Origin of the sequence: Bacillus sp. FSL H8-0547 (genome assembly GCA_038002745.1) — a bacterium.
Lineage (GTDB): Bacteria > Bacillota > Bacilli > Bacillales > Bacillaceae > Bacillus_P.
The window spans coordinates 1,499,457-1,545,000 of the sequence record JBBODD010000001.1 but is presented as its reverse complement, the minus strand read 5'-3'; the positions used below and the strand labels follow the sequence as shown (position 1 = coordinate 1,545,000).

47 protein-coding genes (2 of these 47 only partly in view) are annotated in these 45,544 nt (G+C 45.2%); 34 read left to right on the top strand and 13 right to left on the bottom strand.

Annotation, left to right across the window (positions count from 1 at the left end; all coding sequences use genetic code 11):
• The 4 genes in view from tsaE to tsaD are tightly spaced (at most 13 nt apart) and all read left to right on the top strand, a layout consistent with a single transcriptional unit that may run on beyond the window.
• Window positions 1-363: the 3' portion of a tRNA (adenosine(37)-N6)-threonylcarbamoyltransferase complex ATPase subunit type 1 TsaE gene (tsaE, locus tag MHB63_07470; protein ID MEK3806418.1), read on the top strand. The gene continues 99 nt to the left of window position 1, outside the view; 363 of the gene's 462 nt are visible here — the last part of the coding sequence; its start codon lies off the left edge, out of view; its stop codon occupies window positions 361-363.
• Window positions 360-1,049, top strand: a complete 690-nt coding sequence (gene tsaB, locus MHB63_07465; protein ID MEK3806417.1) for a tRNA (adenosine(37)-N6)-threonylcarbamoyltransferase complex dimerization subunit type 1 TsaB — start codon at window positions 360-362, stop codon at window positions 1,047-1,049. The genes tsaE and tsaB overlap by 4 nt, the downstream gene beginning before the upstream one ends.
• A gap of 13 nt (window positions 1,050-1,062) precedes the next feature.
• Window positions 1,063-1,518, top strand: coding sequence for a ribosomal protein S18-alanine N-acetyltransferase (gene rimI, locus MHB63_07460; GenBank protein MEK3806416.1), 456 nt, complete (start codon window positions 1,063-1,065; stop codon window positions 1,516-1,518).
• On the top strand, window positions 1,515-2,534 hold the full coding sequence (tsaD, locus tag MHB63_07455) for a tRNA (adenosine(37)-N6)-threonylcarbamoyltransferase complex transferase subunit TsaD (protein MEK3806415.1): 1,020 nt from the start codon (window positions 1,515-1,517) through the stop codon (window positions 2,532-2,534). Before rimI ends, tsaD begins: the two co-directional genes overlap by 4 nt.
• 227 nt (window positions 2,535-2,761) lie before the next feature.
• Here the strand turns inward: tsaD and MHB63_07450 are convergent, their stop codons facing one another.
• A complete protein-coding gene (locus tag MHB63_07450) occupies window positions 2,762-4,678 on the bottom strand; it encodes an ABC-F family ATP-binding cassette domain-containing protein (protein ID MEK3806414.1) in 1,917 nt (638 codons plus the stop codon).
• 153 nt (window positions 4,679-4,831) lie between these two features.
• On the opposite strand from MHB63_07450, the gene moaC reads away from it, so the two are divergent.
• From moaC to tatC (MHB63_07430), 4 genes are read left to right on the top strand one after another with little or no spacing between them, the layout of a single operon-like run.
• Entirely contained in the window at window positions 4,832-5,347 is a 516-nt protein-coding gene (gene moaC, locus MHB63_07445; GenBank protein MEK3806413.1) for a cyclic pyranopterin monophosphate synthase MoaC, read from the top strand.
• Window positions 5,344-5,985, top strand: a complete 642-nt coding sequence (locus MHB63_07440; protein ID MEK3806412.1) for a redox-sensing transcriptional repressor Rex — start codon at window positions 5,344-5,346, stop codon at window positions 5,983-5,985. The genes moaC and MHB63_07440 overlap by 4 nt, the downstream gene beginning before the upstream one ends.
• 17 nt (window positions 5,986-6,002) lie before the next feature.
• Window positions 6,003-6,182 (top strand): twin-arginine translocase TatA/TatE family subunit, encoded by a 180-nt coding sequence (locus MHB63_07435; protein MEK3806411.1) that lies wholly within the window; start codon window positions 6,003-6,005, stop codon window positions 6,180-6,182.
• An 18-nt stretch (window positions 6,183-6,200) separates the two neighbouring features.
• Window positions 6,201-6,950 (top strand): twin-arginine translocase subunit TatC, encoded by a 750-nt coding sequence (tatC, locus tag MHB63_07430; GenBank protein MEK3806410.1) that lies wholly within the window; start codon window positions 6,201-6,203, stop codon window positions 6,948-6,950.
• Window positions 6,951-6,974: 24 nt separating this feature from the next.
• On the opposite strand, the gene MHB63_07425 is transcribed toward tatC (MHB63_07430), so the two are convergent.
• Both MHB63_07425 and MHB63_07420 read right to left on the bottom strand, forming a co-directional pair.
• Window positions 6,975-7,172, bottom strand: coding sequence for a YdiK family protein (locus MHB63_07425; GenBank protein MEK3806409.1), 198 nt, complete (start codon window positions 7,170-7,172; stop codon window positions 6,975-6,977).
• 2 nt (window positions 7,173-7,174) lie between these two features.
• Window positions 7,175-7,909, bottom strand: coding sequence for a type II CAAX endopeptidase family protein (locus MHB63_07420; GenBank protein ID MEK3806408.1), 735 nt, complete (start codon window positions 7,907-7,909; stop codon window positions 7,175-7,177).
• A gap of 279 nt (window positions 7,910-8,188) precedes the next feature.
• On the opposite strand from MHB63_07420, the gene groES reads away from it, so the two are divergent.
• The 3 genes from groES (at window position 8,189) to MHB63_07405 (ending at window position 10,598) form a co-directional block, all read left to right on the top strand.
• Window positions 8,189-8,473 carry a co-chaperone GroES gene (gene groES / locus MHB63_07415; GenBank protein MEK3806407.1) on the top strand — a complete coding sequence of 95 codons (285 nt, stop codon included), beginning with the start codon at window positions 8,189-8,191 and terminating at the stop codon, window positions 8,471-8,473.
• Between the two features lie 42 nt (window positions 8,474-8,515).
• Complete coding sequence (groL, locus tag MHB63_07410) at window positions 8,516-10,144, top strand: chaperonin GroEL (protein MEK3806406.1); 1,629 nt, start codon at window positions 8,516-8,518, stop codon at window positions 10,142-10,144.
• Window positions 10,145-10,307: 163 nt separating this feature from the next.
• Window positions 10,308-10,598 (top strand): hypothetical protein, encoded by a 291-nt coding sequence (locus MHB63_07405; protein MEK3806405.1) that lies wholly within the window; start codon window positions 10,308-10,310, stop codon window positions 10,596-10,598.
• A 59-nt stretch (window positions 10,599-10,657) separates the two neighbouring features.
• Here the strand turns inward: MHB63_07405 and MHB63_07400 are convergent, their stop codons facing one another.
• Window positions 10,658-11,275, bottom strand: a complete 618-nt coding sequence (locus MHB63_07400) for a hypothetical protein (protein MEK3806404.1) — start codon at window positions 11,273-11,275, stop codon at window positions 10,658-10,660.
• Between the two features lie 300 nt (window positions 11,276-11,575).
• Between MHB63_07400 and MHB63_07395 the strand changes: the two genes are divergently transcribed.
• From MHB63_07395 to MHB63_07345, 11 genes are all read left to right on the top strand, one after another.
• On the top strand, window positions 11,576-12,616 hold the full coding sequence (locus tag MHB63_07395; GenBank protein ID MEK3806403.1) for an NAD(P)-dependent alcohol dehydrogenase: 1,041 nt from the start codon (window positions 11,576-11,578) through the stop codon (window positions 12,614-12,616).
• Window positions 12,617-12,886: 270 nt separating this feature from the next.
• Window positions 12,887-14,488 carry a DcuS/MalK family sensor histidine kinase gene (dcuS, locus tag MHB63_07390; GenBank protein ID MEK3806402.1) on the top strand — a complete coding sequence of 534 codons (1,602 nt, stop codon included), beginning with the start codon at window positions 12,887-12,889 and terminating at the stop codon, window positions 14,486-14,488.
• Window positions 14,485-15,192, top strand: coding sequence for a response regulator (locus tag MHB63_07385; GenBank protein ID MEK3806401.1), 708 nt, complete (start codon window positions 14,485-14,487; stop codon window positions 15,190-15,192). The genes dcuS and MHB63_07385 overlap by 4 nt, the downstream gene beginning before the upstream one ends.
• Window positions 15,193-15,327: 135 nt before the next feature.
• Entirely contained in the window at window positions 15,328-16,653 is a 1,326-nt protein-coding gene (locus MHB63_07380; GenBank protein MEK3806400.1) for a 2-hydroxycarboxylate transporter family protein, read from the top strand.
• 18 nt (window positions 16,654-16,671) lie between these two features.
• On the top strand, window positions 16,672-17,871 hold the full coding sequence (locus MHB63_07375) for an NADP-dependent malic enzyme (GenBank protein ID MEK3806399.1): 1,200 nt from the start codon (window positions 16,672-16,674) through the stop codon (window positions 17,869-17,871).
• Between the two features lie 779 nt (window positions 17,872-18,650).
• Window positions 18,651-20,537 carry an alkaline phosphatase D family protein gene (locus tag MHB63_07370; protein MEK3806398.1) on the top strand — a complete coding sequence of 629 codons (1,887 nt, stop codon included), beginning with the start codon at window positions 18,651-18,653 and terminating at the stop codon, window positions 20,535-20,537.
• Between the two features lie 19 nt (window positions 20,538-20,556).
• A complete protein-coding gene (gene tatA, locus MHB63_07365) occupies window positions 20,557-20,763 on the top strand; it encodes a twin-arginine translocase TatA/TatE family subunit (protein MEK3806397.1) in 207 nt (68 codons plus the stop codon).
• Window positions 20,764-20,826: 63 nt separating this feature from the next.
• Complete coding sequence (gene tatC / locus MHB63_07360; GenBank protein ID MEK3806396.1) at window positions 20,827-21,552, top strand: twin-arginine translocase subunit TatC; 726 nt, start codon at window positions 20,827-20,829, stop codon at window positions 21,550-21,552.
• Between the two features lie 227 nt (window positions 21,553-21,779).
• Entirely contained in the window at window positions 21,780-22,100 is a 321-nt protein-coding gene (locus MHB63_07355) for a PadR family transcriptional regulator (protein MEK3806395.1), read from the top strand.
• A gap of 30 nt (window positions 22,101-22,130) precedes the next feature.
• Complete coding sequence (locus tag MHB63_07350) at window positions 22,131-22,484, top strand: DUF1048 domain-containing protein (protein MEK3806394.1); 354 nt, start codon at window positions 22,131-22,133, stop codon at window positions 22,482-22,484.
• A 513-nt stretch (window positions 22,485-22,997) separates the two neighbouring features.
• Window positions 22,998-23,324: a hypothetical protein gene (locus MHB63_07345; GenBank protein ID MEK3806393.1), complete on the top strand. Its 327-nt coding sequence runs from the start codon at window positions 22,998-23,000 to the stop codon at window positions 23,322-23,324.
• 145 nt (window positions 23,325-23,469) lie between these two features.
• Here the strand turns inward: MHB63_07345 and MHB63_07340 are convergent, their stop codons facing one another.
• Window positions 23,470-23,955, bottom strand: coding sequence for a hypothetical protein (locus tag MHB63_07340; protein MEK3806392.1), 486 nt, complete (start codon window positions 23,953-23,955; stop codon window positions 23,470-23,472).
• A gap of 219 nt (window positions 23,956-24,174) precedes the next feature.
• Here MHB63_07340 and MHB63_07335 point away from each other — a divergent pair, with 219 nt between their 5' ends.
• The 7 genes from MHB63_07335 to MHB63_07305 all read left to right on the top strand — a co-directional run bounded on the left by MHB63_07335 (window position 24,175) and on the right by MHB63_07305 (window position 30,337).
• Window positions 24,175-24,888, top strand: a complete 714-nt coding sequence (locus tag MHB63_07335) for a GntR family transcriptional regulator (protein MEK3806391.1) — start codon at window positions 24,175-24,177, stop codon at window positions 24,886-24,888.
• 134 nt (window positions 24,889-25,022) lie between these two features.
• Window positions 25,023-25,364, top strand: coding sequence for a PTS lactose/cellobiose transporter subunit IIA (locus MHB63_07330; protein ID MEK3806390.1), 342 nt, complete (start codon window positions 25,023-25,025; stop codon window positions 25,362-25,364).
• A 1-nt stretch (window position 25,365) separates the two neighbouring features.
• Window positions 25,366-25,674: a PTS sugar transporter subunit IIB gene (locus MHB63_07325; protein ID MEK3806389.1), complete on the top strand. Its 309-nt coding sequence runs from the start codon at window positions 25,366-25,368 to the stop codon at window positions 25,672-25,674.
• Window positions 25,675-25,689: 15 nt separating this feature from the next.
• Window positions 25,690-27,096, top strand: a complete 1,407-nt coding sequence (locus MHB63_07320) for a GH1 family beta-glucosidase (GenBank protein MEK3806388.1) — start codon at window positions 25,690-25,692, stop codon at window positions 27,094-27,096.
• A 12-nt stretch (window positions 27,097-27,108) separates the two neighbouring features.
• Window positions 27,109-28,437, top strand: a complete 1,329-nt coding sequence (locus MHB63_07315; GenBank protein MEK3806387.1) for a PTS sugar transporter subunit IIC — start codon at window positions 27,109-27,111, stop codon at window positions 28,435-28,437.
• A 99-nt stretch (window positions 28,438-28,536) separates the two neighbouring features.
• Window positions 28,537-29,421, top strand: coding sequence for an ROK family protein (locus MHB63_07310; GenBank protein ID MEK3806386.1), 885 nt, complete (start codon window positions 28,537-28,539; stop codon window positions 29,419-29,421).
• Between the two features lie 208 nt (window positions 29,422-29,629).
• Window positions 29,630-30,337 (top strand): hypothetical protein, encoded by a 708-nt coding sequence (locus tag MHB63_07305; protein MEK3806385.1) that lies wholly within the window; start codon window positions 29,630-29,632, stop codon window positions 30,335-30,337.
• A gap of 173 nt (window positions 30,338-30,510) precedes the next feature.
• Here MHB63_07305 and MHB63_07300 read toward each other — a convergent pair whose 3' ends face one another.
• The 5 genes from MHB63_07300 to MHB63_07280 all read right to left on the bottom strand — a co-directional run bounded on the left by MHB63_07300 (window position 30,511) and on the right by MHB63_07280 (window position 36,543).
• A complete protein-coding gene (locus MHB63_07300; GenBank protein ID MEK3806384.1) occupies window positions 30,511-31,626 on the bottom strand; it encodes a mandelate racemase/muconate lactonizing enzyme family protein in 1,116 nt (371 codons plus the stop codon).
• A gap of 32 nt (window positions 31,627-31,658) precedes the next feature.
• Window positions 31,659-32,519 carry an AraC family transcriptional regulator gene (locus MHB63_07295; protein MEK3806383.1) on the bottom strand — a complete coding sequence of 287 codons (861 nt, stop codon included), beginning with the start codon at window positions 32,517-32,519 and terminating at the stop codon, window positions 31,659-31,661.
• Window positions 32,516-33,304, bottom strand: a complete 789-nt coding sequence (locus MHB63_07290; GenBank protein ID MEK3806382.1) for a phytanoyl-CoA dioxygenase family protein — start codon at window positions 33,302-33,304, stop codon at window positions 32,516-32,518. The genes MHB63_07295 and MHB63_07290 overlap by 4 nt, the downstream gene beginning before the upstream one ends.
• Window positions 33,305-33,427: 123 nt before the next feature.
• Window positions 33,428-34,936, bottom strand: a complete 1,509-nt coding sequence (locus MHB63_07285; protein MEK3806381.1) for a glycoside hydrolase family 32 protein — start codon at window positions 34,934-34,936, stop codon at window positions 33,428-33,430.
• A 140-nt stretch (window positions 34,937-35,076) separates the two neighbouring features.
• The gene (locus MHB63_07280) at window positions 35,077-36,543 is read right to left on the bottom strand and encodes a glycoside hydrolase family 68 protein (protein ID MEK3806380.1); all 1,467 of its coding nucleotides are present in this window, start codon (window positions 36,541-36,543) and stop codon (window positions 35,077-35,079) included.
• 171 nt (window positions 36,544-36,714) lie between these two features.
• On the opposite strand from MHB63_07280, the gene MHB63_07275 reads away from it, so the two are divergent.
• The gene (locus tag MHB63_07275; GenBank protein ID MEK3806379.1) at window positions 36,715-37,269 is read left to right on the top strand and encodes a GNAT family protein; all 555 of its coding nucleotides are present in this window, start codon (window positions 36,715-36,717) and stop codon (window positions 37,267-37,269) included.
• Between the two features lie 57 nt (window positions 37,270-37,326).
• Here MHB63_07275 and MHB63_07270 read toward each other — a convergent pair whose 3' ends face one another.
• From MHB63_07270 to MHB63_07260, 3 genes are read right to left on the bottom strand one after another with little or no spacing between them, the layout of a single operon-like run.
• Entirely contained in the window at window positions 37,327-38,589 is a 1,263-nt protein-coding gene (locus MHB63_07270; protein ID MEK3806378.1) for an ABC transporter substrate-binding protein, read from the bottom strand.
• Window positions 38,586-39,731: a response regulator gene (locus tag MHB63_07265; protein MEK3806377.1), complete on the bottom strand. Its 1,146-nt coding sequence runs from the start codon at window positions 39,729-39,731 to the stop codon at window positions 38,586-38,588. Before MHB63_07265 ends, MHB63_07270 begins: the two co-directional genes overlap by 4 nt.
• 5 nt (window positions 39,732-39,736) lie before the next feature.
• Window positions 39,737-41,497: a histidine kinase gene (locus tag MHB63_07260; protein ID MEK3806376.1), complete on the bottom strand. Its 1,761-nt coding sequence runs from the start codon at window positions 41,495-41,497 to the stop codon at window positions 39,737-39,739.
• A 292-nt stretch (window positions 41,498-41,789) separates the two neighbouring features.
• On the opposite strand from MHB63_07260, the gene MHB63_07255 reads away from it, so the two are divergent.
• The 4 genes from MHB63_07255 to MHB63_07240 all read left to right on the top strand — a co-directional run.
• Window positions 41,790-42,839 (top strand): NAD(P)/FAD-dependent oxidoreductase, encoded by a 1,050-nt coding sequence (locus MHB63_07255; protein MEK3806375.1) that lies wholly within the window; start codon window positions 41,790-41,792, stop codon window positions 42,837-42,839.
• Between the two features lie 247 nt (window positions 42,840-43,086).
• Entirely contained in the window at window positions 43,087-44,049 is a 963-nt protein-coding gene (locus MHB63_07250; GenBank protein ID MEK3806374.1) for a MoxR family ATPase, read from the top strand.
• Window positions 44,049-45,269, top strand: coding sequence for a DUF58 domain-containing protein (locus MHB63_07245; protein ID MEK3806373.1), 1,221 nt, complete (start codon window positions 44,049-44,051; stop codon window positions 45,267-45,269). The genes MHB63_07250 and MHB63_07245 overlap by 1 nt, the downstream gene beginning before the upstream one ends.
• A protein-coding gene (locus MHB63_07240) for a transglutaminaseTgpA domain-containing protein (GenBank protein ID MEK3806372.1) crosses the window boundary here: on the top strand, window positions 45,266-45,544 show its beginning. It continues 1,905 nt past the right edge of the window; the window shows 279 of its 2,184 coding nt (coding positions 1-279); its start codon is at window positions 45,266-45,268; its stop codon lies off the right edge, out of view. Before MHB63_07245 ends, MHB63_07240 begins: the two co-directional genes overlap by 4 nt.

Below are 45,544 nucleotides of genomic sequence, written 5' to 3'. Positions count from 1 at the left end.
GAAGGCGATCTTGGCGCCGGTAAGACGACGTTCACTAAGGGACTGGCAAAAGGTCTGGGCATCAGCAGAAATGTCAACAGTCCTACTTTTACGATTATGAAAGAATACCGGGATGGCCGGATTCCTTTGTATCATATGGATGTGTACCGCATGGAAGACAGCGGGGAGGATCTCGGTTTTGATGAATATTTTGAAGGAGACGGCGTGACCGTTGTTGAGTGGGCAAGCATGATTGAAGAACAGCTTCCAAAGGAGCGGCTTGATATCAGAATTCACCGCTCAGGAGACGATGAGCGTGAAATCCTGCTCATTCCTTTCGGTGAAGACTATATTGGTTTATGTGAGGAGCTTGTAACCGGATGAAAGCATTAGCAATTGATACGTCAAACCTTACACTCGGGGTTGCCCTTGTGGGGGAAGAAACGGTGATGGGTGAGTATGTCACGCACGTGAAACAAAATCATTCAGTCCGTGCGATGCCTGCTGTTGAGTGGGTGCTGCAGGAGTGCGGTGTGAAGCCTGCCGAGCTTGACCGTGTGATCGTAGCAGAAGGGCCGGGATCTTATACAGGACTCCGAATCGGCGTCAGCATTGCAAAGACACTTGCCTGGACCCTGAATATTCCACTTGTCAGTGTTTCGAGTCTTGAAGTGCTTGCAGCAGGAGGCACTTACTTTGACGGAATGATCTGCCCGCTGTTTGATGCTCGCAGGGGACAAGTGTATACAGGACTTTATGAATATGAAGACGGTGTTCTTTTAAATAGAAGAAAAGACTGTAATCTTCTTCTTGCAGACTGGCTTGAGGAGCTGAAGAAAGAAGATAAGCGGATTTTGTTTATTGGCAATGACGTCAGTCTTCACAGGGAACTTATCAAACAGATTCTTGGCGAACAGGCCATGTTTGCAGCGATGACAGAGAACAATCCAAGACCATCCATGCTTGGGAAAATCGGGCTTAAAAAAGACCCTGTTGATCTCCATTCATTTGTCCCGAACTACATTCGCATGGCTGAAGCAGAAGTAAAGTGGCTGGAACAACAGAAATAAGCAGGTGAAAGAGATGAAGCAGGATACAATGGTCATCCGGCCAATGAATGTAACGGATATAGATGCTGTCTATGAAATTGAAACACAGTCCTTTGCCACTCCATGGCTGAAGGAGTCTTTTCATAATGAACTGACGCAGAACCATTTTGCTAAATACCTGGTTGTGGAATTTGACCGGCAAATTATCGGCTATTGCGGACTTTGGATTATTATGGATGAGGCGCAGGTAACGAATATTGCCGTTCTCCCTGCTTTCAGGGGCAATAAAATCGGCGAAACACTGCTTCGGCAGGCGATTGGCGTTGCAAAGGAGTATGGTGCAGGGAAAATCTCGCTTGAGGTCAGGGTGTCAAACCATGTGGCACAGTCCCTGTACAAAAAACTCGGGTTTCAGCCGGGCGGAATCAGAAAGCGGTATTATACCGATAACGGAGAAGATGCTTTAGTAATGTGGGTGGGTTTAAAATGACGAAAAACGATCTGTACGTACTTGGTATTGAGACAAGCTGTGATGAGACAGCTGTATCAATCGTAAAAAATGGACGGGAAATCATCTCGAATGTCGTGGCTTCCCAAATTGAAAGCCATAAACGATTCGGCGGAGTTGTTCCCGAAATTGCTTCAAGACATCATGTTGAGCAGCTGACGATTGTTCTGGAAGAAGCCCTGAAGCAGGCGGACATGGGCTTTAAAGACCTCGATGCGATTGCTGTAACGGAGGGGCCAGGACTGGTCGGAGCCCTTTTGATTGGAGTAAATGCGGCAAAGGCTCTTGCATTTGCCCATGGGCTGCCGCTTGTTGGCGTTCATCATATTGCGGGGCATATATATGCCAACCAGCTTATTTCTGAGCTGAAATTCCCGCTGCTGTCGCTTGTCGTTTCCGGCGGACATACCGAACTTGTCTATATGAAGGAACACGCCTCCTTTGAAGTCATTGGAGAGACGCTGGATGATGCTGCCGGGGAAGCATATGACAAAGTGGCAAGAACGTTAAAGCTTCCATATCCCGGTGGCCCTCACATCGACCGTTTGGCTGCAGAAGGAACGCCATCCATTGATCTGCCGCGGGCATGGCTTGAGCCGGATTCCTTTAACTTCAGCTTCAGCGGCCTGAAATCAGCGGTTATTAACACTCTCCACAATGCTGAACAGCGCGGAGAAGTGATTGAGCCCAAAGACCTTGCCGCAAGCTTCCAGGCAAGCGTCATTGATGTACTTGTCACAAAAACCGTTGCAGCTGCAGAAAAGTATGGAGTGAATCAAGTTCTTCTTGCCGGCGGTGTTGCTGCAAACAGAGGATTGCGTGCAGCCCTTACGGAAACGTTCAGCGGTCTTCAGAATGTTGAGCTTATTATCCCGCCGCTGTCTCTCTGTACGGACAACGCAGCCATGATCGCAGCAGCAGGAAGCGTTTTTTTTGAAAAAGGACACAGAGGATCCATGAGAATGAACGCAAATCCAGGCCTTGAGCTTCCGAATTAATGGTTATCAACAAGTTATTCACATCTCGTCCAATAACTCATGCAAGAATTTATGAAAGCTTGTGGAACATGGACGGGGATAACCTGTGGGTAATGTGGATAAAAAACGATTAAAATGTGGATAATGTGCATAATTCATATAAAACCTTGTGAAACTTGAACTTTAGATTGTGGATAACAAAAAACTCAGCACCTGTTATGGCGCTGAGTTTTTTTATCCACAATTTTTTATTCCTCCTGCAGATGCTCCCATTCGTTCATCAAGTGTTCAAGCTCTTCCTGCAGTGATTCGTTTTCCTGATTAATCTCCTGAACTCTTGTGTGGTCCTGATAGATCTCGGGATCGCAGAGGAGCTGTTCATTTACTTCTACCTTTTCCTCAATAGCTGAAATGCGCTCTTCCACTTCCTGAAGCTTGCGCTGTTTTTGCCGCGCTTGTTTTTTAAGTTCCTTTTCCTGTTCATAGGAAAGCTTATTTCCGTTTTCTTTCTCCTTCACTTCAGGGGCAGCATCCAGGGCGGCAAGCTCGAGCTGCTCTGCTTTTTTATGCTGATAGTAATCGTAATCACCGAGGTATTCGGTTACACCGCCCGGCGAAAGTTCATATACTTTTGTCGCGATTCTGTTGATGAAATACCGGTCATGGGAAACAAACAGGATGGTCCCCGGGTAATCAATCAGTGCGTTTTCAAGCACTTCCTTGCTGTCCAGATCAAGGTGGTTTGTCGGCTCATCCAGAATGAGCAGATTGGCTTTTTGCAGCATCAGCTTCGCAAGGGCAAGTCTTGCTTTCTGCCCGCCGCTTAATGTGGAGACATTTTTCAGGACATCGTCACCGGAAAAGAGGAAGTTTCCAAGCACGGTGCGGATTTCCTTTTCTGTTAGCATCGGGTAGTCATCCCACAGCTCATCAAGAACTCGTTTATTCGACGTAAGATTCGCCTGCTCCTGATCGTAATAGCCGATCTTGACGCCGGATCCAAGCTGAAATGAACCTTTTAGTGGAGCAAGTCTTTCAATGATCGTTTTCAGGAGTGTCGACTTTCCGACTCCGTTCGGCCCGACGAGCGCGATGCTGTCACCCCGTGAAACGGAAAAAGAGACATTTGAAATGATCGGATTCGTTCCATCATAGGAAACAGCGATATCATTCGCTTTTAAAACATCATTTCCGCTCTGCCGCTCGATATCAAATTTAAAGTGGGCAGACTTCTCATCCCCAAGCGGCCTGTCCATCAAATCCATGCGCTGCAGTTTTTTCTGACGGCTTTGCGCGCGCTTGGTAGTTGACGCTCTTGCCATGTTCCGCTGGATAAAATCCTTCAGCTTCGCCACTTCATCCTGCTGCTTTTCAAATAACTTAAGCTCGCGTTCATAGTTTTCAGCGGCCTGCTCGAGGTAGCGGCTGTAGTTGCCGATGTACTTTCTGCTGGAGTGCCTTGAAATCTCATACACCTGGTTGACAACCTTATCAAGGAAGTACCGGTCATGGGATACGATTAGAATGGCACCGCTGTAACCCTGCAGGTATTGCTCAAGCCAGGACAGCGTTGCGATATCCAGATGGTTCGTCGGTTCATCCAGCACGAGCAGATCAGGGCTTGTCAAAAGCAGCTTACCAAGGGCAAGGCGTGTTTTCTGGCCTCCGCTCAAACGCTGGATCGGTGTTGAGATGTCAAAGTCAGCAAAGCCGAGTCCGTGAAGAACAGAACGGATGTCTGCTTCATATTGATAGCCGCCTTTTTCTTTAAATTCAACCTGAAGACGGTCGTATTCATTCAGCAGCTGCTGAAATTCCCGTTCTGAAGGGTCTGTTTCAGCCATTTTCATCTCCAGGCTGCGCATCGTTTTTTCCATATCCTTAAGAGGCTGGAAAACGGAATTCATTTCATCCCAGATGGAAAGCTCGGATTCCAGGCCGGTATCCTGGGCCAGATAGCCGATCCGGACATCCTTCGGCTTGATGATTTCTCCTGATTCATAGGAAAGCTGTCCCGCGATAATCTTCAGGAGCGTTGATTTTCCGGCGCCGTTGCGGCCGACGAGTGCAATCTTGTCGCGCGTTTGTACTTCAAGTTTAATGTTCGATAATATAAGATCAGCAGCAAAATATTTTGTCAGCTGGTTAATTTGCAGCAAAATCATGTCTTTTCACCTCATGCTATGATAGGTTAAGTGTAGCTTATCCGCGGGGTACCCGCAATGATTGGGGCCTCCGGATGCTTGTATTTGTCACAATAAGTAAAAAGACAGATTTGTAAAAATAGTGTATAGTCTAGGTATGAGGGGCGTAAAAAGATGTCAAATTTTACTCATTTTAACCAGCAGGGCAGAGCCAGGATGGTTGATATATCCGAAAAAAATGAAACAGTCCGCACAGCCGAAGCGATTTCAAGCGTCATCATGAGCATCGATGTGCATAAGAAAATCGTAAACCAGCAGCTTGAAAAAGGCGACGTGCTTGCTGTTGCGCAGGTAGCCGGCATTATGGCTGCCAAGAACACATGGAACATCATTCCGATGTGCCACCCGATCCCGCTTAAAGGAATCGATATCTCATTTGAATGGGAAAAAGACGAGGGACAAGCCCGCCTTGTCATACATGCTGCAGTCAAAACAAAAGGAAGTACAGGTGTTGAAATGGAAGCGCTAACTTCCGCTTCCGTCTGTGCACTGACGGTTTATGATATGTGCAAGGCTTTAGACAAGGGACTGGTAATCGGTCCGACGTACTTATCTCAAAAAACCGGCGGGAAAAATGGGGATTACAAGAGAGATAAATCTGCATCTTTGAATGTGGGGGTTAGAACGTGAACAACATTGAACAATCCAAAATTCCGCAGGCGACGGCAAAACGTCTGCCTTTATACTACAGGTTCTTAAAAAACCTGCATGCCTCAGGAAAGCAGCGGGTGTCATCAGCAGAACTGAGTGATGCCGTGAAGGTCGATTCCGCGACCATCCGAAGAGACTTTTCCTACTTTGGAGCTCTAGGGAAAAAAGGATATGGCTACAACGTTAATTACCTGCTGTCTTTTTTCAGAAAGACGCTTGATCAGGACGAGGTCACAAAGGTTACGCTGATTGGAGTAGGAAATCTCGGTACAGCTTTCCTTCATTATAACTTCACGAAAAACAACAATACGCTGATTTCACTGGCGTTTGATGTGGATGAGAACAAAATCGGCACCGAAATTGGCGACGTGCCGATCTATCATCTTGATAACATGGAAGAGCACCTGCCTGAGGATGTGACCGTTGCAATCTTGACCGTGCCTGCCCAGGCTGCCCAGGCGATTACAGACAGACTGATTGCAAAGGGCATCAAGGGGATTTTGAACTTCACACCGGCAAGACTGAATGTGCCGGAGGAAATCAGAATCCACCATATTGATCTTGCTGTTGAGCTGCAGTCGCTCGTCTACTTTTTGAAACATTACCCGAACGCATAAAGAAAGAGGTGAAAACCATGCCGAACATAGGATTTGGAAGTCTGCTGCTGATCGTTTTTGCTGCTTTATTAATCTTTGGTCCAAAGAAGCTTCCGGAACTTGGAAAAGCGCTGGGAAATTCGCTGCGCGAGTTCAAGTCTGCCACAAAAGGGCTTGCAGATGACGATGAGGAAGACAAAAAGAAGGAAGAGAAGTAAGATAGGATGAAAGCAGTTATGAAACAAAACGACATGTCGGTCATCGATCACATTGCCGAGCTCAGAAAACGGATCATCATTACGGTCTTTTTCCTGTTTCTCGCTGTGATTGCCGGCTTCTTACTCGCAAAGCCGATCATTATTTATCTGCAGCATACGACAGAAGCAGAGAATTTGACGCTTAATTCATTCCGCATGACAGATCCGATTATGGTCTACATGCAGTTTACCTTTATCATCGCCTTTATCCTGACGTCACCGGTTATTCTTTATCAGCTTTGGGCCTTCGTCAGCCCGGGGCTTTACGAAAAAGAACGCCGCGTTACGCTCAGCTATATCCCGATTAGCATCGGGCTGTTTCTGGCCGGTCTCAGCTTTTCGTATTTCCTGCTGTTTCCGTTCGTGGTTGACTTTATGGAGCAGCTGTCAAATGATCTTGATATTAACCAGGTCATCGGGATTAACGAGTATTTTCAGTTTCTGATTCAGCTCACCATACCATTCGGACTGCTGTTTCAGCTGCCGGTTGTCATCATGTTTTTGACAAGGCTCGGGATCGTCACGCCGATGTTCCTGTCAAAGGTGAGGAAATACGCATACTTCATTCTGCTTGTCATCGCAGCGCTCATCACACCTCCGGAGATTGTCTCGCATCTCATGGTGTCTGTTCCGCTTTTCATTTTGTATGAAGTCAGTATTTTCGTCTCAAGGTTTGCCTACCGGAAAGCACAGAAAACACAGTTTGAGGAAGAAAATAAAGAAGGGTAATCCGCTGCCGGATTACCCTTCTTCCTATTTTTTCTTCGCTTTTACTTTATACGAAAGAGTAAACATTCGGAATGCCACTCCAAGGTCAAATGTTGCAATCAGCATCAGCAGGATGGTCGGAAAAGACCATAGCCCGTTTTCCGAGCTGTTCACCGCAAGATAGGTAAACAGGATGCCCATTGCCAAGTAGAAGATTCCCATCGATACCGGGCTTGTTCTCATTCTTACATGCCTCCAAAAATAAATTGCATTTGTTCCGCATTCTTCATCATTTCTTCAATCTGTTCGCGGTTCGACTGCAGCAGCACGACCAGTGTATTCATGGCGACATGCGCAAAGATCGGTACGAGCAGGCGCTTTGTCCGGATATACAGGAAAGCAAAGACAAAGCCCATTGATCCGTACAGGAGCAGATGCTGCGGCTCACCGTGCACAAGCGCAAAAACGATTGAACTGATCAAAGCCGAAAGGAAGAAATTCATGCGCTGATAGAGAGCGCCGAACAGAATCTTTCTGAAAATGATTTCCTCTAATATCGGTCCGATAATGGAAGTGACGAGGATAAGAAGAGGCGTAACCTTCAATACTTCCATGATAATCTGCGTATTTTCTGACTCTCCCTGGATTCCGAGCACTCTCGTTTCAATTGTGGCTGCGAGAACCTGGACAGTCAGCGCCAAAAATACTCCGGCCACTGCCCATAGGATGGACACACTTACCGGGGCTGCGTCACCTCTTAATTCCTTGTTGTCTCTAAAGTGGGTGCGCATGAAAAACAGGACGAGGACAAATGCAGCCGCAAAGCTGAAAACGGTCCAGTATCCGGATGCCATAATCTGAGCCATTCTCATCGATTCGCCTTCGCCTACGCCAAGCTTAAGAAGAAGCGGGATGCCAAGAATGCCTGAAAACTGCATGACGATGTATGTCAAAATGATTAGCCAGTATTCTTTCTTCAATCGAATGACTCCTTTTTTCGCCGATTATCGGTCATATGTTTATGTGTCAACTAGGCATTATTGTACCATAAACAGGGCAGCATGTAGGAGGATAACGCCTTTATGGTATGCCTTATGGGGACGAATCATGTAATTGATAAGGATTTCATTTTTTTTTGACTTATCACTTGAATTTGAGTGAGAGATTCTATAATATAATACTTGTGTTAGCACTCGAGACATCTGAGTGCTAATAAATAAGAAAATTTAAATCAATGAAATTTGAGGAGGTTGTTTCACTTGTTAAAGCCATTAGGTGATCGTGTCGTAATTGAGCTTGTACAATCTGAAGAAAAGACTGCCAGCGGAATCGTATTGCCGGACAGCGCGAAAGAAAAGCCGCAAGAGGGCAAAGTTGTAGCAGTAGGTACTGGTCGTGTGCTTGACAACGGTGAGCGTGTTGCTCTTGAAGTTGCAGAAGGCGATCGTATTATCTTCTCAAAATACTCTGGTACTGAAGTGAAGTATGAGGGTGCTGAATACTTAATCCTACGCGAAAGCGACATTTTAGCAGTCATCGGCTAATTTTATAAATAACATAAAAAACTTTTCAGGAGGTAAGAAATTATGGCTAAAGACATTAAATTCAGTGAAGACGCTCGCCGCGCAATGCTGCGCGGAGTTGACGCACTTGCAAATGCTGTAAAAGTAACACTTGGACCAAAAGGACGCAATGTGGTTCTTGAGAAAAAATTCGGATCTCCGCTAATCACAAATGACGGTGTAACCATCGCAAAAGAAATCGAGCTTGAAGATGCATTCGAAAACATGGGTGCAAAGCTTGTTGCTGAAGTTGCAAGCAAAACAAACGACGTAGCAGGTGACGGTACAACAACTGCTACGGTTCTTGCTCAGGCAATGATCCGCGAAGGTCTTAAAAACGTAACAGCAGGCGCTAACCCAATGGGTATCCGCAAAGGTATCGAAAAAGCGGTTGTTGTTGCTACAGAAGAGCTTAAAGCCATCTCTAAACCAATCGAAAGCAAAGAATCCATTGCTCAAGTAGCTGCGATTTCTGCTGCTGACGACGAAGTAGGTCAATTGATCGCTGAAGCAATGGAGCGCGTTGGCAACGACGGCGTTATCACAATCGAAGAATCAAAAGGCTTCACAACGGAGCTTGAAGTGGTTGAAGGTATGCAGTTCGACCGCGGATATGCATCTCCATACATGGTCACTGATTCAGACAAAATGGAAGCTGTCCTAGACAACCCGTACATCTTAATCACTGACAAAAAAATCACGAACATTCAGGAGATCCTTCCTGTACTTGAGCAGGTTGTACAACAAGGCAAGCCTCTACTATTGATTGCTGAGGATGTTGAAGGTGAAGCACTTGCTACTCTAGTAGTAAACAAACTTCGCGGAACATTCAATGCAGTAGCTGTTAAAGCTCCTGGATTCGGCGACCGCCGCAAAGCAATGCTTGAAGACATCTCTGTTCTTACAGGCGGAGAAGTGATCACTGAAGACTTAGGTCTTGACCTTAAATCAGCGAACATTTCCCAGCTTGGCCGCGCTTCTAAAGTTGTTGTAACAAAAGAAAACACAACAATCGTTGAAGGCGCTGGCGAGTCTGACAAAATCGCAGGCCGCGTAAAACAAATCCGTGCTCAATTAGAAGAAACAACTTCTGAGTTCGATAAAGAAAAATTACAAGAACGCCTTGCTAAACTTGCTGGTGGCGTAGCAGTCATCAAAGTTGGTGCTGCAACTGAAACAGAACTAAAAGAGCGCAAACTTCGCATTGAAGATGCCCTTAACTCTACTCGCGCTGCAGTAGAAGAAGGTATCGTATCAGGCGGTGGTACAGCCCTTGTAAATGTATACAACAAAGTAGCATCTGTTGAAGGAGAAGGCGACTTCGCGACAGGCGTAAACATCGTTCTTCGCGCACTTGAAGAGCCAGTACGCCAAATCGCTCACAACGCAGGCCTTGAAGGCTCAGTCATCGTTGAGCGCCTGAAGCATGCTGAAGTAGGCACTGGATTCAACGCTGCAACTGGCGCATGGGTAAACATGATCGAAGCCGGTATCGTTGACCCGACAAAAGTAACTCGTTCAGCGCTTCAAAACGCTGCATCTGTAGCGGCTATGTTCCTGACTACTGAAGCAGTAGTTGCTGACAAGCCTGAAGAAAACGCTCCTGCAATGCCTGATATGGGCGGCATGGGTGGAATGGGCGGAATGATGTAATCATTGCCCAAAAATAGAAGTAAATTGAGAGGTTTTCCAGAGAGATTTGGGAAGCCTCTTTTTTTACTGTTTTTCGTTCTAATAGCGTAACCTCTTGGAGGAATAACATAACTAGAGAGAAATTTTATATATAACTAAATAAAATAACCGAAGGAGATTTTAAATGAAGATAAAAGAAGAGTTTAAATACCTCAAATACTTTTATGATGGATACTACAACCAGTCATATAATGATACATTAGATGATCGATTTATTGATTTTAAAGATCTGGAGAATGATTGTTGGATACAAAAATTGAGGGAAGATATCAGTAAGCTCGAGGAGGTCTTCATTCAAGAAGATATTGAAAAATGGAATGAAATCGAAGCACTGGTTCATGATGACAGCTTAAGGTATCTTCCATATCATTTTGGAAAAGAATTTATTGAGACGGCAAAAAGGCACTTGTTTTAAATGAATATATGCATAATGTCTAGCATGTAGTAAACGAATCGCCTTGAATGCGTTGAGGGCTATCCAATAAATTCTTTTATTCTATTAAAAGGTACTGCATCTTCATATTTTTCTTTTGAAAAAGGAAGAACGTCAATTACCCCGAGTTTTGACATAATGATTTCTTCCCCGACTGCTTCTAATAGGAGATGAAAGAGCGGTGAAGCCATTGTCTCTGGCTGGTTCACGTGCTGGGAATCGATATAAAAATGGATGTTCACTTTTTCTGATTTTGAATCCCTATGAATCTCAAAAAATATTTCTTTTGGATAAAGAGTCCATTCCTTAAAAACAATAGTAAGATCGTCAATACTATCCGCAGGCGGGATAAAAGGAACGGCTTTCCAGCTTTGAGTGTGATCTTCCGGAAAACGGCTAATTAATGATCGTACATGAGGTATACCATCAGGGTTGCATTCGCAGGAAATATAAATGTAATCTGTCCCATGAAAACCAGGTGAGGATCCTATGTATACCGATAAAAGACGGTGAACTTTTTTCACGCGCTTATTAGCTTGCCAAAGACGGAATTTACTTATGAAAGAAGAATGCTCTATATTTTTATATTTCCATTCGTTTTTTAAGAACCAATTCCAAAATTCCCTCTCTTTTTGTTCGGTCCTGGAGCTATTGTTCATCCAACCCCCACCTTTCATATCAATGTAATCCTTTGCTGTTGCAAGATTCTTTCATGACAACTCTATAAATCTATTCTAAATGGAATTTGATATTTAATATACTTACAGGTCTTAGGAAACACAGCATGAATACATATCAAAATCCACCAAACAAAATACCCTCATCACTTGACCTACAGTCAACTCTAACAGTTACCATGGTTTCATAAGAGCAAAAAGAGGTATAGAGACGTAGAGAGAATTCTGCTTCTGTCCTTTGCTTTCTCTTACTATGAAACTATCACTATTGGAGGTTTTTCTATGATTACTGCTAAAGCAAGAGCTGTTGACGGGCCGGACAAACCTTTTAAAGAGGCTGAGATTACGCGCCGCGATTTGGATTCGAAGGATGTCTTGATTGAAATTAAATTTGCGGGGATCTGCCATTCTGACATTCATACGGCGCATGGGGAATGGGGCGAGGTGAATTATCCGCTTGTACCTGGGCACGAGATTGCGGGGATTGTCACGGATGTAGGACCCGAGGTTACAAAATACAAGGTCGGTGACCGCGTCGGGGTCGGCTGTATGGTAGACTCCTGCGGTGATTGCGAGAACTGCCAGAAAGGGGAGGAACAATACTGCCTGAAAGGAAACATTCCTACCTACGCTGGTGTTGATAAATACGGGGAGCCGACTCAGGGCGGTTATTCTACTCATATTGTCGTGGTCGAGGATTTTGTGCTGAGCATTCCGGATGAGATTGAGCTTGATCAGGCTGCACCGCTTCTTTGTGCGGGCATTACGACCTTTTCTCCGCTGCATCACTGGAAAGCAGGTCCGGGCAAAAAGGTAGCGATTGTCGGTCTCGGCGGTCTTGGTCATATGGCTGTTAAGATTGCAAACGCTATGGGTGCGGAAGTGACGGTGCTGTCCCAAACCTTGAAGAAAAAAGAAGACGGTATGCGGTTTGGAGCGGCTGATTACTATGCAACAAGTGATCCGGAGACGTTTGAAAAGCTTGCCGGCACGTTTGATCTGATTATTAACACGGTAAGTGCCAAGCTGAAGCTTGATGATTATCTTTCCCTTCTGACTCTTGATGGCAGTCTGGTAAACGTCGGCGCTCCCGCCGAACCTCTGTCATTAAACGTGTTCTCTCTGATTGCCCACCGCCGTTCGTTTGCGGGATCCTTAATCGGCGGAATCCGTGAGACACAGGAGATGCTGGATTTCTGTGCAGAGCATAACATTGCTCCTGAGATTGAAGTCATCTCAGCCGATCAAATTAATGAAGCATACGACCGTGTAATGAAATCAGATGTAAAGTACCGGTTTGTCATTGATATCAGCACAATGTAAGGCAGCAGTTACGTTCAGGGTGTTCAAAGGTCAATCTTTGGACACCCTTTTCTGTATGCTTAAAAAGAAGCGGGAGCCGTGCTCGATTTCACATGCTAATGCTGCCATAGCTTCTCATAACAGGAGGCTTTCCATATGGAAGGCTCCTTTTTTATGGTGAAGAACGAAGCATCATGCATTTTAACCCTCTTTTTGAAAAGCAGAGGACGCTTTCCTGAAACATCCGTGTCCTTTCTGTATAATGAGTGTACAGAAACTAGAGGTGAGTGGATGAAGAAAGGAAAATGGAGTCTTCAGGTAACGATTACGGTATTCGTCTGTGCGGTTGTTGCTCTGTCTCTTTTGGTGACCAATTTGCTTGTAACTAGTACGGTGACGGAGAACAGCGAGAGAAACCAGGAGGAAAAGGCCGGGAATGTAGCAAGGATTATGGCGGAAACGCCGCTGATTATTGACGCACTGGATGGAAAGGGAGATAAGGCAGCCGTGCAGGATTACGCCAATCAAGTCCGCAGGGCTTCGGGTGTTCAATTTGTCGTGATTATGGATATGAAGGGGACGCGGCTTTCCCATCCTGATCCAGCGAAGGTCGGGAAGCCGTTTGTCGGCGGAGATGAAGAGGAAGTATTGAGAGGGAAAGCATATACAAGCATATCAGAGGGGACACTTGGACGGTCGCTCCGGTCTTTCACCCCGATTTTTAACGCAGAAGGAGTGGAAGTCGGGGCTGCTGCGGTCGGAATCTCTCTTGAGGAGGTAAATGATGCGGCGGAAAGGAGCCGGGAAAATATCCTGATTGGAACGGTTCTTGGGATTCTTGCCGGAATGGCGGGAGCGGTTTTCCTCGCGAAGTACATTAAGAGAATTCTGTTCGGACTGGAGCCGTTTGCGATTGCCAAGCTTCTTCAGGAGAGGAGTGCCGTTCTTCAGTCTGTCCGGGAAGGGGTCATAGCCGTCGACCAAGATGCCAACATTACTCTTGTGAATAAAGCGGCGGAAAAGCTCGTGCATAAGGCGGGGCTGACGATTCAAAATCCGGTGGGGAAGGATATTAATGACTATATGCCGTCTTCCACTCTGAAGCGGGTGCTGCAGACAGGGAAGCCGGAACTTGATGAAGAGCAGGAATTAAAAGGCATCACTCTTCTTACAAACAGGGTGCCGGTTATTCTGGACGGCAAAACGGTCGGGGCGGTGGCGACGTTCCGTGATAAAACGGAAATCAGCCAGCTTGCCGAGCAGCTGACCGGTGTGAGGCTTTATGCGGATGCTCTCAGAGCTCAATCACACGAATTTATGAATAAACTGCATGTCATTTTAGGGATGGTCCATATGAAGCATTATGAGGAGCTGGCCGGCTATATCAGCGGAGTTGTGGGGCATCATCAGGGCGAAATCGGCTCCATTTCAAGGAAGATAAAAGATCCGGTGCTGGCGGGCTTTTTAATCGGCAAGGTCAGCAAAGCCAGGGAAGAGGGAGCGGAGCTTGTCTACACGACCGGTTATCCTGTGCCGGAAGGGGAGGAACACCTTACCCACGAGCTGATTACCATCATCGGAAATTTAATTGATAACTCACTTGCAGCCGTTGAACATTCTGCGCACAAAAAGGTCAGTGTCCATTTTGACTATGGCGATGAGATCCTGACCGTGGAAGTGAAGGATACAGGCAGCGGAATGAGTGACGACATTCAAAGCCGGATCTTTGAAAAAGGTTTTTCTACGAAAGGCAGTGACCGCGGGATCGGTTTGCATTTAGTCCGCGAGAGTCTTTCAAGGCTTGATGGAGACATGGAGATTCAATCAAAAGAAGGAAGGGGAACGAAAGTGGCCGTTTACATCCCATACGAAAGCAAAGGTGGCACGTCATGACCAGGGTGATGATTGTAGAAGATGATCCGATGGTGGCCGAGTTCAATAAGCGGTATTTGGCCCAGTCCGGCGGATTCGAACTGGCAGCCGTCTGCACCTCGGTCGGAGAAGCTGTTGCGGCTCTTGAAAACAGCCAGATAGACCTGATTCTTCTGGATATCTTTATGCCGGGTAAAAGCGGACTCGATCTGTTGGCGTATATCCGGGAAAAAAAGAAGGAGATAGATGTTATCGTCATCTCTGCAGCCTCCGATATTGACCGTGTGCAGAAGGCTCTCAGGCTCGGTGCAGTGGATTATCTGATTAAGCCGTTTGAATACGAAAGGTTTCACGAGGCGCTTTCGGCATACAGGGAAAAGGCCTCTTTTATCCTGAAGCAGCAGGTTCTAAGCCAGAAAGACCTGGATGAGATGCTGCTCCGCAAAGAGGAGCGGCATTTGCCGGAGGACCTTCCGAAAGGTCTGACACAGGAAACACTGAAGCTTACCTGGACAGCCATTCTTGAACTTGAAGCTGAGCATTTTTCCATAGATGACCTCGTCAGCAAGGTGGGCATATCCCGCGTATCGGTACGGAAATACTTGAAGTTTCTGATTGATGCCGGGGTGCTGAATGTCAAGGTCAGCTACGGTACGATCGGCAGACCAGTTTATCAGCATTCAGTCAATCAATCCAAAATTCACATAATGAACCAGTATATGTAAGCGGATGCTCTCCGCTTGCTTTTTTTAATTTTAGTAACGCTTTCATAAGTTTCATAAACTAGGATTCTCCGGTTTTCTCTCCTATGATAGGGAAAGAAGAGACAGGAGGGTATTCCTTTGAAATCAGCTAACGCAATGAAAACGCTTCCTTTTGAAGCGGAACAGCAAAAAAGAAAAGGCTTATGGTACAAAATCAACCAGTTGAAGATCGGTGTCATTCCGCTGCCGGTTTACCTTGTCATAGCTCTCATCGTCTATGGAGCTGCAGTAAACAATGAACTTCCACCCGATATGATTGGGGGATTTGCCCTGATTATGGTCATGGGAATTCTGCTTGGCGACCTGGGTATGAAAATTCCCATTCTGAAAAGCATTGGAGGACCGGCGATTCTGTCGCTGCTGGTTCCGTCCATTCTCGTCTTTTACAATGTGCTGAATCCTGCTTCTATGGAAGCCGTCACCACATTGATGAAAACATCCAACTTTTTATATCTTTATATCTCCATTTTAGTCGCAGGAAGCATCCTCGGAATGACGCGGAGCCTTCTGATTCAAGGGTTTATGAGGATGTTTGTCCCCCTCGTTCTTGGTACGCTTGCATCTGTGGCAGCGGCCATGCTCGTAGGATCCCTGTTCGGCTACAGCTTGAAGCACACATTCTTTTATATTGTCGTGCCGATCATTGGAGGAGGCATCGGGGAAGGTATTCTCCCGCTGTCGCTGGGCTATTCGCAGATTCTTGGAGGATCGCCTGAAAGCTATGTGTCCCAGATGATTCCCGCAGCCGTAATTGGAAACATTGCCGCCATCATCTGCGCAGGTCTGATGAAAAATCTTGGAGAACGCAGACCGGATTTGACCGGAAACGGCGTTCTTGTGAAATCGAAAGATGGAAACACGTTCAAGGAAGATGAGTCTAAATTCAATAAAATCGACTTTTCGCTGATGGGAGCAGGACTTCTGATTGCCTGCACGTTCTTTATTTTCGGAGGACTCGCGCACAAATTCCTCGGAATTCCGGGACCGGTGCTGATGATTGTCGCCGCAACCCTGGTGAAATGCTTTCAGCTTCTTCCGGCCAAGATGGAGCAGGGGTCGTTCCACTTGTACAAGTTCATCTCAACCAGCCTGACATGGCCGCTTATGGTTGGACTTGGCATACTGTACATTCCTCTTGAAGATGTTGTGAAGATTGTAACGCCCGGCTATATTCTAGTCTGCATCAGCGTTGTTGTTGCAATGGTAACTACCGGTTATTTCACAGGCAAGCTGATGAAGATGTATCCGGTCGACTCGGCCATTGTTACAGGCTGTCACAGCGGCCTTGGAGGAACCGGAGATGTGGCGATTCTGTCTGCTTCCAACCGGATGTCGCTCATGCCGTTCGCACAGGTTGCAACAAGACTCGGCGGTGCATCAACAGTAATCATCGCTATCCTGCTTATGAAATTACTCGGTTAAAAAAGGAGACTGTTTACATTGAATGAAGCATTGATAAAAGAAAAAGCCCTAAAGCTCCACCAGGAACTTGCGGGAAAAATAGAGATCACAGGAAAAATGGATATTCAATCGGCACAGGATTTAAGCCTGGCCTACACGCCTGGCGTAGCAGAATCATGCCGCATGATTGCTGAGAACAGCGAAGAAAGCTTCAGCCTGACGGCGCGCAGCAACATGGTCGCCATCGTGACGGACGGAACTGCCGTACTTGGCATGGGAGATATTGGCCCTGAAGCCGCCATGCCGGTTATGGAAGGAAAGTCTATGCTCTTTAAGCAGTTCGGTGGAGTCGATGCTTTCCCGATCTGTCTTGACGAAAAAGATCCGGATGAAATCGTGAAAATCGTCAAAGCACTTGAACCTACCTTCGGGGGCGTAAACCTTGAGGATATTGCAGCCCCGCGCTGCTTTGAAATTGAAGAGAGACTGAAAAAAGAGCTGAACATCCCGGTTTTCCATGATGACCAGCATGGAACCGCCATTGTTGTTTACGCTGCACTGATCAATGCACTGCGCCTTGTGAAGAAAAAACAGGAGGAAATCAAGCTTGTGCTTAATGGGGCAGGCTCTGCCGGTATTGCCATTGCAAAGCTCCTTCTTGAAGCAGGGATACAGGATATCACCCTGGTCAGTCTTGAAGGCATTCTCTGCCCGGGCGAGGATTGGATGAATCCAAGCCAGGCGAAAATCGCAGAGGAAACAAACCGTGCAAGAACCCGCGGAACACTGAAAGATGCCATTGCCGGAGCCGATGTGTTCATTGGTGTATCCGGACCTGGTGCTTTGACCGGAGAATTGGTTCAAACCATGAACCGGGACGCTATTGTCCTGGCACTGGCCAATCCGACCCCTGAAATCTTCCCTGAAGAAGCGCTTTCTGCAGGGGCGGCGGTCGTCGGCACAGGCCGTTCGGACTTCCCGAATCAGGTCAACAACGTTCTTGCTTTCCCCGGCATTTTCCGGGGTGCCCTTGATGTCCGGGCTGTCGATATCACGATGGAAATGAACCTCGCAGCCGCCCGCGCTATTGCGGAGCTTATAACCGAAGATGAGCTGAACCCGAACTACATTATTCCGGATGCTCTCGATCCAAGAGTTGTCTCAAGCGTCGCTGCTGCTGTCGGTGAAGCTGCAGTTGCTGCAGGAGTTGCAAGGATCGGAAAGCTTCAGGAAGTTTGATGATGGATTAACAAGAATCTTGTAAATAAAAGAATCAGGGTGAATTTGAGTGTAAACTGCTCAAATTCACCTTTTTTTCTGTATTGCTATTTATGTCAGACTGTTTGGTGGTTCTTTAGAAGTTTCCTGTAGCGTAATATTCCTGAGCATTCGTACAGTATAATCAGCGGCTGGTTGTCAGATAGCGTAAGATACCCGCTCTTTCGTACGTTATAATCAGTGACTGGTGTTCAGATAGCGTAAGATTCATACGCATTCGTACGTTATAACCAGTGGCCGGTGTTCAGATAGAGTAAGATTCCTGCTCTTTCGTACGTTATAACCAGTGGCCGGTGTTCAGATAGAGTAAGATTTCTGCTCTTTCGTACGTTATAACCAGTAGTTGTTGTTCAGATAGCGTAAGATTCATACGCATTCGTACGTTATAATTAGTAGCTGTTGTTCAGATAGCGAAAGATACCCGCGCATTCGTACGTTATAACCGGTGGCCGGTGGTCAGATAGCATACGAATTAGCTATTTTAAAATTAGTGCAATTCAACTGCTCTAATGTTTTATCCAACCTCTTTTCGTACATAACATTCTGACTGCAGCTGGATTTGTCTATAAAGGATTCCTCTTATTTCTTCCAATACAAATCTTTTGAAAATAATCCAAATCCTTCACCGCTTTTTACCTCCCCTTTACATTCTTATAAACGCCTTGTAATAAGTCCTTATTACTGCCTTTAAATTGAGCCGGTAGAATCATGGGTGAAGACATCTTGAAGGAGGAATTACCTTGGACAAGAATCATGATCAGCATCAATCAGGCAGTAATTACGATAAATCACGCAGGACGTTCCTGAAGTATTTCCTGGCAGGATCTGCGGTTATGGCACTGGAGACGTCCGGAATCTCCCGTTTGACGTCGATGGTTTCCCGTGCGGAAGCGGCAACAGCAGTTCAGCCTTATGCTGCATCACAAGCGATTGGGAAAGGGTTCCCGCAGTCTGTTGCGTCAGGTGATCCGACGCCGACGGGTGCGATGCTTTGGACAAGGGTTGATCCTTCTTTGGAGACTGGTTTAACGAATAAGGAATTCTCTAGTGAAGTCATTTACTGGCTTGAAAATGAAGCTTCAAACGATGCTTCATTAGAAGACGGCATTAATCAAGGTAAATTCATTATGTTTGAGATAAGTAAAAAAGAAGATTTTTCTGAAGTGGAAATGAGAGGTTTCTCTCCGATCTGGAAGGACCATGACCATGTTGTGCGTGTCGACCTGGATGGTGAGCTCGCTTCCAGTCAGACGTACTATTACCGGTTCATTACAAAGAGCGGACTTGTCAGTAAGACAGCCCGTTTCAAGACACTGCCGCAAGAAGGTGCGGATGTGCAGTCAGCATCGATCGGATATGTGTCGTGCCAGGATTACACCAACGGCTATTTTAACGCGCTAGGCCACATGGCGGATGAGGAAATGGACTTTTTCCTGCATCTCGGAGACTACATTTATGAGTCGGTCGGCGACGCTGCCTACCAGGGGAATATTGATGGCCGCCAAATCAAACTGCCCAGCGGACAGAGCAAGGCGTTCACGATTCAGGACTACCGCAAGCTGTACCAGACGTACCGTTCGGACAAGGACCTGCAAAAGCTTCATGAAAAGCATGCCATGATCGGAATCTGGGATGACCATGAGTTTGCCAACGACACGTATTATCCGGCCGTCGCACCGGATGATAATCCGGAATCCGATCCGGCCCGCCGGCTTGTTGCGAATCAGGTATGGTTTGAATACATTCCGGCACGTGTCCCTTACAATCCAAATGGAACATTTGAAGATTCCGTTAAAATCTACCGCACCATTACGCTCGGAAATCTTGCATCGATCATCATGACGGATGAGCGTCTTTACCGAAGTGCGCACCCTTGCGGACAAGGTACGCTGGACCGCTACCTGGCACGCGGATGTGAGGATATTAACCTTTCGAGCCGTACGATGCTCGGGAAAACCCAGAAAGAGTGGTTCTTAAATGAGCTGAAAAACGCCAAGGGAACGTGGAAGATCTGGGGCAATGAAGTACAGGTAACACAATTGAAAGCGCTGGGGAGATATCTGAACCTTGATGCATGGGACGGCTATGCTTATGAAAGACAGCAGATTGCCCAAACGGTGCTTGACAATGGAATCAAAAACTTCCTTGCGCTGACAGGAGATTTTCACACATTCGAAGCATCTTACATGCAAAATGAGTATAAACGCGGCGGTGAAAAGTTCGGTGTGGAGCTGATGGTCGGTTCTGTCACATCCAGTAACTTGAGAGAATCCCTTCGCAACTCCATGAACTCAATACCTGATGTTTCAAGTCCAATTCCAATGGACGCAGCAGATGAGCTGGTGAAACGGTTAAAAGGGAAATTCAGCAGCGTTTCAACTTTTACAGCAGAGCTGCTTTTTAAAGAGCTTCAAAATATCGTGAAAATAGAAAATCCATGGATTGACTTGTTTGACAGCACAACTCACGGATATGCCGTGCTGCAGCTCAGCAAGACAAAAGCAACATGGACTGCCTACTCGGTCGATAATATCGAAAAGCCGCAGGCAACCAAAAAGCTGCTGTGGCAATGTGAAGTGCCGAACGGCGAAGTGAAAATAAACGTTTTACAAGGAAGCATACTTTAAAAAACAGGAGGGCGTTTTCATGCTGCAAAATATCGGAGTTCCAGGCCTGATTTTAATTGTCATCATTGCATTAATTGTATTCGGACCTTCAAAACTGCCGGAAATCGGACGTTCTTTCGGGGTAACCCTGCGTGAGTTCAAGAAAGGCACGAAAGACTTGATGTCAGAAGAAGAGCCGAAGAAAGCGAAGAAAGAAGAAACGGCTCCTGTTCAAAGAGAATCTTAAGAGCAGAAAAGGGAGGGACTTGGCTTCGTGCGGTCTCTCTTTTTCTAAGATGGAGGGGTGAAGATGACACAACAGGAGTTTATCCAGAATCATTTGATGGAATTGCGGAAGCGGATTATCACAGTGGCTGTTGCTTATGCGGTTCTCTTGATAGCCGGATTTTTAAGTGTGGAGCACATCTACCGCTGGATCCTTAACGACGCAGAGCTTGAGCTCACAGTCCTTGGGCCTTCTGATATTCTGTGGATCTATTTTACACTAGCGAGTATTTGCGCGTTTGCCTGCTGTATTCCGCTGATCACCTATCAGGTGTGGGCATTCATCAAGCCTGCATTGAAACCGGTGGAACGTTCGGCAGCCTTGATATTCATTCCATTGTTATTCTTTTTATTTGTGAGCGGAGTGGCGTTTGGCTACTTTTTGGTTTTTCCGATGGTGTTTGAGTTTATCGTGTCGCTGTCTGACGGGATGTTTGAGACGATGTTCACGGCGGAAAAATACTTCCGGTTCTTATTCCAGATCATCCTGCCCTTGGGACTGCTCTTTGAATTGCCGGCCGTCGTTTTATTTCTAACAGAAATCGGGCTGTTAACTCCTGAGTTTATGAGGAAATACCGAAAGTACGTCTTTTTCGGACTCGTTGTCCTGTCGGCCGTTATAACGCCGCCGGACTTTGTCTCCCAGCTGTTCGTGCTCATTCCGATGATCATGCTGTACGAAATCAGCATCTGGCTCTGCGCGTGGCGTTCGCAGAAGAAGACAGTGACTGCTTTATCGCATAATGTGTGATGCTGGAATTTTCACCTATGTCAAGCCGTTTATACACCTACTCTGCCCAGAAGCTTCCCATGAGTTGATGAAACTTGTGTGGAGCTTCTATTGCTGCTATTGAAACCGCAAATGCAAAAAATGTTAAAATAGTTGACACCATTACTACTAAGTAATACTATATATAAGTAATAAGCAATACTGAATAGCGTTTGAATATGTCACACAAAATAAAGGAGGTTCTCAACATAGAAAATTTAACGGAAATGCTGAAGGGATCGCTTGAGGGGTGCGTGCTGGAGATTATCAGCCGCCATGAAACGTATGGCTATGAGATAACCCGCCGTCTGAATGAACTTGGATTTACGGAAGTAGTGGAAGGGACAGTCTACACCATCCTTGTGCGTCTGGAAAAAAAACAACTGGTGAACATTGAAAAAAAACCGTCGGATATGGGCCCGCCCCGCAAGTTTTACACGCTGAATGAAGCAGGCAGAAAGGAACTTGATCTTTTTTGGAGAAAATGGGATTTTGTATCTGCGAAAATTAATGTTCTGAAGTCAAATTAGGAATTAGCTGTGATTAAAGGAGGAAACAAGATGATGGACTGGTTTAGAAAGATGATTGGCGACAAAAAAGAATACAGAACGATGATGGCACGGGTTGAAGCCCTGCCGGAGGATTATCAGTTTGTTTTTAAGAAAATTCAGCATTATATGTGGGGTTTCTCTTCAGGCAGCGGGATGGATATGCTGCATATCCAATATGAGCTGATTGAATTGTTTGAAGGCGGAGCGGCAGAAGGCAGACAAGTGCTGGAGATTACCGGAGAGGATGTGGCTGCATTTGCTGATGAACTTGTGGCAAACGCGAAAACATATGCCGCCAAGCAGCGTGAAAATCTGAACCAGAGCATTATGAAGCAATTGGGGAAAAACGATAAAAAATCTTGACTGAATAGCCGGCTATTCTTGTAAGTGGCCATCTTCGCTGTTCAGGTATTTTTTAGTCATGTACTAAGTGATACGTGTTACCAGTAAGACTTAATAGCTGGTGTGAGTCATTCAACAAAATTTATATGGGAGGAATTAGGATGAAGCATGCCGCAAGCTAGGATAAGCATCAAGCCGCTGGTCATATAGAAGGCTGCTCAAATGATTGAGCAGTCCTTGCGTGTTAATTAATTGTAAAAATTAGGTAAATATTCCGTCCGTATATTGACTGGAACCGAGGATAGTGTGATGATTAAAGAAGAAAACTAAGTCTTTTATCCTATAAAAATCCACCTGTTTTACCGCGGGAAATCCCTCTCTTTTTTATCAATTCTAATGATACAATTTTAGCAATAATCCTAAAAAACCTCTACAAAACTCCATCTAAAGGAGGTGAATCCATTTGTAAACAATGTTTAAAACCTTTATGAAATTGTATTCTTATGTACGTTCAATTTTAAAGGAGGACAAATGATGGGACATGATATTTGCGGTTACAATCAGGCAGGAGAGGAAATTGCCTATCTTCGTTTCAGTATGGGTAATGGACACGCGTCAATTGTATACGGTGTACTTGATGCAGACGAATTTAACGGAGGAGTCAGCGGAACAGGCAGCAGCTCGTCTTTTTCCATGCAGCAAATCGAAAAAGCTTTGAACGAATATCGGAAATTCTGGAAAATCAATAGAATACCGGAAAGTGAATTCGTTAAGTGGGAGATCAAACAAATACAGGACTTTTTATCTATTTCTATGTCAGCAGCAGAAAAAGAAGGAAATGTAAGGGTTAGTTTTAGTTAAGCCTCATAATGTCTTCTCTCAAATTACCTCTGGATGCCTCTGAATGATATTCTATCTCCAAGCACCCGATTTTTTTATTGATGAAAAATTTAAGAGCTCATTCTTTTCTGATGATCAGCTAAGAATGAGCTTTTTTCCATTGCGCTCAGCACAAAACAATCACCCTGTAAGGAACAGTCTGAGCAGGAATGCTTTTCGTGGAAGCCCCGTAAATCACAGCAAGATCACGGTTAGCGGGATTGCCCGTAAAAGCCTGGCCGTTTGTCAGCAATACTTGCGTAAAAGGCGAAAGGTTCAGCTTGAGCTGTCCGTCGCTGCTCACGAGCTGATTGTTGAAATACGATACTTTCACATTTTGATTCTGGCTTTCTTTTACCATCACCAGTGCCTGATATTGGGGCGGATAGATGAGCGGAACAGGTGCATTTCCGTCATAATATCCAGTCACAAGATCTCCTGTGGATACCATTGCATAGTCGACAAAATAAGTGGCAGGTGACACAATGAAATTTACAGTGGAGCCCGATTGATTTTCTGCTGTAAATATTTTAATGCAGCCGTCGCCGCTTTGACCTGTGTTAAAATCACTGATAGCTGTGACGATTCCTTGAAACGCATAAAAATTTTTCATGGATAAACCTCCATCCTTCGTACGCTTATGTACGTTATGCGGGCAGATACCTAAATGAGTGTGCGGATGCCTACCCGGAGACAAAATGGATCTGGATCCTTTTTCAGCAGGATTGATTCTCTTAAAAAATAAAGTATGATATTTTTATGAATTCGTTTACAATTTTTTCTGCTATAATAATTTCTAGTTTTTAGTATGTATAGAGAGGTGCCAAATAGAATGACTCCAAAGTATCTTCAAGTGGCCGGCCAGATAGAGTCTGATATTATCCGCCATGTTTATCAGAAAACGAATAAACTGCTGACGGAAGATGAATATGCCGTAAAATATCAGGTCAGCCGCAACACCGTTCGTAAAGCAATTGATATTCTTGTTAATAAGGGATATGTGTATCAAGTTCAGGGCAGCGGTGTGTTTATCCGCAACCACCACAACAGAGGACACGTCAATCTTGAGAGGCTGCAGGGGGTAACGAACGATTTCAGTGACCGCCTTGTAGAAAATAAACTTCTTGATTTTAAACTGATAGAGGCAGATGAGGATCTGGCAGTCAATATGGGCTGCAAAGCAGGTACATCTGTTTATTATGTGAAAAGGCTGAGATATGTTGATGGAGATCCTTTTTCGATTGAAACCTCTTACTTCAACAAAGACCTTGTGAAATATCTTGATGAAAATATCGTGAAGAAATCGATTTATAATTATTTGAGAAATGACCAGAAACTTGCGATTGGCTTTGCAGACAGAATCATCGGCGCAGACTATCTTACGTCTGAGCAGGCTGAATTGCTGGGGTTAAAGGAAAATGATCCGGCTTTAGTTGTGGATAATACGGTTTGTTTAACAAACGGCGCAATTTTTGATTATTCACAGTCCGTGCATCATTTCAAACATGTGAAATTACTGAAAGTATCGAATATGAAAGGTAGTTAAGTGTGAAGAGGGCTGAGGGCTCTCTTTTTTTTGATTAAATAAAAGGGTTTACATTTGAAATCTAGTAAGTTATTATAAGTTTATAAAATTTGTACCTATGAATTTAAATTATACTTATGAAAGGGTGTTCATAGATGGTTGAACAAGCAATTGAAATAAGCCCTGAAGATATTTTTGGATTGATTGCATTTTCAGGAGATGCGAAAGCAAGTTATCATGCAGCCTTGCATCTGCTCAGAGAAAACAAAATCGAAGAGGCAGAAGCTGAAGTAGCGAAAGGTGATTCGATTTTAAAAGAAGCACACGCGATCCAAACCAAATTTGTCACACTCGAGGCTCAAGGGAAATCAGCAAAAGTCGGCGTCCTGATGGTTCACGCCCAGGATCACTTAATGAATACGATTCTAGTAAAAGAGCTATTGGATCATATGATGACGATGCAAAAAGAAATTAACAAATTGAAAGGGATGAATTGATATGGTAAAGATCGGACTATTCTGTGCAGCAGGCATGTCAACTAGTATGTTAGTGGAGAAAATGAAAGCGGTTGCCGCTGAGCGCGGTGTAGAGGCTAAAATTGCAGCTTACCCTGAATCAGAGATGGAGAAGTATGCGGATGAAATTGATGTCGCTTTGCTTGGTCCTCAGGTGAAGTACTTACTGAATAAAGGTAAATCAATCTGTGAACCAAAAGGTGTTGCGATTGATGTGGTCAATACGGTTGACTACGGCATGATGAACGGCGCAAAAGTATTTGATCAGGCAATGAAACTAGCAAATAAATAAACGGGGTGAATGAACTTGAAAATGCCAAAGGATTTCCTGTTCGGTGCAGCATCGGCTTCTTACCAAGTAGAGGGTGCATGGAACGAGGATGGTAAAGGAGTTTCAAATTGGGACGTCTTTTCAAAGATTCCCGGTAAAACATTTGAAGGAACGAACGGTGATGTGGCCATTGACCACTATCACAGATATAAAGAAGACATCGCGCTCATGGCAGAAATGGGACTGGAATCATACCGCTTCTCGATTGCCTGGACACGCATTATCCCTGACGGTACTGGAGAGGTAAACCAAAAGGGTTTGGATTTCTATAACAATGTCATTGATGAATGTCTGAAATATGGCATTATCCCGTTTGTGACCCTGTATCACTGGGATCTGCCGCAGCCTCTTGAAGTAGACGGAGGATGGCGGAACACGAAAACATCGGATGCATTTGTCAGATTTGCTGAAGTTTGCTTCAAAGCTTTCGGCGACCGTGTACGAAACTGGATTACCTTTAACGAAACCGTTATCTTCTGTTCGTTAGGCTACTTAACAGGCGCACATCCGCCGGGAATCGAAGGGGATGCCAAAGCCTACTTCCAGGCAACACATAATGTATTTGTTGCTCATGCACGTGCAGTGGAAAGCTTTAAAAAGTCAGGCTATGAGGGCGAAATCGGTATTACTCACGTATTCAACCCTGCGTTCAGCATTGATGACGAAGAAGAAAATAAATTTGCAGAAAAACATGCGAATGCCTATTCAACACACTGGTATTACGATCCGATCTTAAAAGGATCTTACCCTGAATACGTAACGGATGCCCTTGAAGCTCAAGGTCTGCTTCCGGATATGACGGAGGACGAGCTTGCTCTGCTTCGCCGGACGGCTCCTATGAATGATTTCATCGGACTGAACTATTACTGCCCGCAGCGGGTCATGAAAAACGATTCAGCACTTGTTATGTCAGGCGGCCGCGAGAATTCAACAGGCAAACCTGGAAACCCGTCATTCGACGGCGTATACAAAACAGTCATGATGGATGACAAAGAGTATACGAAATGGGGCTGGGAAATCGCTCCTGACGCATTCCTCGATGGTATGCGCATGCTTAAAGAGCGTTACGGAAACATCAAGATGTATATCACTGAGAATGGTTTGGGAGATGAAGACCCGATCGCCGGTGAAGAGATTCTTGATCAGCCCCGAATCGACTATATTGAGAGTCATCTAAGAGCTGTAAAGAATGCCGTAAGCGAAGGAATTAATGTTTCAGGATACTTTGCCTGGTCTGTCATTGATTTGCTGAGCTGGCTGAATGGATACAAAAAACAATACGGATTTATCTACGTTGATCATAAAAATGGTCTTGCACGAAAACGGAAGCAGTCGTTCTTTTGGTACAAGGATATTATCGCCACTCGCGCAGAAGAACTTTAAGGAGGCAATCAGATGGGCCGCTTAGAAAGTATATTTGAAAAGTTCATGCCTTTCTTCCTTCGATTTGCAAATGCGAAACCGACACTTGCAATTAAGGATGGATTTATTTTAACCATGCCGATGACCATTATCGGCTCCCTTTTCCTGCTCATTCTTGCTGCTCCGATTCCTGGCTGGGCAGAAACTATGGTAAAATTGTTCGGTGAACAGTGGAGCCTTCCGCTTACTCAGGTTGTCGGTTCTACATTTGATATTCTGGCGCTGATCGGCGTCTTTGGAATTGCATACTCATACGTTAAGAATGAAAAAATAGAAGGTACGCCGGCTGGTATTTTAGGAATCATCGCATTCCTGATCATTACTCAGGCTTCTGTACTGACAAAAGACGGCGAAACGGTCACAGGCGTTATTCCAAAAGTCTGGACCGGCGGACAAGGTGTACTTGCAGCCATTGTAGTCGGACTATTTGTCGGATTCGTTTACGCACAATTTATTAAACGCGACATTCGCATTAAAATGCCGGATGGTGTTCCGCCTGGTGTAGCGAACTCGTTCTCTGCCTTAATTCCGGGATTTGCAGTTATCACAGCTGCAGTCATTGTATTTGCACTTTGTCAGGCTTTTGCTGATAAGACATTTACTGAGGTTGTTTATACACTGCTTCAAGTGCCTGTGCAAAACTTGACGGACACGCTTACTGGAGCTGTCCTGATCATGGTCTTGATGTCCCTTCTATGGTGGTGCGGAATTCATGGTGCTGCCATCATCATGGGGGTTATGGGACCGCTTCTTACAGCCAATGCTCTGCAAAACCAGGCAATTATTGATTCTGGTGAAGCACTGGTTGTCGGAGAAAATGCTAAAATTGTAACCATTCAATTCCTGGATGTGTTTACAAAACTCGGAGGATCGGGGATTACGATCGGTTTCATTATCGCGGCTCTTATGGTGGCAAGGTCGTCACACTTAAAGCAGCTCGGCCGATTATCTCTTGGTCCAGGACTATTTAACATCAACGAACCAATCATTTTCGGTATGCCGATTGTGTTCAACCCAATCATGTTTGTTCCATTTATCGTTGTTCCTGCACTTGCATCGTTCATGGTCTACTTCTCCATCATTTGGGGATGGGTAGAACCGTTCAATGCCCTTCAGGTTCCTTGGACAACACCGCCGATTGTTTCCGGCTTTTTGATTGGTGGCTGGAGAGCTGCCCTGCTGCAGCTTGCAACGATTGCGATGTCTGTGGCAATCTATCTTCCATTCGTCAGAATGCAGGATCGTTTATCTTACGGCGAAGAGCTTAAAGCAAAAGAACAGTCAGAAAGTGCGATTGCCTGAAAGAACTGAATAAAAAATTACCCCCCGTACACAGATGCAGGGGGTAATTCTTTATTTTCATGAGAGTGGCCATATTAAATAGGAAAGAAGGAGATACAGATGAAGCATCTATTAGCTTTTGATATCGGCGGAACCGATTTGAAAATCGGGAAATTTTCTCTTGCAGGTGACCTTATTGAGTCCGGGAAACTGTCTTTGGAGAACAGAAAAGGAGAGACGATTCTATCTCAAATTGAAAGGCAGATCGATTCGGATACAGCAGGTCTAGCTCTCAGTATTCCGGGGTATATTGATCCGGCCACGGGTTTCATTGAAATGGGAGGTGCGATTGTCGATTTTAATGACTTCAACATTTTTGACTACTTTAAAGAGCGATATCCTGGCCTGACCATAACTGCTGAAAATGATGCGAACTGTGCAGCGCTTGCGGAAAAATGGAAAGGCAGTGCAAAGAAAGAGCGGGACTTTCTTTTTCTGACGATTGGAACGGGTATTGGCGGTGCCATTTACTTGAACGACGCTCTATACCGCGGGGTGCGCAACCGCTCAGGTGAGTTCGGGCACATGTTCAGTGAACACGTTACAAGTGACGTTGCAGAAAGTCATAAGTTTAACAAATCAGCGACGCTTGCAATTCTCCGTCAGAAATACGCAGAGTGCAAGAATATCCCTTTTCAAGATGTATCCGGCGAGCAAATCTTTGAAGCCTATGACAACGGGGAAGAAACTGCCTCGCATCTTGTCGGTGACTTATACACCGGTCTTGCAATGAACATATTGAATTTATATTATGTATTTGCACCGCCTGTTTTTTATATCGGAGGAGGCATTATTTCAAGAAAAACATTCATGCATGAATTAGAGCAGCGGATCCTGGAAATTGAGCCGGCATTCTCGGCAGTAATGAAGCCTGCCAGTTTTGGAAACCAATCAGGTATTATCGGTGCAGTTTATCATCATATCGCTTCAAAAAACATGGAGTAAAACAGAAAAAAGAAGAACCACAGACTAAATTTGGGTGTACAGGTTCGAATACTATAAGTGAATACCAGCAAATAAAGCCTGATTCAAGTATGAATGAGGCTTTTTCTTTAGCTTTTCAGCATTTATCTGATTCATCCTCGTATCGCCCGGCGATACAGCTTGCAAAAAGGAAGGAAAGCCTTCATAGTTAAAGGAAAGGGGGGCCGATATGAGACGCGATATACAACCGAATGAACGGGCATTTTCTTCAAAGGAAGCCGCGGAGGAAGTGGGAATTGCAACGCCCACCGTCCGTAAGTATGGCCAAATCTTAGAACGGAACGGATATGAATTCTTAAAAGATGGAGACAGGCGGATTTTCGTTCAGACTGATCTGAATGCGCTTATAGCGCTCCGCGATACGGACAAGCCGCTGGACGATACGGCAAAGGATCTAGTGGAACTGCAAAAGGAGCGTTTAACTGAATCCGATACGTCAGAAATTGCTGTATCAGGTACATACAATCAGCTGCCGAATGATCCGGCTCAACTGAAAGAAGCCCTGATGTATGTGGTAAATGAACTTGCAGCAGCGCGGGAAATGAATCTGGAGCTGAAAAACGATATGTCTCACCTGAAAACAGCCGTTTCCAGACTTCAGCAGGATCACCACGTCATCAGCTCCACAATCGGAAATTCGGCGCACAAGACGAACGTGAAAATGGAAAAGCTGATTCAGCAGCAGACAGCCCACTATGAAGCACTGCTTGAAGAGGAAAAACAAAAGAGCGAGCTGCTCCAAAAAGAAATACAGGCTATGCGTGACGAGCAGAAGCAGGAATGGAACTCGCAGAATGATTTTAACAGGCGACTTGAAGAGAGAATGCAGGGGCCTAAAGAAAGCTGGAACTGGCTTTTTTCTTTATTCAAGAAATAATAAAACAGGAGTCAACCCCATCATAAGCGGATTGACTCTTTTTTGTTGTATCGCCCGGCGATATATCTGTGAAATAGACACGATATGATAGAAATCGGTCTGTATCGGCAAAAGGTGCTCTCATTCCCGGGGAAATATCTGCATTTTTCAACTTTGTTCACTTATTTATTCCCCTATACTCTAAATCTCTTTTCCGCATCAGGGTCAATCTCTATTCCGAGGCCGGGCCTGTCAGGAAGATGTACGTATCCATCTTTAAAAAGCACCGGGTTTTGGACAAGCGTTCTTGCAAGAGGTGAATCAGAAACGGTATATTCCATCAGAAACCCATTAGGGATACTGGCGGCAAAATGAGTGCTTGCAGCGACCAATATGCCCGTTTTAAATGCGTGGGGGACAATTTTTTTATGCTCGGCATAAGCAAGATCAGCGATTTTCTTTCCTTCCGTTAATCCTCCGCACCTGCCCAGATCAGGCTGGATAATATCCACCCGGCCTTCTTTCATGAGTCTCTCAAATGCTTTTCTTCCGCTCTCATTTTCTCCTGCAGCGATATGAATGTCCGTTGCTGCCGAAAGCATGGCATAGCCCTCCAGATCGTCCGGAGCAAGCGGTTCTTCTATCCAGTGCACACCATACTCTTCAAACCGCCTGGCCATTTTGATGGCATGCTTGGCATCCCATCGCTGTCCGATATCAATCATAAGCTCTGTCCGTTCTCCGATAACAGACCGAATGGCCTTCACAGCCTCAACATCAAAATATTCGTCTTCTCCAAATGGACCCCAGCCAAATTTGATTGCTTTATACCCCATGCCCATATACTTTTCAGCCAGTAAGCAGGCTTCTTTAATCGTTTCCGGCATAACAAGGCTTGCGTAAGCTTTTACGCGGTTTCTGTATACACCGCCAAGCATTTGAGCTGTTGAGCGTTCTGCCCCCTTGCCGACAATATCCCATAGTGCCATATCAATTCCGCTGATGGCGTGGATGGCTGCCCCCTGCCTTCCATAGTAGGAGGAGCCATGAAACATGTTGTTCCAAAGCTTCTCACGGTCAAAAGGATCCTCTCCAATAATGATATCCTTTAATCCATTGCTGATTAAATGAGAAGCAGACGCTTCGATAATTGCCTTTGCCACTTGCGGTGAAGAATCTACCTCTCCTATTCCCGTTAAACCTTCATCGGTATGAATCCGGACCAGCAGCGTATCCTGTGTCCCGTCACAGCGGAGAGCATCAATTTCCGGCAGGTGCAGGTATATGGCTTCTATATCAGTAATTTTCACGAGTTATTCACCTGTTTCGTATGGAATATGAGTTATGAATGATACCTCGACAAGGTCCATGTCTTCCTGAAATGAGTCGGAGAGACGCCTTCATGCTGAAGAAATGTTGTCAAAAATGCGTTATAGCTGCTGAAGCCGGCTGCCTCTGCAACTTCGCTCACTTGATTGTCTGAATAGATCAGGACCTTTTTCGCATGTCCGATCTTCAGCTTGGTTAAGTATTCTTTAGGTGAAACACCATAATATCGCTTAAACTGGCGGATGAAGTGGTAATAGCTTAAGCCCGCCGCTTTGGCAGCATCCTGAATGTCTGCTGCTTGAGAGAAATGTTCTTCCATATACATTCTGCCATGTTCAAGTGCCTCAGGCTTTGCTCTGTTCAGGTCTTTCGGTTCGGCTCTGCTGTATTTCAGCAGCTGTGTCAGCATCTGATAAATGAGAATGTTGATTTCGGTTTCTTCTTTGTCATCAGCCGAGTCGCCCATTTTTAAAATCCGGATAAGCGTTGTTTCATATTCGTCTTTTCCTGCCGTGCCTCTGATTAAAGTGGAGGGGGATGGAAACCATTTTTCCATGAGATGCTTTATTTCATCGCCATTAAAGACGAGGTACATCATTTCGTACGGATCTTCAGGGTCTGCTTTATATTTGTGGGGGAGTCTCATGTCGTACAGGAGCCCGTCACCCGGTTCGAGTTTAATCCATTGATCATTTATGGCAAACCAGCCTCTGCCGGAGGTAACATAAAGAAATTCCCATGCCGGATAATAGTCACGTTCAAAATAAAACTCAGGCGACATTTTGTTGAATCCGCCGATTAAAGGGAAAAACAAATGCGAGCGGGCAAACCCGCTCGGCGAATAAACATGTTCAAAGTATTTTTTTTCGCTCATTGACTGACAGCTTCTTCTTCAAACGCCTTTGCATCGGAACACCATGGCGACATGCCGAGAAGCATTTTTCGCAGGTTTGTATCCGCTTTTGCTTTTAAAGCTTCTGAAGGCTCATATCCCGGCCAGGTGCGGACGAAGGAAGGAGCGTAATTGAAAATGAGGGAGCGTCTTGTTTCCTCAGAGAAATTGTTTAAAGCTGAATGGTAGGCAGAACCGTGAAAAACAACCGCTGTTCCTTTTTTCACATTCATTCGAACATGCCCCGGCATATCCTCCTGATTTTCAACCTTAGGCAGTTCATCATTGCTCATGTGGACACTTCCCGGAAGGAAAGCAAGACATCCTCCGTCATAGCTTACGTCCGATAGGAAGTAGAACACTTTAATCATGAAGGGAACTGGTTTTTCATCGACAAACAACGTTGTGCCTGTGTCGCGGTGCCAGTTTGTATGAGCTGCTTTTTTCGGAGGCTTGATTAAGCCGTCGTTATCGATCATCACGAACTGGTCTCCAAGCAGATCCCGCATAACATTCATCATTTTTGGATTTTCCATCAGCTCAAGAAATGCCTCTTCATGCTCAATGATTCCGCAGATTTGATCAACATGATCAAGGACACCTGTTTCAGGATTTTTGCGGTTTTCCTCGCGAAATACTGTCATCGCCTGATCCAGCTTCTCATTATAGTAAGCGGTTTCTTTTTGCGGCAAAAAATCCTCAAAAACCAAGTATCCGTCTCGTTCCCACATCATTTTTTGTTCAATAGTTAAACCGTGTAAATTCATTCCGTCTCCCCCTTAATCCCTTGAATAACCTCATTATAGAAGAAAGTTTATTGATAGGCTATATTGATTTGTGCTCAATATACACAAAAAATTGCTGTCATTACTAACAGCAATTTTTTGTCTTCATTTTGTCTGAACAGTTTTTAAATGTTTGATTTTCACATTCTCAAATACGGCTTTCCCTCCGTCGGAAAAGAGCGTGATTCCTTTGTCGCCGGGGTTTGGATAAACAAGATTGGAGTGAACGGTCTTCCCGTCATCTATGAACACTTCCACACTTGTTTTATCAACAAGAATTTTCATATGCACCTTTTTTTTGCCTGCATCAAACGGTGCTTTGCTTTCTGTGAGCTGATTGCTTTCGTCCGGGTGACCTGTGGGTCCGCGGTTCACAAAGGAATAACCTTCTGTTGAAGAGATTCCTGCGTCTGCGTGCCGTTTTCCATCCTCTGATTCAAGCAGCCGGAATCCGGCATTTTTCAGATCTGACCAGGAGATGTCCGCTTCCAGCATGTAGGTGTCATCGCGGACATCAAGGGTTTTGGCGCCGTCTACTTCGATTCTCTTGTAGGTTTTCGTGACGGTGTTCAGCTTATCCAGCTTTTCGCTGGGCTTTGAAGAAAGGTAATAATGATTGTTTGCTTCGTGCGTCAGCCTGATCTCACGAATGACAGAATCCTGGCCGTTAAATCCTTCTTCCATCGTTGGTGTGTTATTGGCATAAGCCCAGTTGTTCATCCAGGCAAGTGCGTATCGTTTGTCTAATGGATCTGACTCTGCGCTTTCAAATGTCACACCTCCATACCAGTCAAAGCCGTAGTCAAGCCATTCCGGTTCCTCGTGATCAGGCTTGAACTCAGTTCCATCAAATGAGCCGGTCCAGTAGGCATAGGTGTTGGGCTTACCTGACTCTTTCCCGTTTGCGCTCATGCCGAGCACCCACTTTTCAGTGCCGTCATCTGCCCGCATGCGGAAAAGATCAGGGCATTCAAGCACACCGAGATTTTCGGTTTGAAAGCTGCTTGTATAGCGCCAGTCTTTCAGGTTGTCTGATTCATAGAAGCCGATTTTATTTCCTTCTGCCATCGTCATCACCCATTTGCCGCGGATGTCATCGCGGATGATTTTAGGGTCCCTGAAATCCTTTGTACCGGGATTTTTCATGACAGGTTCTTCGCTGTAAGATTTAAAGGTCTTGCCTTTATCTGTACTGTACCAGAGGAACTGCTCCTGCTTCTGTCCGTCTTTTGACGGCTGGGTGACGACAGCAATAAAGGCGTCTTTTCCGAAGCCGGCTGTGTTTTCTTTATCAATAACGACAGATCCTGACCATGGATCTCCGTTTGCGTTTGTATATTTCGGGATAGCGACGCCTTCGTCCTTCCAGTGAACGAGGTCTTTTGAAACCGCATGGCGCCACTCTGTGCCGTTTCCGTCCGGATAGTCGCCATTATATAAATAGTAATAATGGTAGGTTCCTTCGTAGTAAACAGGCTTTTGCGGGTCATTTTTCCAGTGATCAGGGGCTGTAAAATGATAGGCAGCCCGGTATGAATGCTCTTCTTTTTCTGCTGGCGGAACATCTTTTGTTTTTAAAAAAGCGTGGATCAATATGCCGGTTGAGACGGTCATCCATATTCCGATCAGGATAATGCCTGCCGTCTTGTATCCTTTTTTGAGAACTTGTTTTTTACTCATAATCATCACCACTTTTTATATATAGAAAAAAGAAAATGCCCCGTGACATTTTCTTTCTCTTTTTTCTTTGGTTCTTACTCGTCGTCTGTGATCTGGCCCTGTTCAAGGATGCTGTCTTTTACGACCGATGTTTTGTTTCCTTTGATGTTCAGCTTAAAGCTCGGAGCAAAGGTTGACTTGTTGTCTTCAAAGAAGCCTCTGTTTGTCATATAGCTTGTGACAACGGCATCATCGCTGTCTTCCTGAGGGATGGCATAGTGAGCATAGTTCCAGGTAATATCATTTGGATCAAGGTCATGATGAAGCACGATGCCTGTTTTGTTAAGCGGCTTGAACTTGCCTGTCAGTGAGTCGGCTACATAGCCAAGAAGGTAGATATCCTGATTATCAATGCCGTCGATCGTCATTTTTGAACCGCGTGAGCTTGTGAACAAATACCATTTGCCGTCCTTTTTGAAGATGTTCGGACGTTCCACTTCGTCAGTGACCGTATTTGATACGATCAGCGGCTTCATTTCCTTTTTAAGGGTATAATCGTCATTGATTTCAATGATTCCGATTGCGCCGTTCGCTACTTCAGCCAGCTGCTTTTTGTCACTGTTCAAAAGAGCGTTCTTTTCCTGCTGGAAGAATTTGTTGCTTTTGCCGTAGTATGCTTGATTGTAAAGTGATTCTTCCCCTTGATAGCCGTACTCAGTGCCTGTGTTTGCTTCGAACACAAGGTATTTCTTGCCGTCTTCTTCAATATAGTGAGGATCTCTGAATGTATGGTTGTCATTCGGAGCTCCGTCTTTAGCAAACTTGTCTACTGTCTGATAGTATTTGCTGTCTTTGCCTTCGTAGATGGATTTATAATCAGAAACGCCATCAATTTTAAGTGATTTTGAATCAGGCTGAGAGACATTTACTTGTGCCGTTGTTAAGGTTTGTTTTCCATAATAACCTGCATCAGCATTGAAAGCTTCACGGTTTGTATAGAATAAGCGGACCTCTCCGTCTTCTGTGAATGTAGCTGAACCTGACCATTCTTCAGACTGACGTTTTAAGTAAGGGTCATTCGGTACGTTTTTATCATTGCTGTCAAAAACGCGTCCTGCATTTTTCCAGGCGTCAAGGGAGTTGTCGCCGGCTTTTTTATAGAACATGTAGATAAATGTGTCATTTGCATTTTTAGGATCGCCGGCTAAACCGAAAACAATATGGTAGCCTTTGTATTCTGCCACTGTGCCGTCAGCATTTTGAAGCGGCCATGTATCCCACACATCAAGGTCCATCGTTTCCCCTGATTCTGTTGTTTTCTTGGCAGAAGGGATATTTTCAATTTTTGAAGCGTCAAATTTTGGTACGGTGTATCTTGCATCACCGTGCTGGTTAATCATGTCTTTCATTGCAGAACGAGTGATTTGCGAAGTACCGTACGTTTCTTTGTAATCTGCCGGATCCTTTGGAGCTGCAGATGTTTGGGTTACCGCGCCGCTTAAAAGAATGCCTGTGCTGAGTGTTACTGCTGTTGCCTGTTTGGCAAGCCTGCTAAAGTTCATAAGTCTTCCTCCTCGTTTTTTGTATGATTGCTAGTACAACTTGAATTATAGGTCAGTCCTGAGAGAACAGGTATGGCACATATTGACCTGAATTTAGTCGTATATTGATATGGGATTTAAGAGGGAGAGAGTCGAATTTGCCGAATTGATAAAGAAAGGGGAGGAGAAAGAATGAATTTTGCTGTTAAACCAGTCCTTACCGGAGAATTCGTCCAGTTGAGGCCGTTTCTTGTGGAAGAGGATATGCCTTATATAGAAGAGTGTTTAAAAGATCCTGTGGTACTGAAGTACACCGGCAGTGAAGCTGCATATGACAAGAAAACAGTATATACATGGTATGCCTCAAGAAATGAGCAGTCCGGCCGCCTTGATCTTGCCATCGTGGACAAGGCACGGCAAGTGCTTGTGGGAGAAGCGGTTGTTAATCTGTATAATGCCGAAGACCGCAGCATGAATTTCAGAATCCTGATCGGTGCGGGAGGAAGGGACCGCGGGCTCGGAACAGAAGCAACCCGGCTGATCATTGATTACATGTTTGAAAAAACAGATTTAAACAGTCTGACTCTGAGTGTGTTCGCTTTTAATCCCCGTGCAGTAAGAGTGTATGAAAAGTCGGGGTTTGAAACAGTAAGCATTGATAAAGATGAATTGAAGCACGACGGGAAATGGATTGATTCGATCAATATGATGCTGACAAGAGAAAACTGGGAGAAAAGAAGAGCATGAATCTCTTAAAACAAGTATAGATAAAAAAGGCATACCGCCTCTCCTTGAGCGGTATGCCTATTCCTTTGAAAACCTTTCCCAGGATTTCTGATATTCATTAAGCAGCTGTTTCCTGTTCAGCTGTCTGCCGACGTAAAGCTGGGTGGCTTCACCGAATTCCTCGCGGATTCCGACGGGGAAATCGAACCAGTTGGACGGAACGGCGCTGCCTTCTTTATAGGTTTGCAGGGTCTCTTCTGCAAGAGTACCGAGGTTCTCTGCTTTAATATGATCGAAGGCGGGAATGAATTTGAATTCTTCGGTCATGTACCGCTTTCCTTCTTCTGATGAGACCATCCAGTTCAAGAACTTTTTAGCTTCTTTTTTCTTTTCGGGACTGGACTGCTTGTTGACGGCCCAATAATTTGGAACACTCACAACGAGAGCTTCCTTCACCGGTCTGTCGTTGATCGGAATGGGCATAAAGCCGATGTCCATATCCGGAGCAGCCTGATCAATCATCGGCTGGATCCAGTTTCCCTGCTGAATGACAGCTGCTTTGCCTGACGTGAAAAGGTCGACTTCCATTGCATAATCTGTTGTGAGCGGGTTGTCATTTCCGTACTGAAGAGTGAGGTCGAGCAGGTTGAGCAAGTCCTCAAAGTTTTGATTATTGCTGATTTTTTCTTTTCCGCTGTTCAGGTTTTGAATAAATGCTTCGGTGTTTTCCTGCTGGGCAAAAGCGATGTTCATGAGGTGATCACCGAGCTTCCAATCCTCATAATAGCCGGTTGCAAATGGAGTGACCCCGGAGTTTTTCAGTTTTTCTGCCGCAGCTCTTAGTTCAGATAGTGTTTCAGGAAGTTTCGCAACACCTGCTTTTTTGAAAAGGTCCCTGTTATAGATAAAACCATATCCCTCAAGGTTGACGGGCATGCCGTACACCTTTCCATTCCGTTTCATTGGAACCAGAGCTTCGGGGTAGGCGTCATTCACCCATGGTTCATTGGATAAATCCTCTAGATAGTCCTGCCACAGCCTGGCATTTTCATAGCCGGTGTTAGTGAAAATATCCGGTCCGCTGCCGGCTGCCATTTCCGCTTTTAAATCTGACAGATCATCCATGGCGCCGCCAACTGTATGCACACGAATCCTTACATGTGGATTTTCCCGTTCATAAGCCTTCGTCATTTCTTCGAACTGGGTGGAAACCTCTATCTTAGGGTTCCGCAGATCAAGTGTAATCTTTTCCTCTTTGACGTTCTGTTTTTCCGGCGCGGCATCGTTGTTGCATGCAGTAAGCAGCAGAAGAATTCCAATAAAATAAATAACCTTTTTCATTCAGCCGCTTCCTTTCTGAATTCAAATGGTGTCATTCCGACCATTTTTTTAAACAGCTTGGAAAAATAGATTTCATCCTGATAACCGAGCATGGTAGAGATGGAATAGATGGTTTTATCTGTTTCCCGCAGCCATTTTTTTGCCTGTTTGATCCGCAAATCCGTCATATATTTGGAAAGGGTCATTCCCGTTTCCTGCTTGAATTTCCTCGAAATATGCTCCCGGCTTAAAAAGAATACGTTCGACAGCTTTTCAAGGCTTAAATCCTCCATATAATAGGTATCCACATAGGACACGATATCTTCCATGCGGCGGGCAGCATCCAGTTCATCCAGCCGGTGGATTGATCTGAATTCCTGGTTTTCAAGTTTTTTCAGAAGCTCCTGAAAAGAGGATCTGATGTGTGCAAGGGAGATGGCTGACTCCCCCTCGACAAGTCTTACAGGGATGTCAAACTCTGAACTGATCCATTCTTCCGCTGTCAGCCACTGGTTCGGAGTGGTGATCACCAGACAGAGATTTAAGTCTGTCTGCAGGTGAAACGCATTTCCCAGTCTGCGGTTCATAAGTTCTTCTGACAGTTTTTGAATATAGGGTTCCGGCTGGTGCATCTGATAAAAAGAAAGCAGAGTCAGCTCATAGTCATCTGCTTCAGGAAGAAACTCGGCCAGACTTTCTGCGTCAGGCCTGTCGCCGTGACAGATGGAGGTTGCAACCTGGTTTCTTCGAAGTTTTTTCGCATCTTCCAGCACTTCGGCATGCTGAAAATCGTCTATCCAGGCCTGAACGGATTTTTCAAGCGTATGATTAAACGCTTCATATTCAATCGGCTTCAGCAGATAATCAAAGCTGCTGTGCTGGATCGCTTTGCGCATATAGGAATAATCATTATAGCCCGTAATAAAAACGACCTTCCCCGGATAAGAAATGGAATCGAGCCACTCAATAAGTTCCATGCCTGACATGCCGGGCATTTTAATATCTGTAAAAATCAGCTCCGGCTTTTCTTTTTCAATCCATTTTTTAGCTTCCTTGCCGTTGCCTGCCTCAAGCAATTGTGTAATTCCGTGCTTTTCCCATTCTCCCAGATGGCGAATGACATCCCGCACATTAAACTCATCGTCAACAATCAGTGCCTTCACCTTGTTCAGCTCCCTTCTCCTGAGACCGGTATTTTCATCCGGACCGAAAAGCCTTTTCCGTTCATTGAATCAACATGCAGCTGTGCGCCGGGTCCGTACCGGAGCAGGAGCCTGTCACGAATATTTTTCAAGCCGATATGTTCGGTTGAATAGGTTCCCTCAAATGGGGGCGTATAAATGTTGTTCCGCAATGTCTCAAGCTTGTCCTCTGTCAGTACGGGTCCGTCATTCTCCACCAAAAAATCAAGATGTCCGTCCTGAACGGAACCTTTAATAAGCAAATGAGCACTGCTGAATCCTTCCTCGTACGTGTGTTTGAAAAAGTTCTCGGCGAGCGGCTGCAGAATCATGCTTGGAATCGTCATGTCCAAAATGGTGTCGTCCATCTCGACTGAATAGCTCACTGAATCACCGAACCGTTCGGACTGCAGCGCAAGGTACGCTTTTGTATAGTCCACCTCGTCCCGGACCCGCACCCACTGATCTGCCTGCAGGGAGTAGCGCATCATTCTCGACAGTGAGGTGATCAGCTGATATACCTTTGGAGCCTTGGATCTAAGGGCAACCGCTCCGATCGACTGCAGGGCATTAAACAGGAAATGAGGATTGATCTGTGATTTCAGCGCCATGAACTGATTTTTTTTGTTCTCTATCTCAAGCTTATATTCCCGGTCAATATGGGTGTTGATCCGGTTCATCATATCCTTCATGTGAGACTCAAGGTGACCGATTTCATCATCCCGGCTGTCATCAAACGGAACATTTTCGTTTCCGCCTTCAATCGAGCGGACCTTTTGGCTCAGGCTTGCAATTGGGCGTGTAATCCGGTTTGAGATAACCGCAATCATTAAAAGGCCGAGCAGCCCCACGCCGATCCCTACGATAATATTCGTATAGGCTGTTTTCCTTACATCCTCATACAAAGCCTGACTGGAAGATTTTTTAATCAGCTGCCACCCTTTTAAGGACCCGGACAGCTCTTTAGAGAGAATAATATCCTGATTGTTTCCTTCAAGACGTTCCTTTTCACCGTTTGGAAGGACTTCGCCAATCAGGGATCTGTCATTTGAATACATGACCCGGTTTTTTGAATCAAGCAGCAAAACAGAAGAATCATTGCCTTGTACAAGGTTATTGCAGATGCGCGCGTACTCTCCCATGTCGATATCAATTGAGATAACTCCGAGAAATTTTTTGGAGAGTACGTCTGTTATTTTGTGATGAAACGTCAGCACCACTGTTTTATCCGATTCCGGAACAATGGCTGCGTTGTTGTAGTTTATAAGCGCGTGGGGCGGATCAATGATGTAATTCAGATCAGATGCATACAGTTCTTTCACCGGACCCTGCTCGAGAAAATCCGGCTGGTATCTGCGCGTGCTGATCATGGCATTATACAGCGTGAATGATTCTTTATTTTTATCAATATAAAAACGCATTTGTCTGATTTCCTTTCTCATCAGATAAAAGGTTTCAAGACTTTTTTCCATTGTTTTCGGGCTGAAGTAGATAGAATCTTCAAATCCGTTGTTGAAGATCCTGAACAGGTCCGGATTACGGTAAAGAAGAGACGGGAAGTCGATCATCTCCTCAAAATACTGTTCGAGCTCCTCCGCATTTTCCTGCAGCTGCTCCCGGCTGTTTTCAAGCTCATACTGCTCTACACTGCTTTTTGTGTATGTATAAATGAAAAAAACAGACAGGAAATACGGCAGCACAATGAATACCAGCAGCATAAGCAGCAGGCGGCTTTGTATGCTTTTCACACGGGACGCTCCTTTCTGATTGTTCTTTCTGCATCCTGCCATCATATCAGACCCGCATTCCTGGTCAATCATACCGCGGCAGGATTTGAGAAGGCGTCATATCCTCCTATTTTTTGCAGGAAGGGTCAGGATTATGTTCCCGTTCCTGTATGAGGTGCAAACAAAATGAATGTCACTCTATTAACAGTCTCAGCTTGTCAAAAGAGAGAAAACAAAGTATATTTAATTGAGAATGATAATCAATCGTAATTGTGCAATCATAAATAGATAATTCATAAAGGGGATGAAGGGTGTGAAGAACCACGAATTGTTTGATGTAACAGTCATCGGAGGAGGTCCGGCGGGGCTGTATTCAGCTTTTTACAGCGGGCTTAGAGAAATGAAAACAAAAATTATTGAATTTCAGCCGATGCTTGGCGGAAAGGTTCACGTATATCCTGAAAAGATGATCTGGGATATAGGCGGAATGACCCCCATTACAGGTGCAAAATTAATTGATCAGCTCGTTAAGCAGGGGCTGACGTTTCAGCCGGAGGTCGTGCTGAATGAGAAAATTGTGTCCATTTCAAAGAATGAAGAGGGAATCTTCATACTGAAAGCAGCATCAGGCCGCACGCATTTCTCCAAAACAGTTATAGCAGCAGTTGGAGGCGGCATACTAAATCCTCAGAAACTCGAAATTGAAGGGGCAGAGAGATTTGAAGTATCAAACCTGAATTACACGATCAAATCATTAAAGCGCTTTAAAGATAAGACGGTCATTATTTCCGGTGGAGGGAATTCGGCGATAGACTGGGCGCTCGAACTTGAACCGGTGGCAAAGAGCGTCTATGTTGTGTACCGAAAGGATGCGCTGAAAGGCCATGAAGCCCAAGTATCCCAGCTGATGAACAGCAGGGCGGAGTGCCTGTTCCATACATCGATTACAAAGCTCCTCGCTTCTGATGATCACGAACGGATCGAGAAGGTAGAACTGACGAATCAGCAAACAGGAGAAACGTTCATACTTGAAGTGGATGAAGTTGTGATTAACCATGGATACGAAAGGGATTCAGCCCTGCTGCAAAACAGCAGCCTGAACATCGCGCTTGCTGAGGAGTTCTACATTGCCGGAAATGAATCAAGCGAATCATCTGTCGAAGGACTTTATGCAGCGGGAGACATTCTCATGCATGAAGGCAAACTGCATCTGATTGCGGGAGCTTTTCAGGATGCGGCAAACGCCGTGAACAAGGCAAAGCAGTACATACAGCCGGGAGCGCAAAAAGCAGCGATGGTTTCTTCTCATAATGAGGTGTTTAAGGAGCGGAACAGAGAGCTTGTGAGAGAGATGCTGGGCTAAAAGAAAAGAGGGAGGAGCTTTCTGATGAGGAGGGCTCTTTTTGCTGATAGCATTTAAAGCAACGGCAGATCAGCGATTGTCCTTTCAAACCTTCTCCCAATGTGCTCTGAAAGGTTATCCTTTGCCGTTTGCGTGATATTGTTAAGAAAAGATTAAATGTGTAAAAAGAAACAGGAATTTGTCGTTTTATTTCGAATGTGTATAGAGTTAAGCAACATGCCCGATAAAAGGTCCTAGGAGGATGAGAATGGCTCAAAATGAAATGATGCATCCGAAATTAAGCAAAGTGATTGAAAATATAGAGCACGTTATGGTCGGAAAGCGCGATGTTGCCGTGCTAAGCCTTGTGGCAATCCTTGCGGAAGGACATGTTCTTCTTGAAGATGTTCCCGGAGTCGGAAAAACGATGATGGTCAGATCTCTTGCCAAATCAGTGGGAGCAGATTTTAAGAGAATACAGTTCACGCCCGACTTGCTCCCTTCCGATGTCACAGGCGTATCCATCTACAATCCGAAAACCCTTGAATTTGAATACCGTCCGGGTCCAATCATGGGCAACATTGTCCTTGCGGATGAAATCAACCGGACATCTCCTAAAACGCAGTCTGCTCTCCTTGAAGGAATGGAGGAGGCCAATGTCACGGTCGACGGGGTGACGAAATCACTCGGCAAGCCGTTTTTCGTAATGGCAACACAAAATCCTATTGAGTATGAGGGCACATACCCACTTCCTGAAGCACAGCTTGACCGGTTCCTTTTCAAAATCAGAATGGGTTACCCGTCAGCAGGTGAAGAGCTTGAGATCCTGAACCTTGCGGAAAAAGAACGTCCGATTCACAAACTTGAACCTGTCATCACAAAAGAAGAACTTGTGGAATTGCAGGGTGAAATCCAAACCGTGTATGTGGATGAAACGGTTAAGCGGTATATTATTGACCTCGTCACAAAAACACGCAAACATCCGTCCGTTTATTTAGGTGCAAGTCCCCGCGGGTCCATCGCTCTTATGAAAGCCGCGCAGGCATATGCCTTTTTATACGGCCGTGATTATGTCATTCCGGATGATATCCAGTTCCTCGCGCCTTACACCCTGCCTCACCGGATGATACTCAAGTCCGAAGCGAAATACGAAGGGAAGTCTGCCGGACAGCTGCTTACTGAAATCATTTCCAGGACACCAGTTCCTGTGCAAAGGTCGATGAGCCGTTAATGAAGAGCTTTTTTCTGAAAATCCGGTATGTCTGGAAGCTTGTCAGTCTGTTGTTTTTCACGGCGGTTACCTTTGCATATGCGATGTTTCAGGGGGGATTTGTCAGCTGGTTTCTTTTTTACAGCTTTCTGCCGATCTCCTTTTATTCGCTTCTTGTCGCCTTGTATCCGGTGCGGACGTTCCAGGTCACAAGGTCCATTAATCAGGAGCAGTTTTCAGTGGGAGAAAAGCTGATTGGGACAATAACAATTGAGCGTGCCTTCCCGTTTCCTCTGTTTTACCTGGTGGTGGAGGATGTACTGCCGGAGAAACTCTCCAAACTTAAGGAGCGGCAGGAGCCGAAAAAGCTGCTGTATCCATGGTTTAAAAAGAAAATCACCATGAGCTACGAATTAAGCCGGATGCCAAGAGGAGAACACCGGTTTACACAGGTCCGAGTCAGAACCGGCGACTTGTTCGGGCTGATTGATAAAGAAGTGACATTCGATGCCGAAAACTACTTCCTCGTTTATCCGCATTCTGTTGATTTATCCTACAGGCAGAATGAAAAACAGTTTGAGCAAGGCGCAGCGAGTTCAAAAGCGAAGTTCTGGCAGGATACGACAATGGCTATCGGCATCAGGGATTACCAGCCGGGAGACAGGTTCTCCTGGATTGACTGGAAATCAACTGCAAGACGCGACCGCATTATGACAAAGGAATTTGAACAGATGCAGAGTCACGATGTTGTAGTGATGATGGACCGCTCGCCATCAGATGTATTTGAGGAAATCGTCACGTTCTCGGCATCCCTCGCTAAATCAATCATCAAAAGCGGTGCCAAACTTGGATTTGTTTCCATCGGAAGCGAAAAGTCCATTTTTTCCATTCAGGAGACGGAACAGAATCTTCAGCAAATCTACTATCACCTTGCAAAAACGGACTGCGACAGCGGGACATCGTTTGCCGAAATTGCAGAAACGGAGCTTCCTGTCTGGCAGTCTAAAAATGCGACCCCTCTGCTTGTCACATCCGCCTTATCTCTTGATTTGGTAAGAAAGCTTGAGCGCCTGGGATCGCGCAGCCATGCGGCGCTCGTCTTTCTTGTGAAAAAAGAGGGTGAACGGATAACAAGTGAAGAAAAAGTGATGATGGACCGGCTGATGAAACGGAAAATCATAACAAAAGCCGTCGGAGCGGGACGGTTTGAAGAAGCCTTTAAAGAGGTGAGCATGCTGTGAGTGAACAAATGGAAAAACAGACAGCGATTTTTATCTACTATGCCTTTGCCTTTCTTTTATTATGGGAGTGGCTCAGACCCCTTCAGGATTTTACGGAAACAGGAAATACCCTTGTCTTTGTTCTGTTTATCGGCATCAGCTTCTTTTTCATTTCAATCGGAGCCAAATGGTACACCGCTGCTGCTGTAAAAATTGTCTATATTCTGTTTGTGCAGCATCTTTTATTTTTTGAAGGATCTCTTTTAAACCCTTCCTGGGTCGGGACGTTTATAAAT

Bases quoted from the DNA above. Each gene is read 5' to 3' on its own strand.
- MHB63_07435 (MEK3806411.1), top strand. From the start codon at position 6,003: ATGCCGAACATAGGATTTGGAAGTCTGCTGCTGATCGTTTTTGCTGCT.
- groL (MEK3806406.1), top strand. From the start codon at position 8,516: ATGGCTAAAGACATTAAATTCAGTGAAGACGCTCGCCGCGCAATGCTG.
- MHB63_07305 (MEK3806385.1), top strand. From the start codon at position 29,630: ATGAGACGCGATATACAACCGAATGAACGGGCATTTTCTTCAAAGGAA.
- MHB63_07395 (MEK3806403.1), top strand. From the start codon at position 11,576: ATGATTACTGCTAAAGCAAGAGCTGTTGACGGGCCGGACAAACCTTTT.
- MHB63_07345 (MEK3806393.1), top strand. From the start codon at position 22,998: ATGGGACATGATATTTGCGGTTACAATCAGGCAGGAGAGGAAATTGCC.
- MHB63_07450 (MEK3806414.1), bottom strand. From the start codon at position 4,678: ATGATTTTGCTGCAAATTAACCAGCTGACAAAATATTTTGCTGCTGAT.
- moaC (MEK3806413.1), top strand. From the start codon at position 4,832: ATGTCAAATTTTACTCATTTTAACCAGCAGGGCAGAGCCAGGATGGTT.
- MHB63_07330 (MEK3806390.1), top strand. From the start codon at position 25,023: ATGGTTGAACAAGCAATTGAAATAAGCCCTGAAGATATTTTTGGATTG.
- MHB63_07340 (MEK3806392.1), bottom strand. From the start codon at position 23,955: ATGAAAAATTTTTATGCGTTTCAAGGAATCGTCACAGCTATCAGTGAT.
- MHB63_07425 (MEK3806409.1), bottom strand. From the start codon at position 7,172: ATGAGAACAAGCCCGGTATCGATGGGAATCTTCTACTTGGCAATGGGC.
- MHB63_07275 (MEK3806379.1), top strand. From the start codon at position 36,715: ATGAATTTTGCTGTTAAACCAGTCCTTACCGGAGAATTCGTCCAGTTG.
- MHB63_07335 (MEK3806391.1), top strand. From the start codon at position 24,175: ATGACTCCAAAGTATCTTCAAGTGGCCGGCCAGATAGAGTCTGATATT.
- dcuS (MEK3806402.1), top strand. From the start codon at position 12,887: ATGAAGAAAGGAAAATGGAGTCTTCAGGTAACGATTACGGTATTCGTC.
- tatC (MEK3806410.1), top strand. From the start codon at position 6,201: ATGAAACAAAACGACATGTCGGTCATCGATCACATTGCCGAGCTCAGA.
- MHB63_07400 (MEK3806404.1), bottom strand. From the start codon at position 11,275: ATGAACAATAGCTCCAGGACCGAACAAAAAGAGAGGGAATTTTGGAAT.
- tsaD (MEK3806415.1), top strand. From the start codon at position 1,515: ATGACGAAAAACGATCTGTACGTACTTGGTATTGAGACAAGCTGTGAT.
- tatC (MEK3806396.1), top strand. From the start codon at position 20,827: ATGACACAACAGGAGTTTATCCAGAATCATTTGATGGAATTGCGGAAG.
- MHB63_07325 (MEK3806389.1), top strand. From the start codon at position 25,366: ATGGTAAAGATCGGACTATTCTGTGCAGCAGGCATGTCAACTAGTATG.
- MHB63_07280 (MEK3806380.1), bottom strand. From the start codon at position 36,543: ATGAACTTTAGCAGGCTTGCCAAACAGGCAACAGCAGTAACACTCAGC.
- MHB63_07285 (MEK3806381.1), bottom strand. From the start codon at position 34,936: ATGACCGTCTCAACCGGCATATTGATCCACGCTTTTTTAAAAACAAAA.
- MHB63_07245 (MEK3806373.1), top strand. From the start codon at position 44,049: ATGAAGAGCTTTTTTCTGAAAATCCGGTATGTCTGGAAGCTTGTCAGT.
- MHB63_07380 (MEK3806400.1), top strand. From the start codon at position 15,328: ATGAAAACGCTTCCTTTTGAAGCGGAACAGCAAAAAAGAAAAGGCTTA.
- tsaB (MEK3806417.1), top strand. From the start codon at position 360: ATGAAAGCATTAGCAATTGATACGTCAAACCTTACACTCGGGGTTGCC.
- MHB63_07290 (MEK3806382.1), bottom strand. From the start codon at position 33,304: ATGAATTTACACGGTTTAACTATTGAACAAAAAATGATGTGGGAACGA.
- MHB63_07310 (MEK3806386.1), top strand. From the start codon at position 28,537: ATGAAGCATCTATTAGCTTTTGATATCGGCGGAACCGATTTGAAAATC.
- MHB63_07315 (MEK3806387.1), top strand. From the start codon at position 27,109: ATGGGCCGCTTAGAAAGTATATTTGAAAAGTTCATGCCTTTCTTCCTT.
- MHB63_07295 (MEK3806383.1), bottom strand. From the start codon at position 32,519: ATGAGCGAAAAAAAATACTTTGAACATGTTTATTCGCCGAGCGGGTTT.
- MHB63_07385 (MEK3806401.1), top strand. From the start codon at position 14,485: ATGACCAGGGTGATGATTGTAGAAGATGATCCGATGGTGGCCGAGTTC.
- MHB63_07405 (MEK3806405.1), top strand. From the start codon at position 10,308: ATGAAGATAAAAGAAGAGTTTAAATACCTCAAATACTTTTATGATGGA.
- MHB63_07270 (MEK3806378.1), bottom strand. From the start codon at position 38,589: ATGAAAAAGGTTATTTATTTTATTGGAATTCTTCTGCTGCTTACTGCA.
- MHB63_07350 (MEK3806394.1), top strand. From the start codon at position 22,131: ATGATGGACTGGTTTAGAAAGATGATTGGCGACAAAAAAGAATACAGA.
- MHB63_07250 (MEK3806374.1), top strand. From the start codon at position 43,087: ATGGCTCAAAATGAAATGATGCATCCGAAATTAAGCAAAGTGATTGAA.
- tatA (MEK3806397.1), top strand. From the start codon at position 20,557: ATGCTGCAAAATATCGGAGTTCCAGGCCTGATTTTAATTGTCATCATT.
- rimI (MEK3806416.1), top strand. From the start codon at position 1,063: ATGAAGCAGGATACAATGGTCATCCGGCCAATGAATGTAACGGATATA.